Here is a 57,671-nt window from a genome sequence, read left to right on the forward strand (position 1 = left end):
CGCAAACAACAGGACATCAGACACCCAAGCACCAACGGCACCACCGGCATTATGGATACTGCCCTCATAGCCTGTTTGCGACCAACTGGGATCAGCCGGGTTAAAGCTAACTAAGGACAAGAAAATAAAAATAGCTAAAGCCCCGCTAATAAGCAGTCCGGCTTCTAAAACTCTCTGTACACCTGTCATTATTCTGTTGTAGCGCCTTCGTTAGTTATTGTTTTAATAATCGCATGATTGTAGCGAATGTCAGCCCTAATGTTACCCCTTTACTAATACTTTATTTTCTTGTTTGACCTCTTCCATCACGACATAAGTACGGGATTCATCAACCCCTGGCATCATTAGCAAAGTCTCACCGAGTAGTTTTCGATAAGCACGCATATCAGGCACGCGAGCTTTTATAAGGAAGTCGAAATCTCCGGCCACCAAATGGCATTCCAGTATCTCATCGGTTTTCCGTGCGGCTTCACTAAACTCGGCAAAGGCATCGGCCGACGTGCGAGTCAACGTAATTTCCACGAACACCATTAGATTAGCCCCTAATTTAGCAGGGTTTATTTTGGCATGATAGCTTTCAATAACCTGCTCGCGCTCCAGCTTGCGAACTCGCTCCAAACAAGCGGTTTGACTAAGCCCGACCCGCTTCGCCAACTCCACATTAGACATGCGCCCATCTTCCTGCAGCAAGCGCAGGATCTTCCTGTCTATTTTATCAACAGTGATTTCTGTGGGAATTTCGGCATTAAACATAATAAATCTCGAAAAATTAGCTTGCTTATAGAATATCACACTAAAAAATAACTTAAAAAAAGTAACTCATGCACTTAGTTTTACGTCTATAATTTGCGCCAAATTATTTCACCGAAAACCGTTAACTAAGTAAGAGGCAGACAATGCTAATTGGTGTACCAAAAGAGATTAAAAACCACGAATATCGCATCGGCTTAACCCCGGCTGCGGTTCGCGAATACGTTGAGAACGGTCACGACGTTATTATTGAAAATAATGGTGGCGCTGCAATCGGTTTTACTAACGAACAATATACCGAGGCGGGCGCAAGCATTGTCGATACGCCTGAAGAAATTTTTGAACGCGCTGACATGATTGTTAAGGTAAAAGAGCCTCAGCCAAACGAGTGCAAAATGCTGCGCGAAGGCCAAATTCTTTATACCTTCTTGCACTTAGCCCCAGACCCAACTCAAACAGAGTTATTAGGTAAGGCTGGCTGTACGGCTATTGCTTATGAAACAGTTACTGACAACCGCAATGGTTTACCGCTGTTAGCACCAATGAGCGAAGTTGCTGGCCGTATGTCTATTCAGGCTGGCGCACACTACTTAGAAAAAGCTCACGGCGGCAGCGGTACTTTATTGGGCGGCGTACCAGGCGTTGCTCCGGGTAAAGTATTAATTATTGGCGGCGGTGTTGTCGGTACTAACGCAGCAAAAATGGCGATTGGCCTTGGCGCAGAAGTCACTATTTTGGACCGTTCACTACCTCGTCTGCGTGAGCTGGACGATATTTTCGCCGGTCGCGTACAAACCGTTTATTCAACCGTTGATGCTATCGACAAATATTCACGCGAAGCAGATTTAGTCGTTGGTGCGGTACTGATTCCAGGCGCTGCGGCTCCGAAACTACTCACTCGTGAAAACATCAAAAATATGAAGCCAGGTTCTGTATTGGTTGATGTGGCTATCGACCAGGGCGGCTGTTTTGAAACGTCAAAAGCGACGACTCACCAAGACCCAGTTTATGTCATTGATGACGTGGTTCATTACTGTGTTGCCAACATGCCGGGCGGCGTGGCTCGCACCTCAACTATCGCGCTGAATAATGCGACCTTGCCTTATGGCATTGCGCTAGCAAACAAAGGCGTGAAAGCAATGCTGGAGAACGACCACTTGCTGAAAGGTCTGAACATGCACAAAGGTAAAATCACCTACAAAGCGATTCACGATGACTTAGGTGAACAGCTGGGTCTTGACTATCAAGATCCGCGTGAAGCGTTGCAAGGGTAATAAGCCCGCAAACAAAACGCACTCCCAAGCCCTGGTGAATTTATTCGCCGGGGCTTTTTTATGACTTACTCATCATCGGTCTGCGCCTGAACTTCAAACTCACCATTGCCTGTTTCCTGAACCCATAATTCAATCGGCTGACAACAGACTTGGCAATCAACAATTTGATGCTGCCCAAGATCATTAATCGGATCAACCTCCAAAGAGTTCGGCGCCATACAATAAGGACAACTGAAACTGGTTTCGTGCGCTAACGACATAAACACCTCACTCTGTGTTATTTTAAACAACCTAGTGCTTTTTTATTTTTGACTTGTTCCACAGGCTTGCAAACCCTACAATCAGTCCCCATAAATTACTTATCTTACATTAAAAGAATACAAGCAGTCAGGAGTTATCAATGGCAGACGCCAAGCATTGCAAGTTATTAATTTTAGGTTCGGGTCCTGCGGGCTATACCGCAGCAGTCTACGCAGCTCGCGCTAATTTAGACCCTGTCATGGTGACCGGTATGCAACAAGGTGGTCAGTTAACCACCACCACCGACGTTGAAAACTGGCCTGGCGACGCCGAAGGTTTAACCGGTCCTGACCTGATGGTTCGCATGCAGCAGCACGCAGAGCGCTTCAACACTGAAATTGTGTTTGACCATATCAACAGCGTCGATTTCTCCAAGCGCCCTTTCCAACTAAAAGGCGATGTCGGCGAGTACACAGCGGACTCAGTTATTATCAGTACTGGCGCATCAGCGAAATATCTAGGTTTAGACTCTGAAGAAGCTTTTATGGGCAAAGGCGTGTCAGCCTGTGCAACGTGTGACGGCTTCTTTTATAAAAAGCAGAAAGTCTGTGTTGTTGGTGGTGGTAATACGGCAGTAGAGGAAGCCCTTTACTTGTCTAACATTGCCAGCGAAGTTCACGTTATTCACCGTCGCGATACGTTCCGCGCTGAGAAAATTTTGGTTGATCGCCTGCACGAAAAAGAGAAAAACGGCAATATCATCTTCCACTTGAACAAAACCTTAGACGAAGTTTTAGGTGACGATGCAGGTGTTACTGGTGTCCGCATTAAGGACACACAAACCGGCGGCACTGAAAAGCTGGATGTTGCAGGCTGCTTTATCGCCATTGGCCACCAGCCAAACACCGGTATTTTTGACGGTCAACTGGATATGCAAAACGGTTACATCAGTGTTCAAAGTGGTTTAGAAGGTAACGCAACGGCTACCAGCGTACCGGGCATATTTGCCGCAGGCGACGTTATGGATCACGTTTATCGTCAGGCCATTACATCTGCCGGCACGGGCTGTATGGCAGCGCTTGACGCTGAACGCTATCTGGACGCATTAACCAAGTCCTGATACAACAGTGATCGTTCAGCTTGATCCACTATCGATAAGCTTTCCTCCCGCAGCGACAGCACTACACGAGCCTAACGGGCTCCTCGCTGTTGGGGGTGACTTATCGGCTGAACGGTTACTGTATGCTTATCAAAACGGTATTTTTCCGTGGTTTTCAAACAACGACCCGATTTTATGGTGGTCACCCAACCCCCGCGCTGTATTTTATCCTGACCAAATTCACGTTAGTCGCTCATTAGCTAAGGCCGCTCGCCAAAAACCCTGGCGGGTGACTATAAACAACAGCTTCGCTGACGTTATAGACGCTTGTGCCCGCGTACGCGCAGACAAAGAAGGCACCTGGATAACCGACGAAATGATGAACGCCTATTTAAACTTACACAAACTGGGTCATGCTCATTCTGTCGAGGTGTGGTTAGACGAACACTTGGTTGGCGGTTTATACGGCGTTTCAATTGGCCGAACATTCTGTGGTGAAAGTATGTTTCATACCGCCACCAACGCGTCAAAAATTGCGTTAATGCGGTTTGCAGACGCTTTTCATAATGACGGCGGACAGCTCATTGACTGCCAGGTCGGGAATCCTCATTTGTTCTCACTGGGTGCGCATGAACTTTCTCGTGAGCGCTTCTTGGTAAAATTACACTCCTCGCAGACATCGACGATGCCCAGTCAGTTCTGGACACCAAGGCAGCTAGAATCCTCCGGGAGCCCCACATGCGGTTCGGATTAACCCATGAGTCAAACTGCAACTATCTTAAGGACAAGCAAGAGCGCCTGATTGTTGCGGTTCCTGAAGAACAACAACGGCTAAACCCTGAAGCTTACGAGTACTTTATGGCAAACGGCTTCAGACGCAGCCATAACGATGTCTACCGTCCTCATTGTCGATTATGCAGTGCGTGTGAGTCACTGCGAGTCATCGTGAACGAGTTTACGGCCAGTAAAAACCAGAAACGCATTGCTAACAAAAATAAAGACTTGTCCTTAACGATAGTGACAGAGCCAACAGACGAACACAGTCGTTTATTTTGCGAGTTTATCGAGCAGCGTCATGCTGACGGAGAGATGTACCCACCTGATTCTGACAACTTCTGGCGGTGGGTATCCTGTGACTGGATGACACCACTTATTTTTGAGTGGCGAGACCACGAACGAAACTTGTTGGCAGTCTCAGTAGCCGATCAAACTCCGGATGCGCTGTCAGCTGTTTACACGTTTTTTGATCCAGCCGCTCACAAGCGTTCATTAGGCACCTATGCCATTTTACAGTTAATTGAATACAGTCGTCAGCAACACCTTCAATATTTGTACCTGGGCTATCAAATCGATGCCTGCAATAAGATGAATTACAAAACTCGTTTTGCCCCATATGAACGACTGGTTGGCAATCATTGGAAAAAAGCGCTAAAATCGCACACACTTTAGGCTACTAACAGAAATCAGAGGATTTTAATGGCGAAAGAAGACAATATTGAGATGCAGGGAACGGTTCTGGAAACGCTTCCCAACACTATGTTCCGCGTAGAATTGGAAAATGGTCACGTGGTTACTGCACACATCTCTGGTAAAATGCGTAAACACTATATCCGCATCTTAACCGGCGACACAGTAACGGTTCAGTTGACTCCATACGACCTAACTAAAGGCCGCATCGTCTTCCGCGCACGTTAATCCGTTCGGGGTTAAGGCCGGCTCAACCGAACCGGCCTTAAGCACTGCTTTTAACTTTCCACCGTTTCGCTGTTGCTGTCGTAGTCAAACTTCAGCTCGCCTTTATCAGACACACTCACTTTGACACTGCCACCTTTAGACAGCTGACCAAACAGAATTTCGTTCGCTAACGGCTTCTTCAAGTGTTCTTGAATTACGCGGCTCATTGGACGTGCGCCCATTTCCTTGTCGTAACCTTTCTCAGCTATCCAGGCATGCGCACTCGGGTCGACTTCCAACGACACGCCTTTTTTATCTAACTGAGCCTGTAATTCGCAAATAAACTTGTCGACGACTTGCTCCAGCACTTCTGGCGTTAGATGGTTAAACCAAACAACACCATCTAAGCGGTTACGAAACTCTGGCGTGAACGTATTATTAATTTCCGCCATGGCATCGTGGCTGTGATCCTGTTGTTTAAAGCCAATCGATTTTCTAACGGTTTCGCGCACGCCAGCGTTGGTCGTCATGACAATAATGACATTTCGGAAGTCCGCTTTACGGCCATTATTATCAGTCAAAGTACCATTATCCATAACCTGAAGCAGGATATTAAAGACATCCGGATGTGCTTTTTCCAACTCGTCCAGCAACAGAACACAGTGTGGATTCTTAATGATCGCATCGGTCAATAAACCACCCTGCTCATAGCCTACATAGCCCGGAGGGGCACCTATTAAACGACTGACCGCATGGCGCTCCATGTACTCCGACATGTCAAAACGCACTAACTCAATGCCCATGGCTTTAGCCAGTTGCTGAGTCACCTCCGTTTTGCCAACGCCGGTAGGCCCTGCAAACAAGAACGAACCAATAGGCTGATTTTCATTCGCTAAGCCAGAGCGCGACAGACGTATAGAAGCAGTTAACTTATCAATGGCTTCATCCTGACCGAACACGACCATCTTCAAGTTACGGTCCAACTGTTTCAGTGTTTCCTGATCAGACTGAGAGACCGATTGCTCAGGTACACGAGCAATTTTCGCTATAATCGTCTCAATGTCAGAAACGCCCACCGTTTTACGACGTTTTGATGGCGGCAACAAACGTTGGGAAGCACCCGCTTCGTCCATGACATCGATTGCCTTGTCCGGTAAGTGACGCTCGTTAATATACTTAGCAGACAACTCTGCTGCCGCTTTTATAGCGGGCTGCGTGTAACGAATGCCATGATGGCTTTCGTAACGATCTTTCAAGCCCATGAGAATTTTAGTCGTGTCTTCAACCGACGGCTCTACGACATCCACTTTCTGGAATCGGCGCACCAAAGCACGATCTTTCTCGAAGACATTCTTAAATTCGTTATAAGTTGTCGAACCAATACATTTCAGCTGACCACTCGATAATAACGGCTTAATGAGGTTTGACGCATCCAGCACACCGCCGCTGGCAGCACCTGCGCCAATAATGGTATGAATTTCGTCAATAAACAGAATAGCGTGCTCTTGCTTTTGCAGCTCTTTTAATAACAGCTTAAAGCGTTTTTCAAAATCGCCCCGGTATTTAGTCCCGGCCAGCAAGTCGCCCATATCCAATGAGTAAATTTTTGCGTCCAGCAAAATCTCCGGCACATCGTCTTTGACAATACGATACGCCAAACCTTCAGCAATAGCTGTTTTACCCACACCCGCTTCGCCAACCAATAAAGGGTTGTTCTTGCGACGACGGCAAAGAATTTGCGCACAGCGCTCTACTTCGAAGTCACGACCAATCAATGGGTCAATCTTGCCTTCTTTGGCTTGCTCATTCAGGTTAGTACAGAACTTTTGTAAATAACTCTGCTGTTCTTCCTGCTGAGTTTCAATGGTTTCGTCTTCCAGAGACTCTTCTGCAGGCTCTTCGTCGATTCGCGAAATACCGTGTGAGATATAATTCACAATATCCAGGCGAGTAATGTCGTGTTTGTTCAGTAAATAAACGGCCTGAGACTCTTGCTCACTGAAAATGGCGACCAATACGTTAGCCCCGGTCACTTCCGCGTTACCCGATGACTGCACATGAAAAACCGCACGCTGAAGAACACGCTGGAAGCCTAACGTCGGCTGTGTGTCCGGCTCTTCTTCGTCAGGTCCAAATAGCGGAGTACTGCGGTCAATATAGCTCAACAGCTCTTCTTTAAGCTGCTGGAAATTAGCCCCACAAGCACGCAACGCTTTCGACGCATCGGGGTTATCCAGAAGCGCCACCAATAAATGTTCAACAGTCATAAGCTCATGACTGCGCTCTCGTGCTAGCCGAAACGCATCATTCAACGTCAGTTCAAGGGCCTTGTTCAACATACACCACTCCTTACCGTCTCACTCACTTACTCTTGCTCCATTGTGCATAACAATGGGTGTTGATTTTCGCGAGCGTACTGGTTGACTTGTACTACTTTTGTTTCGGCGATTTCCGCAGAATAAACACCGCAAACGGCCTTTCCTTTATAATGTACCTGCAACATCGTATCTGTTGCTCTTTCCTGATCCATCTTAAAAAATTTCATCAACACTTCAATCACAAAATCCATGGGTGTGTAGTCATCATTATTTAAAATGACTTTATACATGGACGGTGGCTTGAGCTCTTGCTTTTCCTCTGTGTCGCTAAGATGTTGTTGGTCAAATTGACTCATTTGTTAACAACCTATCATAAATTGTAGTCTAAAAATTCGTAATTACTTGCAAAAACCCACTCAAATTTTTAACAACAGAGCGCATTTTTTAACCAAAAAAGCTTGACTAATAACTCATCTCACCTAGAGTTAAAGATGGTGTTTGAACAGCTTAATTTCAAGTTAACACCTTTAATAATAATAAACATAGTCTGTTGCAAAAGAAGGAAGTAGATGTATGGCTACCGGAAAAGTCAAATGGTTCAATAATTCGAAAGGCTTCGGCTTTATCGAGAGCGAAGATCGCGAAGGCGATATCTTTGCACATTACTCAACCATTGAAATGGAAGGTTATCGCACGCTCAAAGCCGGGCAACCTGTCGAATTTGAACTCGAAGAAGGCCCTAAAGGTTTACACGCCTCCAACATTGTCCCCGGTTCCTCAGAAAAATAACCGAGGTAGAACCAAATAGAATAAAGGCGCTGACTAACCATCAGCGCCTTTATTTTATCGGCAATCAAAAACATCCAACAAGCCATTAACTGTCTATACCAAAGTAACGTCGCAGCTGATCACGTAAATTCGGCGGTGTACCATTAATAGTCAGCGTATCGGTCGTTGGATCATAATGAACTCGCTCACCCAGTACCGTATGGTCGAAGCCGACACTGACACCACCACCTTGCCCCTGAAACTTAACCAGCTTCCTTAGCGTCGATTTATCAGCTGGAAAGTCATCGGCAATTTCCTTTTCCCGTTGCTCAGCAAACTCTTTAGAAAACATTTCAAAAGAATTGTCTGACGGGTACTGCTCGGCAAATTGCTCTGACAAGTCTTTAATTTTGACCGAGTCGCCCTGCTTCCATTGTTCATCACAATATTCATACGCCGTTTTACTCAAAGCCTGACGCTGCTCAGCTTCCAGACCCGATTGTTTCGCATATTCCTGAACGGTATCCACCAGCTGCTGAGTCTGCTCTTTGGTATTCACACGCTCAGTACAACCTAAAAAGTCCAGGAAAAAGTCAGATACTTTGCGCCCCGCGCGCCCTTTTATAAAAGAAATATAGCGCTCGGCGTCGGGCGCGGTTCGCCATTCAGTCAAATCAATGCGAGCCGCCAACTGCACTTTGCTTATGTCTAACTGCGAGGACCGATCGACCCCTAAGTCCGGGCTGATAGTCACGCCTTCTTTTACCGGAAGAAAGCAAACCAGTAAGTACTCTGAACTCAAATGCTGATAACGGGTAATCAATAAAAACCCGGCTTCCAGCAGGTTATAACTTTGCAGCTGCTCTAATAGTAGCTTAGCCGACTGCTGACTGAACTCAACAAAGTCGAGCGCTTTGTCATACCAGGACTTCAGCTGCTCAGGAAACGGGCTGGCGTCGCCCTCATCGTTTTCGGTCAGAAAACTGGCATAACCTTTAGCCGGTTTACTGGTATAAACGTCGGTTAACTCGACCAGTAAATCATGCAATTGCTCGTCTTCGTTCAGCGCTGAAGGTGCCAGCCGCAACCCAACCTGACCATCATTTTGATAAAACTGGTGAATAATACTTTCTTCAATTCGCAATTGCATATCAGGGACTATCCTTGCTGTTTTGCTGTGTTACTATAAGCGGATTGTAACACGAGACTGGTAAACAATGGGAAAGGACCAACGCGGAAAATACCAACGCCGGGACAAAATAGCGCGGCTGATTAGCTGGGGGCATTGGTTCACATTTGCCAACATTATTCTGTGCTTATTTGTTGGTTTACTCTATGTTGAAGCGTCACCAGAGTCACCTACCGCTATTGGTACCTTATACATGCTGGTCAGCTGGCTGGGGCATTTCGCTTTCCTGCCATTCGTCTTCTTTATTATTCTCATATTCCCATTCTGCCTTATTATTCCTTACTCAAAGGTATTGCGGGGTTTAGCTGCGTTGGTCGCCTCGTTTGGGCTTATCGCGCTTATTGCCGACGCTCTGTTTTTTAGACAATACGGTTATCATTTAAATACCTATTCACTGGCGCAAATGACCAAAGACGCTGAAGCGGTATTTACCGGTGCCAGCTTTGTCATTATTTCCGCCGTGTTGTTGGGCTTTTTGTTGATTGTCGGTATCGAGTTGCTGCTCGCTAACCTTGCCTGGAAACGATTGAATGAATTGCAACGCAAAAAGATAGGCGCGCCGGCAACCGCTGTTTTTGTTTTGTGTTTCTTTGTCAGCCATAGTGTGCATGTCTGGGCAGATGCGTCCTTATACACTCCCATTACTCAACAGGACGATATGTTTCCTTTGTCTTACCCCACAACTGCCAAAACATTAATGGCCAAACATGGGGTTATTGACGTAGAAAGCTACCAGGCACGCCAACAAATGCTTATGGCCACGGATAAAATTAAGCTGAAATACCCAAAACAGCCACTGTTGTGCTCCAAAAAAGACTTTGAACAAACAGCGACTATTATTCTGTTTGAAGAGTACACACAAGACATTAGCGCAGTATTGGCTACCACCTCTTTACAAGAAACTGAAGTCAGCATGCTGGCTCACCCGAAACAAGAAGGTGGCTTATTCCAGTTCTTATACGGACTCCCTGACTTTTATCAAGATACAATAGAGCGTCAGAAAGTCGCCCCTGCGTATTTAAAACCGTTGAATGACTTTAATATCGAAATGAATTGGTACACCAGTGACAGTTGGCAAGAAAGTCTTTCATTGTCACAGTTTGCCAATGAATTTGAACCACAAAGCCTCAACAGTTTTAATGGGCGCAATAATCAGCGTATCAATGTCATATTACTGACCGCTGATGATACCAAGCAGTTAACCCACATTCTGGAAAAAGCAAAACAGCATCAGGTGCTCGTAAGTTACCTATCACCTGAAAATAAAACCGAGTTACTGGGTAAAGAGCAGTTTGCACTAGAAAATATGACGGTGCCTCTATGGCAATTGAATATGCCGTTACCGAAGCAACCCATTGCCGGTCTTATGGATATTATTCCAACCGTTTTAGATGACAGAATCTCTTGCGCCGGCTCGTTTAATAACTACACAAACGGCGAAAGTTTACGCGAACAGAAAGACAGATGGCCACTGATAGAAACCTACAGCCCTTATATTGTCATATACGACAAAACTGAAATAACCATTTTGGATAACAGCGGACAGTTTAACGTATACAGCAGCCCTGAATTCGTCCTGAAGAAAGGCGACGAGCCACCGGTTCCGGTATTAATTGATGCGTTAAAAGATCTCAAACGCTTTACTGAAACACCAGATAAGGCAAATTGATGAAAATAGAAGCAGTTGAGCACCAAACACACCGCTGAGGCTTGCGTAATACGTCAAATACAGTAAGATAGCTTCCCTCGGTCGGCGTGTAGCGCAGCCTGGTAGCGCACTGTCATGGGGTGTCAGGGGTCGGAGGTTCAAATCCTCTCACGCCGACCAATTCTTCCTATATTAATCTCTTTTATATCAGCACCTTACAAACCCTCTTCTAAAATTCCATGTTTCACTAATATTGTCTCTTAGAGTGAAATGTTGCTCTCATGTCGCGTTTTAAAAGTTACTTCAGATTAGAATTTATCGTGTATAGAGTTACTTGGATGTGCTTCCCCTGTATTGCCACTATCGTCATCAAGACTGTCTACTAGCTCTTAAATTGAAAGGGTTATAGACTGATTCGTTGCTAGTTATGAAGGTATTATTGGGTATTAATCCCCTCCCCCCCACTATAAGGCAACTGGATTTGGCTTTTTCTCAGAACTACATATTTTAGAATTTTTAAGGTAACTTTAGTCTAAGAGACTGAGAGGATTTTATGGAACTTGACTTTACCTTGTTTGAAATTGGTTACGGTGCCTTCTTTATTGCTGTTGGTATTCTGTGTATCGGGTTAACCTCATTATGGTTTCTCGCTGCAAAGCTTGACAGAAAAGAAGCGGATAAAAGTTAACCCTGTTGGCTGGCCAAGCATTAGTTCGACGCCTCATCGTTTTCTAAAACACAGCTAGTTAAGTTTTAGCATTAGATATTTTTCTATCCCTATGGCAGCCAGATTTCATAACATTGAGTTCAATACCACAAACCTTATGAGCCTTTGTTGAGGGGTTACAAATCAAATACCAAACCCAGATGTTAGACTTTTTTAGACCCAGATTTCTTAATGTTTGGTTCGCCAATCCAGAAGCCTCAGAAACATTTTTTAATCGTACCTTATGAACAGGAATACCTTGCTTTTGAATGCTAGATATAGCTTCAACAACCTTATGCATTGATTCTTCTCTGATTTTCTTTGATACATACCGAGCATGTTCCGCTCTATTCCTTTTACTTGGTTTTCTCTTTTTTACTAAGTGCCCAGTAGATACACCTGTACCTTTAGTGAAGTTCTTAATGAACTCCCCTGAGCTTGCCTGATAACGCTTCATCATAACCGTAGACATGTAGTTTAAAAGCGTTCCCGTTGGGAGCTTAATTGAACTTCTATTGATCTGAATAATAACCTCCTTAATTAAGTTACGTGGGCATGTCAGCTGTCTTAAGCAAACAACAACCGAGTAAGCAATTAGATCTCGAAAACCAACTTTTACTCTTTTTCCTTTCAGAAGAATAGGAATTACAAAGTTCGCATATTTCAAGCACCATTTCTGGTGGTTACTTAAGCTCTTAGGAACATGAAAATAGTTTCGGCAGAAGTCCTCAGACGAAATTAGCGAAGGTTTGAAGTTCTTGTTGTAAACTCTAGGTACCGTCTTTTGCGTATCTTTTATACCTAACTGCGCTATCAAGCTCCCAAGCGTTCTTCTCTCTCTTCTTTTATTATTACGATATGCCTTGCATGCTGTGTGATATTTAATGTTTATCGTCCCAGGAAGACGCATCACTCCTCTAGGGCTTTTATTAGCTTTATCATCGACAAACAGCTCCCTATCAATACATAGAGCAGTAAATAGGCTATTAAGTCGCTCTTTTAACATAAACCAAAGTTTTACATTTTTGGAAGTTGCCTCTTCTGTTTTGAAAAGCCAGTAAAAATGTAATCCTCCGGAGCCAGACTCCACAACCAAATCTGGCTCAGGTAAGCTTTCATCTTTACCTAAAGCAGTATAGAGAGAGTTGTGTATGCGAGCGGTCTCAATTAACGAGAGTCTCTTTTCCAACTCTTTGTCTCGAACATCTAGGTCAACCCAAACGCAACATACCTCAGATAACCTCGCAATCCTTGAAATAGGAGCTTTGCAAAAACCATTAGGTGTAAAGAAAACTTCTTCGCCTAAAAAATCATCATCTTCTTCAGCTAGATTTCCATAAACTGCTTCACGGAATGATTTTTTAGTCAAAGACCTAATATTTTTCGAGTTCACCGAACCGAACAACGTGGTATTTTTAACTCTAAAGCTTAACTCTTCCTCTACATGCTTCTCTAATTTATCAGCATATAGACTTCTCACATCCCTGTGAGCAGAGGTTTCAAAGCCAACCACCGAGCCGAAAAAATCCGGCAGTGTGACTTCTGAAAAAACACTGTTAGTTCTCATGTCAGCTTGTTCTTAGCTACAAAATCTCTAAGGTCATCAAGCAGGAAGTAAACCTTAGAACTTCCAGGTATTTTCTTAACCGGGGGCAATACCTTATCAGCTTCTTCAATACGACCTGCCTCTAAGTGCATTTCCCGAGTTTTCTGCCAACGCCGTAAAGTTTTACGGCTTATATTAAAGTACTTCTCGCACACGTCTTTTGCGCTTATTAACTGCATTGAACCGTTTGCCTTGCTCATCACTACCTCCTATAAAACTTCAATATCATCTAGCTGTTTAAAAAAATTACTAATATCTCGAACACTGAACCTGACAGTCCCTCCGTTAGAAAAGTAAACAGGAGTGGGACAACAGCGCTTAGCCTCGGACGCATGCCCCTCTCTACACAATCTTTTGTAATCCCTCATCATTCGCTCTACTGATGAAACCGATGTACTAAACATTTCGGCTAACTGAGCTTTTTTAAGTAATGTAACCTCTTCCATTTTTCCCTCCGTTATTGGACGGATATATCTTATCCAGAAGAACCATGCCCTCCAAAAATCGGAGAAATTTTTGGTGCGGGTTTTTTTGATGAGTCTTTTAGAGGAACAAAAAGGGCTGTTTTAGTTAGCATCGTCCCTACTTTTTGGGTAGGGACGATGCGCAGCATATTCGTGAAAGCCGCTTCAACAGCGGGTTTCACGAAAAATAATAAAGGGGACGGCTAAGGGATGAAAAAATTTTACGGGGGATCATGTGGTCTCATAAAAGTAAGAACTAATGCTGCGAATCAGCAAAACACATCACAATTAGTCTATAAATTGAGCAAGCCTGCCAAAACTTTTCAAAAAAATGCGGACATGTCCGCATTGAGCAGAAGTATATTCGATATTTTCAACCTTCGATGTACCAGAAAAGCTACCTGCTGGTATTCAATATCTATAAGGGAATTGTTAGATGAGCGAGAAAACGTCCAGAATATGAGCTGCAACATTTTCACTCAATAAATGATCTAACTCGAATGGCAGCAAAAGTTTTAAAAAGTACAGTATAATCATTTAGTTATGTTAAAATTTGCAGTGGGTTTTGACATGTCCACCTTAAAATCCTGTGACACCCAAAATAGACTCAATACGAAGCGTTTATGCATCTATAAATTTTTACATTTCTTAGTTTAATGGAGTGAGTGAAAATGTTCAGAAAGACACAGAAGATAATCGAAGAAACCGAAGTTGAAATTCTAGGAGGCGACTTAGAAGCCTCAGTACCGAGGATCATAAGGAAGTATGTATTCCTTCCCACGAAGTGCTTAAAACTGGGGATCGGAGAATTCTTTCGTCCTGCATCTGTGTGCTTTTTTATATCAGTTTTTCTTTCAGTTATTGCTTTAATATCGATGAATCAGTTTCAAGCTCTCTCTGAGCTTTCAGTATTTATCTATTCACTAGTCATAATTATACCGGCTCTTCTCTCTATTTTTTCAGTGCCAAGCACTTATGTAAACTATGGAGTTACTGACCAGCATATAGACGCTACTATAAACGTAATTGAGAGGAATGGCGTTAAAAGCGAGGCTGAAATCGAGATGCTCACAGATAATATCGAGAAAGTTAATAATAGAATCGATTCCCGAATTAAGTTTTATAAATTGACTGTGGGTGCCGTGTGGGCAGTGTACCTATTTTTCTTTAACATACAATTTCGAGTTTTACTCGGGTTAGGCGATAGCAAGCTGCAAGTAAACCTAACCCAAGAAATTTTAGATTTTGGTGCATTCGTCCTTATGACTATCATAGCTTTGAGCTCCATTGTTTCATACAAAAAAGCGTGTGATGTTTTGATCAAAAGTATCGAGTTCAGCTGCTCAGAGCTAAAGCTTCGTTATTCAAACGATGCAAAGTAAGTCTAAATTTATCCCAAAAGGAGCCTGGAGATATCCACGCTTCCTTTGACCACCATTTGATAGTTGTCTGTATGCCAATCATTTGGAGTCACTTCTCTCCTATTTCTTCAAGACTAGCTTTCACTCGAGTAAATTTTCATCGGATTTCACAGATGCGGACATGTCCGCACCTACGGAGTATTAATTCTTTTCTTTCCAAAAATTAGTTTAATGGGCCGGGCACTAAGGCGCCTTAGCTAACGCTATCACCATGAACAAACTTGGATACACATCCATTCAATGAAAAAAACAGCGAGAAGGATTTTCTATTAGCTAAGCGACTACAACGAGATTTTCTACTCAGTAGCTCAGGAAAACTTCCTTTATTAGGGGGGGAGATGTATACCAAGTTAATAAAAGCTAGTGAGGAGAAAACTAGGAAAATTGAGATTACTTAGCTTCTAACTCTTTAATTAGTTTTGGGGCTTGCCCCAGTATAATATCTTTAGCCCAGTCATCCTTCATATGAACATTTTTAGCAGCTAAAAAATATTTATCGGGTTTTTCAACTATATCGTGCAGGGATTTAAGCAAATCTGGGATTATAACTTTAGCGCCATAGTGCCCCTCTGCCAAATCTATCGATTTGTTTGGAATCTTTCCCCAAACTCTATACATAGCCAGTAAATCAAAAATGTCTTTAAATGGTTGCTGAAGCTTTCGGTCACTATTAGCCAGTAACTTTGTGTAATAGCAAGACTGTTGGTCTAGAAATGGCACAGGGAATTTATCTTCATCAAACTCAAAACTAAGATCATAGTCAGCGAAACTTATAAACTCGAGCTTGATCAGCTGTCCCTTATATTTTATGACAGTTCGAACTGCATCCCTGTCAGCCCTTATTTCTCGAGGATAATCAAACTCTTGATTTACAAGAATATTTAGGTTTAAGTTCGTTACAGACTGCCTGACAGCTCTATATGAATTCTTGTTAGGACATAGAAAGTCAATATCAACTGATTCACGATATTCATCAAGCTCAAGGGCAATCCTTGTTCCCCCACCAAATATTATTCTATGCTCACAAAAAAAATCAGCGTTAAATTTAGTTAACGCTGATTCAATCAATTTGTGATGTTCTAAAGTATACTTTGTCATCTTTCTATGCGGCAGGCATGAACACACCACCACCGAAATTATTCACTAGCTTGTTAATAAGTGTTTTTTCTTTCAGTGTAATTTTCGTTTGGTCTATGTAACCCCAACGTTTTTCATAAAGCTCTAAAGCTACCTCGGGCTTAACAAACTTATTATGCATATCCCAAAGTATCAGATCTAGCTCATGGTAATGAGTTCTATTTATGTTTCCCATAACTACCTCCTACATACTCCTTTGGAGTGTCGTAACTAACATTAAAGCCTACTTAAAAGGAGTATTACCCTCATCAGCCTTCTTGCTAGGTTTTGCTAGGGCAAAACCTAGCAAGAAGGCTGATGATTGTCAATAGTTTTATTACTCTACTAAACCTAGCACAAAACTCAGGAAAACACTACCCCTTCACAAGTTGTGACAACTTTGTTTTCTACTAATTCAAAATTGTCTTATAAACAAGCCTTCTGTGTACTAGCGTTCCCCCTGCTAATAGTCTCGTACTAGGCTCAAAAACTTGATTCATCTAGTTCTACATTTTTGGGGGGATTTTCATAAGTAGTCTGTATGGCACCATACCTGTTTTTCTTCGATATGTTTCTTAAAACAATGCAGACATGTCCGCACGAACCTAGTTAGAGGTTGTGCCTATTTAATCAATAGAGTACATTAACCATATAACTACTAAGGCGCCTGGGCTGCCGCTATCACCAAAAGGAGAAAAAATAGTATAAAACGCCCGAACCTTCCAAATAATATCATTACGATATTTCGGCTAGTTAGCCGCTTGAGTAAATACCCCTATTTATCTTAGATAGCTTTAAAGGTGCGCCTTTATAGCGGGGTTTAAAACTCACCTACTACAGATATTACTCAATATTCGGGCTTTTCTTTCTTTATTTAGGAGCCCATATGAGCAAACTTGGATATACACTGAATCAACTAATAAAAAAACAGCGAGGCGGATCGTTCGCTACTCGTTCAGCGTCAAAGCGAATTCTCAATTTAATAGCTAAAGAGCTTATTGAAAAAGGATACAAAATCAAAACTCCTGATCAGCTAAAACCAAAACACATAGAGTACCTAGTGACTAAATGGCGTCACAATGAACTCTCTTCTTCTACCATAAAAAACCGAATGGCCGAGCTTCGCTGGCTCAGTGCACAAATAGGTAAACCAAATATTGTCCATCGAACAAATGATGCTTACTCAATAAGTCGTAGGGTTTTCGTCGGGGAGAATAAAGCACACAACCTGGACATGTCCAAACTTCAAAATATTCAGGATATACCAACAAGATACTCCTTACTGCTCCAATCACACTTTGGACTTAGAAAAGCTGAATGCATTCACTTTAATGCAGCATACGCTGATAAAGAGGAGCACATTTATCTAAAAAGCACATGGACTAAAGGAGGCAAAGCCCGTTCTGTTCCTATTAAAACTCAAGGGCAGCGAGATTTGCTCAACGAAATTAAGGCAAAGTTCGGCTCAAAGTCGCTAATAGCTGACAACCGTAACTTTAAAGAGCAAATGAAAGTTTATGAGTACGAAACATGTCGTGTAGGTTTAAATAAAAACCATGGATTACGACACCATTACGCCCAAAATCGATTTAAAGACATTAGCGGCTACAGTTGCACCCACCAAGGTGGAAAATCCAGAAAGGAGATGTCAAAAGAGGAGAAAGAAGTCGATAACAACTTTCGCAAGCAGTTAAGTCAAGAGCTTGGACATGAGCGAATACAGATTACAGCTATGTATATTGGATCTTAAAGCTAAATGGACTTCCCAGCTTTCACTAGACAGTCTGTCGCTTTGCTACAAAAAACTCATACTCCTTACTTGTATTAGCCACACCTCCTCCTTTCGCTACTCATTAAAGATAACGCCAGCCCTAAGCAGCGTCTCGCCAGGGCCGGCCGGTGGAAGACCATCAGCCCGGAACGACCTTAATGACCTTGTTAGATTTCATTGATGTTGAAATATTGAGTACTCGCAAGTCGATTTTCTTTCATCAAAGTCGTTATAGGGTGATACTTCCCAAACGAAAACGTAAGGATCGTCCGTATCGTGACCTCCCGCTGGATTTAGCCATATAGTTTTTCCGTTATATGTTTCTATTGAAAACGGATAAACATCCTCACCCAATTTACCAAGATTCAAAATAGAACGCTTTCTTCGTTTCAAATCCTTTTCTAGCCCTACTAAAACGAATAAGCCACTCGCCTCATGGAAGGAAACGCAATCGGAAAGCTTCTCTAAATCATCATCAATTTTCTTAGCAGAAAGTTCTTCTTCGTGAAATACTGATTTTATTTCGATATAATGTGTGCATTCAAGATCTGGAGATTTCCTATCCTTTTCAACTTGGCATATTTTTCTAATTGAAAGGTCAGTCTCTTTTCTTGGCTTAATTTTAGGGTACTGGTTTTTTATCGTAACAATATTTGGATCTGGTAAATTGGCAGATAAAACCTCTTTCAATGGCTCATACAAACTGTCCTCGTGTGTATGGTAGCCATCGAGCTTTCCTTTAGCTAAGTTCTTAACCACATAATTTAGCTGTAGAAGAAGTTTAGATATATGTACCTTGGCCTGAATTCCGTTTGGATAGCATTTTTTTATAGTGAAATCGGACAACCTTAAGAGGCTGTTGGTTCTTGCCATTTCTGCAACACCTCATAGTCAATACTTAAAGCATCTTTACAACCTATATGATTTACTATTTTTTCTTTCTTAGTATAACTCCACGCGGGCTCTCCAGAGCTTCCGAAGTTCACCTTAGCGTATGATCCATCTTCGGCTAATCCAACACCTGGTGGGTAATGCTCAATTAATATTGATTTGCTGAGCACATAGTTAAATACTGATGCATATCGATTTTTTTCTAATTTTTCTTTTTTGGTAAAAATCTTATCTAAAAAACCTAGCTCTTCATTGACCGTAACTATATTTTTTTCAAGCAAGTAATCCACTGCAGCTTCAAATACATTCTCAATGGCATTGGTAACTGAGGTGCCTGTATAATTAGGAAGCTGCACGCAAAAGAACAATATTTTCTCCTCTTTAATTCTGATTCGCAAAAAACATGCTCCTTCGCTCCAGAATCCACGGAATCGAAAAGGGAGTATGTCTTCTTGGTAGTCCTTCAGGTTAATTGAGAAATTCAAAATTAAATCCTTAACTATCTCATATTTAAAATAATATAGCGCTGCGCTCACCGTCTTGTCCGGTGGCAAAAGGCGGAATGTCGTTTACCACCTACTTTCTCGGTACTCTTCATCGGAATCAAACTCTTCGGCTGGAAAACAGGAGTCCACTTGGCAGAAATAAACTTCACCCGTAAACTTATTCACCATATGGGCATTTCCGTTACTAGAACCAGATATTTCATAGAAACCACCGCTCAGTACTATCGATAGAGATATCAAAAAACCAATAGTTAAGGCTGTTATTATCCAACGGTTCAATTTCAAATTTTATCTCCTAGCCAATGTCTTAAGCAATCTATCCTATGTTATCGAAAGTTTACCTGAGCTACTATGAATCGTCACTGGTTTGTAAGCACCTCATAGCCAAAATGGTGTCCGCCATTCGGCTTATGGCACACTGGCTAATTGGTGCCAAGATAGGGCTTTGATAACGCGTCAATCAGCCGAAGAGCGTGAGGCCAAATGCATCGATTTGTTATATTTTTTATATCTGCGCCAAATTTCACGACGCATTCCAGTTTTCATTTTAACTTTTAGCTTCCTGCCGACGCTAGTGCACAAGTAGATCTCTGATGTAAATATTCTAAAAAACGCTTTTTTTTTGCTGGCTGGAAATAGAAACCTATCTGGTGAGTCAAGCTTTTCTATGAAGTCGGCGGCGAAGAATAACCTAGCTACTTCTCCGTCAGTTAATCTCATTGGGAACTTTGAACAAAGTCTCGAAACTCTTTTATCTAGATACGGCTGTATTACAGATCGTTGCTTTTTTAAAAAAGGTGCATGCTTCCAGTGCCACTCAAAATTTGTCACTTGAACTTCACGAGCACCTACATTTACGAAATCTAAAACATATGCATAAGTGTCTAATATCGTCGGGTCATAGCTTGGAATCAAACTTCCGCTGTAACTTGCCTTAAGTCGAATAAATTTATCACGAACGGATAACCATAGCGCTACACCTGAAATTAGGATTGTTCCAAAGGCTGAGACCCAGGGTGCAAAGCTGTTTATGCACTGCCATGTATTACAAGCTTCCAATTGTACTCCTAACTATAAAAATAACGCTCATCATATAAATCTTGTAGTTTAGCTTATCTTGTAAAGTTAGAAACTTCCAATCTGCGTTTGTCGCTCGTTGTGGTACTTTCACTCAACATTCCGGGCTACTTGTGGCTCAATCTAGTCGAACTTTGAAGTAACCTTTGTGAAATTTATTTCCATTTTTTAATAAGGGCATAGAAAGTTTTGTCTTGAGCATATATTGATGTAGCTGATTTGAAAAGTTGTGGCACATTTTCAGCATTTCACCAGCTAAGGAGTCTGTATCTTTGTCTGATGCATAATGCATTAATATATTGCCTGGCAGGTAGTATTTATCAAAATAGGCTTTTCTTCGAATGTTATATTCGTGCAAGGAGTCTTTCTCACTATCTACAATCACGGCAATTTTCGAGGTACTTTTCGCTGGGCGTAGATGGTTTTCAATCACGAGAGACCAACCTATTTGCTCAGGGTTGACGTCATCTACGGGTGATAAAATTACATAACTTACCAAATGAGTGTAAGGGATACCTTTTCTGTGAGTACTCAACTTTTTGGGAACATGGTAGCAAGTACAAATGCTAATTTTATGCCCCTGATATTTCTTAGTATTCGTATCAATGCTTATCACATGCTCATAGTTTTTTTTCAAAAACGCATCCGGATCAAACGTTCCTTCTATACTGTCTGCAGACAAGGACGTAAGTACTTTAGGTTTCCCTGAGTCCCGTTGATAACTTCTCTCCAAACGTAGAGAGCTAGGTTCAGCTTCTGGAAAGCTAAAAGTGTTGTTTAATGAATCATAAACAACGCTTAATTGAGACGTTACGCCCTGCGTTTCGAAAAGCATTATTTCGTTTCTTGGTTTTTTATCTCTCAAATTTTGAGCCTTCATGAGTTGCTATTGGTTCAATATACACTCTGAGCTTTATCCGAGACCAGACATCAGATTCAAGTTTCAGCCAGAAAAACTTAATATGCTTTCGAAAATATCTGGCCTTCACTCGTTGCTGAACTTAGGTTTTGTGCTAGGAGAGAACGTTAACAACCAGTTAACGGGAAATACGTTAGTAAGGTTTGAATGGTTAGATGGGAGCATCAGTGGTGTTGCTAGACCAGTTGCCGTTCCTATCATATTTATGTAATAACTACCCTGATGACTTATTCAGTGCCTAATGTAGAGAATCCCATTTTCTTTTTAACTCTACAAACCTTGGATCTCTACTAATTTCAGGATGCTTTTCAGTGATCAAAGTAATGTAATCACCAAATCCATAAGGCCAATTTTGAGCATCATTTGGCAAAACAATTTCGAAAAATTCCAATGCTTCAATAGGATACAACTCGAAAGAAGGATTGCCTCTTACCATGAAGTTATCACAGTTATTCAAACGTTTCAGTCGCCTGAAAGCAATACTCAAAGCAGTTTTAAATTCATTTCCTGAATTCGCAACAATCTGAGCCATCATAGATTTAACTCCCATAGAATTGGCCACTAACTGATAAGGCCACACCTCGCCCAACAACACTTCAAAATCATTTATCCATCCCTCTTCAGGGTTGACGAAATTACGCAACATCTCGCACCTGAAACTATCACTGCACTTTATCAATACCATTCTTAGTTCATTATTTGAAACCCACCTTTTACCGCTTTCAACGTCCAAAACTTTCCATGCTGACCATAAAAATCGTGCCAAAGAGTTTCGGTGACGAAGTCTTAAAGAAGCATCATTCAACAATAAATCAAGCGCTGAGTCTTTTAATGAGAGGAACAGCTCCTCTCCACGCAACGCATGCCCATTTAGTGTCCCAAACCAAAAGGCATCTTTATCTCGCTCATCTTCTGATTTAGAGTACTTCAAAACTTCTTTATCAGTCCAAGCAGGTTCGTTCTCGTAAAACCAACTGACGTATCGGCTGGGAGCGATCAAGCTGTAGCGACCTAAATCTCCAGGCAAAGAAAGTAGACGCTCTAGCAAACTCAGAGAACTTTGCTCCATAAATCTAAGATTACTGCACTCATGAACATGCACTTCAATGATTGTAAATGCCAGCCTTCCAACATGGGAGTTTATAGAGCATAGAATCCAATCAGGATGTTTAGAATTGTCAACAACTGCTGAAGTGAATAGTTCGGGATCCTCGGTTATCAAATTAATAAACGTATTCGCTAACTTTAAAAATAACTGTTTATATTTGGTATGAAGCTTAGGACCAAAATTACGAAACCATCGCGTAGCGCTATGTCCGATGGACTGTAAAGTAGATTTAGGAAGACCACATAGTCTTTCAGCAATAATCATCACCAACTTATCTTTGTCTGTTTTTCGGGCTTCATTATCTAGGAATGCAGACCAACCGATGTCAGCAACTAACTTCTCAGGTGCTACTGACATTCTTATCGCATTCAAAGCTTTTAGCGGTCGACTTTCCAAAAGCCCTATAAATGGAGCTGTCTCGGTAAGGTAACGATTATTTTCGTGGGATAATTGCGCCGCTACTGATATCACCTCTGAAATAGGAACATCGTTTAAAGGGGACGGATCGCTATCTGTTGATACGATTCCTCCTCTTGGCTCTCTAGACTCAGCAGCCAAACTAGCTGCGTCTGGGGTCCAATCGTGGGCTATCTCCTTTAACCGAGTAACCGCGGAATCAGAAATCTGTAGAACGCATCCCTCCTTTCTTAGCCACTCTAGCCTGTTTAATACCGAAAAGGCCCGTCTATTCGCAAACGCTTCGTCAGTTTCATTTCCCCATTTACTAGGACCTTTTATAATTCGCTGTTCTATGTTTTCCCGGCTATTTTGGGGCAGTGTCATCCATCTGCTAGATAATGAAATGAGTAGATCACGACTATGATACACGCACCAGAAAACGTTATCTGACAACTTGTTAATCGCCTGATTAAAGCATTCGTCTGGAATCACCTCAACAAACCTGAGCACCCACGCATGTAGTTTTGAAAATACCGCCTCGTCGTCAATCGACCACTGTTCTGCCTCTCGTCTTGCAGATACCAAGTCTTTTTCAATAAAATTTTCATAGTATTGAGCGTAGTGCAACATACGACCAGATAGCCCTTCAGTACGCCCTAAATTGCTACCTGGTTGATCATCGCGCGTTATGGACTCTCGCACTGGCAGACTAAATCCTCCAATTTCCTCCTCTAATGCCACGGAATTTTCTATATCTCGCCTTAGAACCTTCATAAAATATGCGAACCATTGGTTAGGCACTTCAAGCCCCCTTGGCAAGGAAGGATACTCAACATCTCGCGATATATAGTCCCTCACTGTTTTAGCGTTTCGCTGAGAACCCCACATCTCTGAAGATAAATATTGTTCTCTCACTGAAATCCTAGAAGCTATTATACTTTGGAGTTTTCTTAAGACTTCCATGCTCCAACCATTCCGCTCGACCCGTCTCTCGAAAGACGTAGTACCGAAAATGTCTGTACGAGAATTTTCAAATTGCTCAAGAATATAAGACCAAGCCTGATAAATTGGATTAGGGAACGTGTCTGGATAAAATTCTATCTGATTGCGAATCGACTTTATTACCCACGGATGCAAAGAATTTTGCTTCACAGCCCATTTAACAGTTTCTGGTTCCTTTGCAATACTTCCTAACCAAGTGGCTACCCGATTGAGCCTATAAGGTAACGTCGATACGTCCGGCTCTAAGTACTGTCCGTTTCTAAAAGGTAAAGAGTAAGAGTCTTGAATGTTTTGCTTATCAAGGTCGTTAACTTTAAATAAATCAAATACTCCTGCGGGTGGAAAGTCAGGCTCGGACGGTCTATCAAGGTTAACTATTTCAGGCTCTGGATCAGAATCAAGCCTGAATAAGTTAATTGGCGCCACCCTGGCTTCATCGTTATCGAAAAGTACACCAGTTTCTAATTCTAAATCAGCGAACCTTAGTGTTGGATCGAAAACATTAAGCCATTCACCTGACAATATATCAGGTGACTTCCCATTAGCTTTGCTACCTTCAATAGTAGACATTAAATGAGCAACTTGACCTCTTTCGAAAGGCTCGAGAGCTTTAGGTCCACGCTTAGCATTTTTGAGTACTTTGTCGTACCAGGCTCTAGGGTCATAGGCGCGTTCAGCCCATGCATCCAGTGTCTCCCATAAGTTCTTGAAGTCGCTGAAAGGAACGGCCCTAACGCCTTTATGCTGCCATCTTGCCACAGCTTCTTCGGTGGTTCCTCTTTCAAAGGCAAAAATATCATTTAGATCATTAGAGTCTCTATTTAATGCTTCTAGTAAATATTTAATTGGAGGGTCATCCGCTGCATAGCCAACAAAAACAACTATATAGCGCTCCAGAACAGACTTCACAAACGAAGTGGCCCAAGCTTTTGCTAAATAAGCTTCACCAAATTCCGATGATGAAAGAACAAGGTAATCATTCTCTGCGCCGTTCTCTAATGAGTTAACTTTACCGTGTAGATAGACCACTCCATTAAAATCAACTGGTTCATCCAGATTTGGTAAGTTGGGGGCAATATAAGAGTTCAATTCAGGATTGCTCAATTCAAATAAGCGGTCAAAGTTTGTGGTAACTAAGCGGGTGACTCCCTCTTGATTCGTAGCAAGTTTCAGTAACGTATCATGCGCACTCAAATCAACTTCTGTACTCGTCGAAAGCGCATTCGCTACAGCCCAATAAATATCGTTTGTAGCAAAATCACGCTCAAGTAAGCCAAAGGCACGATCGATAGATACGCCACCATCACTATCAGTATTATCGACAAGCTCACTAGCCAAATTTAACAGTTTTGCAGGAGGAGACTCGGGCAACACCCCAAGCTTTGCATTGACCTCTTGGGCTAAGTCAAAAAAACCAGAGAATTTAGCCTTAGCACGTGAAACACCGGCTCCACAGAAAAACACAACTCGCCCCTGATCTCGAGCTACTAGTAGATCATCAGGTATATTTGGTCCGTTTGAAAAGAAACGCATTAAAACCTCAAAATATATCCAGTTTGACTATAGTAACTCCAATTCCTCTATCCGTCTCGGCCTGATTCAATTCGTAAATATTTACTCACTGAGCTGCTCAAGGCGATTAACTATTTCATTTACAATGTGTTCTGCTTTTCCGTTATCTATGTTATGTCTAGTATGTGCTTTTGGTATAACTACTCTTGAAATTTGATTGACTTCAACTAAGAAAGACAGTCGCCCTTCAGATTTATTAGATAGCAATCTTGCTTCTTTAGCCAATCCTTCGGCTACCAACCCACAATCATTGCATAAGGTATGATAGCTTTTGTTTCCAACTTCACTTCGGCTCCAATACCAGCGAGGACTCAAAGAAAAAAACCACTTATTTTCTTTGGATTTTCTAACTATATGGATTTTACCACGACCGCACCCCTCACATACCCAGTCCTCGTCTACTAAATTCCAGTGCTTTTCTGATTTAACTTTCGCACAATGTTCAATTTCTTTTAAAGTTGGCTTTTTCTTCGCAGGCATATGTTGTTTTTTTCGCCAATTAGAAGGGTCTTCTACTCTCTGTTGTCTCTTTGAGCCGGTAAGTAAATCAATTAACCCGTAAGCCCCTCCAAAAGTCCTGATAACATCACTTGCTCTTCTCATTATAATGCTCGGATCATAATTTATATTCCCAGTTTGGAACCAGTGAGTATCAGTTGCTGCTATCTCAGCAATTCTTTTAGCTATTTTTAACCGTAATTCAAATGTCGATTTGCTATTTCTCCAAATAGATTTGGCCTGATCTTCATCAATTGAATGAGGCTCGTTATTCTCAGGCAAAACTATCTTTTTTAACTCTTCCGGAGAAAAAGAAAACCAATAATCAGCCCCGGAAACTTTTTTTGCTTTAACATCAGCCACATTACAATCGTCACAAATAACCGTATTGTCAAAAGCTGAAATCATTTTTGATGAGCGCTTTGCAAATTCCTCTGCTCTCTGATTAGCAACTATCACTTCTAAAGCAATAGAGGCCGTTTCGAATTGTTGTTTAAGCAGTTCTTGGGCATGATCATGATGCTCAACTAGCCTACACATCAAATCATTATTTCGATTTGGACGAGCGATATGAATTTTGTGCCTTTCACAAACAGGACAACTCCAGTCCTGTGGAGTCAAAGCCCAGAACGAGGTCATATCAACCCCAAACGTCTGAAAGACCTCAATAAGTTCCATCGTTTGAGTAGACATAACACCATCAAGTCTAGTAAGAGATCCATCACGGATTTCGTCAATTATCTTTTTTGAATTATCGTTAGTCATTTTTACTCACTGCCCGAGACTAAATGGCTGAAAAGTAGAAGAACACTTAGAACCATTAGCCATATTAATTAAATCAAATCACTAAATAGAGATCCCCAATACGACAAAGCCTCTTTCATCTCATCGAAGTAATCATGCTGATCATACACCCGCTCCATACCACTTAAAGAATGCCCCAGTATTTTCTCCGCGCAAGCTGGGCTAAAAGCATTATAACGACCTGAGGAGCTGTCGCTTTTTACTGAAATCAAATGACTACGAATCGAACGTCTTATGTCGTGAGGTTGAAAGTCTGGTATCTGTACTTCTCCTTTCTTACGGATTCGGTTTAAACTTCTATTCAGCGTCTTAGTATCCATATGGCTAATGCTTTTACCCGCTGACACCGAATTTCTTTTTGCAGGGAATACGAACTCGCTTTTGAGTAAAGCACTATGGCTCTCTTGGTCTCGGAAAGCTTTCAATAGCTCGTCTGACATCGGAACTTTCTGATAAACCACTTCACCTCTAGTGCTGTGTTTTTCATTAACTGCATACCAAACACGCTTTTCAAAATCCACATCACTCCATTTCGCTGTTATAGCCGCCCCGCTTCTTACTCCGCTTAATAGAATAACCTTAAAACAATTGAAGTTCTGAATTGACATTCCTGCGCTCAAAAAGACCTTTAAGGCTGTTCTAAGCTCATCTACACTCGGTGTTCTGCGCCTAGGGGTATATTTAGCGTAGGTTGACTTAGAAGCTCCCTCCAGAGGGTTAAAGTCCATACAACCTATTGCAACGCCGTAACTAAACATCTGCTTCAACAACGCAAGTGTTTTGCCAGCCTGACTCTTGGCTCCCCTATCTAATATAGGGCTAAAGACATCTTCATGAAGCTGGTGTCGGGTAATATTAGTAAGTAGTACATGCCCTACTCGTGGCAATATGTCCTTATTGAAGCTAGCTTCAACAATCTCTGGACGCTTTCTCCCCAAAATCTTATTTCTGAAAAATTCGGAGTAAAGCTTTCCAACTGTCCAGGCATTACCTCCTGACGATAGCTTTTCTCGTTCAACCTGAATATCAATGCCATTCCTTACTTTCTCCAGGTTTTCTCTAGCCATGCTTTTAGCGGTTTCAATATCAATTTCAGGCATTCCACCTATTCGATAATTAACCGACTTTACTGGTTTCGTTTTCGTTCTGTAGTAGAGGTAGAACGCTTTGGATCTAACACCGTGCTTATTTACTCTGCCGAGTCGAACATGAAATCCGGGGATTTCAGGGTCATTTATTCTGGTTACCTCTTCAGAAACTTTGTTCAAAAGGTGCTTAGTCAGTTTCTTAGTTATTGTAGTGGTTTGCGCGGTTGCCGCTAATGACGAAGTAATTTGATTCTCGGAGCTTCTATGTTGCACACCCATTTTAAAATCCTCAAGTTATGTTTCACCTGTGTTGCAACAGTTAATGCGGAGCCTTTCTAAGGGACATTTACCTTAGAATAGAGACAACGTAAAAACCACTGCAAAGCGAGTAAAAACACTAACTTAATCAGGAGGTTACTTGTAGAGGACAAACTTCTTTAAACTGGGACAATTGAAAAAAATTAATGGATTTTCACTTGAGAATTGTCATGGGGTGTCAGGGGTCGGAGGTTCAAATCCTCTCACGCCGACCAATTCTTCCTTTAACTTTCTCCCTGAAGTAAACCCAACTGTTCATTCAATGGCGCAACCACTCGCCAGTATCCACCTCGTGCTGAGCCAACTCGCTTTAATTGTCCACGAGACTTTAATTTGGCTAGGTGCTTTTCAACGGCACGATCAGAAATTCCGAGTACTTCTGATAATCGTGCGGCACTCCACTCCGGGTGCTCCTGTAGTAGCGCTAAAATATTTTCGCGTGTGGTGAAATAAGGCTTTATTCCATTGAAATGCGAATTATCCGAACAAATAACCGAACTTAAATCCGAACTTTTTGGTGAACCTGTCCGAGTATTTTGGTCTTTCGCTGCTTTTTTAACCCCATCAAGAAGCTCATCAAAAGCCTCATCTAAGCGCTGTAATACGAACTCAACCATGATACAGAGGTCGTTATTACCAATTGACGCTCTTAAACAATCGTAATATTCACCACGCCGTTCTTTCAGTTTACTTTCAAAGTTAAGCCAGCGCAGCAGACCGTGCCACTGCCCCAGTATTAAACTGACCCAGAGATGAGCAATACTGCTATTACCTACTGAAAAAGGTTGAATGAATTCATATTGGCGTAAGAATACTGCCGCTTTGACCAACGGGTGATCATTGGCTTGCTCCAGCCACTCCAATAGCGCGCGAAGCTGTCTAGCAACCTGCCCAGCTGGAGCTGTGGTATGAACCAACTTGTTGTACTGGTAAATACCCATACCTGCAGAGCGATAATGCCCAGCTTCAGGAGAGAACGCGGCATAAATACTCCGATGAGCGTCTTGAATACTTTCCTCCGAGCCCAAGCGCCAGCGCGAACAAGACTCGTAAGCTTCATCTAAAGAAACCCCTGTTAATTGTGAAGCGTTCAAGTCCATACCAATAGACGCATTCAACTTCTTCTGACGCGAGGCTTTACTTAATCTTGTCTGCTCAGCAGCTGTATGCTCAAGCAAGCACTCCAGATATCCTAATTTATGACTGATTTGCGCAACTAAATTCACGCTTTTTATCGACAAGACACCTTCAGTATTTACCATTATTCTACCACCACTACCCTATTTCGCCCATTTTCTTTAGCGTCATACAGGGCATCATCAACACGTTTAACCAGGGACGTCCTTGACTCACCGTCTTTGTAAAAAGTAACGCCAAAGCTTGCAGTCACTACACCAACATCATCAAAGGTTGCAGCTTCAAGACGCTGTCGCAGTCGCTCAGCGAGCGCAACAGTGGCCTCTAAATTAGAATGCTTTGCGACAATAAAGAACTCTTCACCGCCCCAACGACCAAAATCGTCGGTATCCCTCAGCTCTTTTGCAAACAGCTTAGCTAAGCCAATTAACACAGTATCGCCGGCGTCGTGACCGTAATTGTCGTTAACGTCTTTAAAGTTGTCGATATCAAAAAGAATAACACCCAATTCATGGTTGTAACGCTTCGCCGCACTGATTTGCTCATCAAGTACATATTCCATGTGGTAGCGATTCCAAATTTGGGTCAGTGCGTCGGTATGAACCAAGTGTTCCAGTTTGTCATTGGCCGCGCTGAGCTGCTCATTCAATATTTCTACCTCGAATGCTGATAACGCAATAGCCAAGTCTTCGGCTAAACTGATGGCTGCCTTTCGTTCACTATCGAGCCACAGAGATGACTGCCCTTTTATGGTTTCTTTCCAGCTTTCAAAAGACGTACGCGGCGACATCACCGTCTTACCTTTATAATGCTCAATCGTATCTTTATTTGGTCTTCCCGCCCATTCAAGCTCTTCTAGTTGCTCTGGACGAAAGAACATTAACCACCCTTGCTGACTGCTGGACCCAGCTGGCAAAGCAATAGCCATAACCCCTGTCACAGCGGTTTCTTCAAAGTATTCGGCAACCTCTGAGTCCATTACGTTTCGGGAAACAAAAGTGCCTACTAGCCGGCACTTCTTATTCAACCACTTTTTAAATGCCAGGATCCTTTCATCGGCCAATTCAGCTCCGCACTTCAGTACGTTATTTCCATACGCGAGTGCAACGAGGTTCCCCCTAAACAATTCCAGCCATTTGTTGCCTTCTCTTTCAAATAACGCCTTAGGTTCATTAATTTCCTGATTGCCACTAATTAAAGCACCGCGCGTATTTTCAATGGCTTCGAAAAACGCAGCCGTCTCATACTGCTGCTGTAAAATCAGCCTCTGGCTCGCTAGCGTCACTAACGCCTGTGCTGCGTGACGCTGCTGAATGTTCAACGGGTGTGCTTCCAGTCCGTGGCAGGACAACAGACCCCATAGTTTATTTTCCTGGAATATCGCAATCGACAACGAACTGTGAAGTCCCATATTTTGCATATAAGTCAGGTGGATAGGTGAAACTGCTCGCAAGACTCCTTTGGTTAGATCCAACGAGCGTTTATCTTCATAGGCTATAATACCAGCTGGCTGTTGGGTTGAATTAACAATGCTTCTCAAAGGGTTTTTGCTGTACAGCTCTCGTACCTGCTTGGGTATATCTGACGCAGGAAAGCGTTGATGCAAATAACGACGAATGGTGGACTGCTTGCAAAGTTCAGCAATTACCTGACCATTCCACTCCTCATCGAACTTATACACCATCACACGCTCAAAACCGATGATCTCGCCGATACTTTTCGTCAACCCATTTAAAGTCTCATCGAGAGACTTTGAGGACCGAATTTGCTCCTGATGCGCTTGTAACTCTGACAAAAAAGTTGAGCTAAGGCGCCCAACTAAAGGCTCAATTTCAACGCATATAGAGTCACCTGAGACATACATGGTGCAATAAACTTCGTTGTTATTGATTTCATCGCCAAAACCCACCGAGTCAGAAGCCAACTGACGCAACCTTAATAGGTGTTCTTTCCAACTGGATTTCAGGTAATCGGGCGCACTATGTCCAAGCAAATGCTCTGCGGAAACACCCAGAAGCGCTTCGATATTTTCACTGCAATGGGTCAATACCTCAAAGTTATTATTGAACGCTAGAAAATAACCGTGCGGTTGAATGGCACCAGGCGTGTGCACTGGCTCAGTAGCACAGTTTTCCATTGCTTGTTGCAGCTGTTCTTTAGTCAGTTCGGTCAATGCCGTACTCCCGGTTAGCGCTGTATAGGTCTGTGCCCTTAGAGCTGCATTCGAGCAGTAACTCGAACGCATGAGTTGCTCCCAGGCAAATACTGTCAATTGCCTCAGATTTAAATGACTGTTTTTCTAACCACCCAATATAGTCTGACCACGTGTTATTTCTATAAAAACTAAAGTAGCTCAGGGCGCTAGCTTTAGCAATGAAATCCTGCTTTTGCAGCCGCTTGTACAGGAGCTTTCCTCCAAGAGTCGATCCCTCGATAACATAAGCAGCGCCAATAGCCTCGTGATAAGTCAAATCAGTTGGTTCTATTGTCGGATAAGTCAAACCATTTAATGACGCTAAATCACGCTCCACACACCATAGGCGGCGCTGATACAGGTACTCGTCGTCCGATAGATGGGATGCTATTGAGGGTTCCAGCACTGACAGAAAATAGTGCAAATTTTTCAATGCGCTGACGTACTGATCGTAACTTACCGTTACTTTCATTAGGTTACTAAAACCGGATTCTCGTTCAAGCTGACTGTGCAGTTTTTGAGTCTTTGTTCTAAGCTCAGTTAGTACAGGGAATGACACCAGCAACTTCTCCTAATTATTTGGCGTTTTTGACCGATATCAATAATAGATACGTCACCGGCAAGCAAATAGTTCGTATTAACTGAGGTAAGCATGAATTTGCAAAATAAATTAACCCTGAGCATGGCCATTGCCTTAACAACGCTACTCGTTATCGCCCTCGGCATTTCTACTTACATGATGCGCTCACTGATTGAAGAGCGAGTCATTGAGCAGGAATTGCCCGCTACCTTAGGTGAAATAAGAGGTGAAATCAGCGAGCTGATTAATACCCCTATCTTAGTTTCACAAGAAATTGCCAACAATCAATACCTTATTAATGCGTTAAAAAACGACAACAGTAAACAGGTTCAGGACGACATCACGCAGTACCTGAGTCGCATCTATACAAATAGAAACGCTGTTGCCGCCTTTGCAGTCAGCACCCGAAGCCGTAATTACTACACCGCGGATGGTATCTTAAAGCAAGTCTCCCCATCGGTAGAACGCGATGACTGGTTTTACAACTTTGTCGAAAGTGACGACAAGCAAGCATTGAATTTTGACGTTGATGAAAACTCTGGCACACCGACAGTATTTGTTAACGTCCGCATTAGCGATAATGGTGAAACCTTAGGTGTGGGTGGTATTGGGCAAAGCCTGAAAGCATTACAGGACGCCATTGCAAACTTCCAGGTGGGTCAGACGGGTATCGCTTACCTCGTTAACGAAAGCGGCAAAATTCAAGTACACCCGTCTATTAATGACTTTAGAAATCTTTCTTCAGAGGTAGACACTGACGTCGCCAATCAAATGCTGAGCGACTCCGAATTCGAAGCCGGCTACAGCTCTCATGGAGGCCAAGACTGGATAGTTGCCAGCACGAACCTCCCTAACACCAACTGGCGCATTATTATTGAAATGCCCGAATCTGAGCTTTACTCAGGCCTCAATCAGACCATTACCGCCATCGTTATTCTCAGTATTGTTATTGGCACAGCCTTTGTTGTGGGTAGCTGGTTCTACGCTAAGAAAATTGTCCGCCCTATCAAATACGTGGCCAAAAACCTTAACCGTATGTCCAACGAAGGCGGCGATTTGACGCAACGCCTGGATATCGACAGCAATGACGAAATTGGCGACTTAGCAAAAGGGTTCAATGCGTTTGTGGCAAATTTAGGCAGTATCATTACCCACGTTCGCAATACCGCGTATGAAGTCAATGAAAAAGTCACATCGATTGATAAATCGATGACGCAAATTGACGGACTATCGAACGAGCAGGAAAACAAAACGGATCAGGTTGCGGTTGCCATGAATGAAATGGAAACCACAGTTCGGGAGATTGCTGAAAATGCGAACCAGACCGCCAGCCATGCGTCAGAATCTCGTTCGACAACTGAGCAGAACCAAGAACAGTTGCGCCAAGCAGTCAATACCATGCACGAGCTGTCTGACTCGATGCAAAAAGCAGCTAGCTCGGTAGAAAGTCTGGCCAATGATGTCGAAAGCATTGTGACCGTCATTGATACAATTGAGGGTATTTCGGAGCAAACCAACCTGCTTGCGCTTAACGCGGCAATTGAATCAGCCCGGGCAGGTGAAGCGGGTCGTGGTTTTGCTGTTGTTGCTGACGAGGTTAGAACCTTGTCACAGCGAACCAGTCAATCAACAGAAGAAATTCGCCAGAAAATAACGCGTTTACAAGATGGCTCCCGCAATGCGGTTTCAGCAATGGAGCATAATCGTAAGCAAGCTCAAAGCACCAGTGAAAAACTCAGCGATGCTGATAATAAACTGAATGAACTTGTGAACTTAATTCAGGAAACAGCGGATATGAGCACGCAAATAGCGACCGCAACAGAAGAGCAAGCGTCAGTGAGTCAGGACGTCGCGGCCAATATCCAGTCCATTGCTGATTTTGCGACACAAGTATCGACAGCAGTTCGTGAAAGCCATAGCGAGTGCGAACAAATGTCTTCACTGGCTGATAGCCTTCGCAAACAACTGGAACAGTTTAAAACGTAATGTCGGCAAACAACTCTTGCAGCCGCGCCACTTCTTTATCAGAGAGCGGCTGCATTGGATGTTTGCCCCATACCGGGTCAGGCCAGGAAACGTCACTAATAAACCGCGCAATATGATGAATATGCAGTTGTGGTACTCTATTCCCCAGTGCTGCCACATTGAGTTTATCGGGCTTGTATTCAGCCTTTAGCCAATGACTTAAAAACGAACTTTCGTGCAAAAATTGCAGTTGCTGCTCTTCGTTCAGGTCACAGATTTCGCGGGCATCCTCCACTCGTGGAATGAGCAGAAACCAAGGATACTGAGCGTCATCCATTACCCTCACCTGACACAACGGCCAGTCCGTTAAAAAATAACTGTCTTCGAGCAGTGCTTTTGCAATCGGAAATTCGCTCATCAATCACTCCTTTTGGATCTTTTACGCCTCAATGTCATCTAAAAACTGAGAAAACAACTCAGTAATTTTAGGTAGCGTCGTAATTAAACGATGGCCATCATTCAGTATATGCAATTCTGTTGAATGTTGCTTTGCAAAGCGCCAGCTATTTTCGACGGGCACTATATCGTCCAGCCAGCCATGCACAACTGTCGTGCGTTTAGGTACTGTCACCGCATCAAAGTCCACTTTCCCCCCCAAGTAAAAAGCCGGCGCCAGAACAAACAACCCCTTGCAGGCCAAAGATTCGGAACAGGCTGTGGCCACGTACCCTCCCATGCTGGAGCCAACTAAAACGACAGAACCATCAACTAATGTTAAGTTTTCTCGAAGTTTATTAACACGATTATCAACATCATTAATTCCCTGATAATCGATACTGTCCACCTTAAACCCTTTACTTTCAGCAATCTTGGCCATTTCTTTGATTTTAGTTCCCCATGGGCCACTTTCCTTACCATGACTAAAAACAACATTCATATATCAAAGCCCTATATTTTTTGTTTAACTTACGCTAAAACTAAGAGTATGGATTCAGCTAAAAAGCACAGTGCGCATAGGAGATGATTATGCCTATAAAAAACGGTTTCTCGCTACTTGCGTTAGTACCCGCTTTATCGGGTGCCATCCTGTCGGCAAGCGCTGTGGCGAACAACGATATTACCTGGGGCGTTAACTCGGCACCACCTTTTCATATTTACGATGGTGAATACAAAGACGCTGGCGTTTGCGATGCTTTGGTCAGTGCGTTTCAACAAGAATTACCCCAACATGTCCATAATATAAGAAAGCTTCCGTCACGACGCATCACCATGATAATGAAACGCAACAAGAACCTGTGCTTTCCCTGCGTCATTAAAAACAGCGCTTATAACACCACTTTTCTCTACAGTGATACGACACACAAATATGCCCCACATGGGGTGATCACCGATCGCGACACAGGTCAGTACATCACCGCCAAATATGGTTACCCGATTCAGTTTGAACAGCTTGCGAAAGACACCGATTTACGCTTTGGGCAACCGGATGAACGGCGCTATGGAAAATTACAGCCATTTATCGACGACTACCTGCTTAACGCCAGTAACTTCAGTTTCATTAGCGGACAACAATCGCATGTTAATGTTCTGGCCATGATACTCAACGACCGAATTGATTACACCGTCGACTACAAAATGGTTAAAACTTATTATCAACGCACCCACGACGACGGTGATAAACTCAGCTTTATTCCGATAGCAGAATACGCCGACGAGGTCATAGAGGGCGCTGTTGGCTGTACACGAAACGAATGGGGTAAACGCACCATAGAAACTCTGAACAGCGCTATTAGCTCGGTGCAAAGCAATTCAGAGTTTCAACGGGCTTTAGAGCGTTGGTTAGGCCCAAACCGACCACGTTAATGCGGTTACTTTAGCCGAAGCGCTTTTCCAAATACTGGTTGATATCATCAGACTCATACATCCAGGTGGTTGAGCCGTCGTCTTCACTAATACGTAAACAAGGCACTTTCACCTTACCGCCCTCCTGCTCCAGATCCGCTCTGTGAGTCTTATCGTGTTGGGCATCACGGGTTTCAATAGGCAATGACAAGCGCGCAATGGTTTTGCGAACCTTTATACAGAATGGACAGGTTTTGAATTGGTATAACGCCAAATTTTTACATTGTTCATCAACTTTACTCTGCTCTTCTGCGCTGCGTTCAACACCCTTTGGCGTTGTTAGCTTTTCGCCAATAATCATGAACGGCATCAAAATAAGACGAACCAAGCGGAAGAAATAACGAATAACGATACGCATAAATCGAAAACTCAACTAAAGGCAAATTAAGGACGACAGCTTAGCACATATCAGGCTCTTGCTTAACGCTCGTTTAATGCCTCACTGGCAATTTCCAAGCTTCTCAAGCGAGCCTGATGGTCGTACGCGTGACAGGTTAAAATGAGCTCATCAATGCCAGTTTCCTCGATAAACTGATTCATATGACGGCTGATCGTGTCTTTGGTACCTACGGCAGTATAAGTGAGCGCATGGTTTGCGCCGGCAATTTCCTGAGGTGAGCCAACACGACTGATGTCATTAACCGGCGCTTTCAACTTACCCGGCATGCCCCGTCTAAGAGCAATAAACTGTTGCTGCATAGAGCTCATCATCTGCCTTGCGTCGTTTTCTGTATCGGCAGCAAATACGTTCATCGCGGCGGCAGCGTAAGGCTTCTCTAAATATTGTGACGGTTTAAAGTTGTCCCGATAGGCTTTTAGTGCATGATGCAAATAATCCGGCGCGAAGTGAGAAGCAAAGGCGTAAGGCAACCCTAAATGGGCAGCCAATTGTGCGCCAAAGGTGCTCGAGCCTAGTAACCAAACTGGTATCTTCTGCCCATAACCCGGCACCGCTTTTATCACATCGGCGGGCTGAGCCTCAGCAAGGTAACTCAGCAGTTCTTGTACATCACGCGGAAAGTTTTCCGCATCATTTGGACTACGGCGTAAGGCTCGTAGTGTTGCGCCATCCGTCCCCGGTGCTCTGCCTAATCCTAAGTCCACTCGGTCCGGATATAGCGCATTTAACGTGCCAAACTGCTCTGCCACCACAAAAGGAGCATGGTTCGGCAACATGATTCCGGCCGATCCTACTCTGATATGCTCCGTTTTACTGGCAACATACCCTAAAGCAACCGCCGTTGCGGCTGACGCTATACCCTCCATATTGTGATGCTCTGCCATCCAGAAGCGGGAGTAACCCCATTTTTCTGCGTGCTGGGCTAAATCCGCCGAGTTTTGTAACGCCTGTGCAACCGATCCTTCTTCGGTTACTGGTGCTAAATCCAATAACGAATATTTCATATCAACTCAAAAACAGTGATTCATACTGTTTATATTGGCATGGTCTCTTTATTTTCAAGGTCGGCACGCAATGACTGAGTAACGGCGTCCGGCCAAACACTTGCCTGCACTCTGGCTATATGGCTTTCTTGCATCAAAAACATTGCGACGCGTGACTGACCAATGCCACCGCCAATCGTTAACGGCATCATCCCGTTCAAAAGCGACTGATGCCAGGGTAGTAAAAGCTTAAATTGTTGCTCACTCAATTCGAGTTGACGTTTTAGTGCCGCTTCATCAACCCGAATCCCCATCGATGAAAGCTCCAACGCATCATCAATCGCGTCATGCCATACCAATAAGTCACCGTTTAATCCGGTTTCTCCACTTTCTGATACGCTGCTCCAGTCGTCGTAGTCCGGCGCTCGCGCATCGTGTGCCTGACCATCATTTAATGGCGCACCTATACCAATAATAAATACGGCCCCATGCGCTTTGGTGATTGCGCGCTCGCGCTGCTTAGAGCTGAGTTCCGGATATTGCTGAGCCAAGGTTTCACTGTGAATAAAATAAACCTTTTTCGGTAACGCTGTCCCGACAGCGCGAATGTCAGGAATACGCTCGATAGTGTTCAGCAACGCTGAATAGATAAGCCCAACCGTGTGTTTCAAGTAGCCCACACTTCGTTGTTTATCAGTGATGACTTTTTCCCAGTCCCATTGATCGACATAAACGGAGTGCTTTTGCCCCAGCATTTCCTCATCCGGCCGTAACGCCGTCATGTGCGTTAAAATGCCTTCACCTTCGCTAAAGCCATATTCGCCTAACACCTGTCGCTTCCACTTCGCTAACGAATGCACCACTTCGTAGGTTTTATTCGGAATCGCCTTTATGGCCACTTTGACGGACTGTTCTTGTCCTGAGAGATCATCCTGCACGCCGGTTCCGCACTCGCTTAGTAACGGCGCCTGAACCTCTGCAAGGTTGAGCGCCTGAGCCAGTTGCTGAGTAAATTGCGCTTTAATGTCTTTAATGAGTTGTTGTCGCTTTATAAATGAATGCTTCATAAGTATCTCCCGCCGTTTGTTAACTTATTAACACTAAAAACCGGCAGGCATTCAACAGCTAAAAATAAAATTAGCGTTCCACTGTGAATAATTTAAAATTAAACACACTATATTCATTAAAACGTTAACGCATCATGAAAAAAGCAACGCAAAATTATCAAATCGATAGTTTGGACAAAAATATACTATCAGAATTATTAGCCGACGCTCGCAAAGCCTACAGCGACATCGCTAAGCGCTACAAAGTGAGCCCCGCAACCATTCATGTTCGTGTCGAAAAGATGCGCACCGCAGGCATTATAGACGGTACGCATTTGCTGGTTAACTCAAAGGCATTGGGTTATGAAGTTTGCTGCTTTATTGGTATTACTTTGCGTCAGGCCGGTGATTATCCGGCAGCTATCGCTAAGCTTGAAAAGTTAGAGGAAGTCATCGAGGCACACTACACCACCGGTCAGTACAACGTGTTTATCAAAATACTGACCCGCTCAATTGACGACTTACAGCATATTCTGATTAACCGAATTCAAGCCATACCGGAAATACAGTCAACAGAGACATTAATTTCGTTACAACAGCCAATAAAGCGAGACTTACAGCCTTAACCTGTGTGGTCATTTACCTCAGGAATGAAACGAAACACCGAAAAAGAAGCGCTTATATATCAGTATCTGTTAGGGTAAAGTCACTCATAATAGTCACTAGAATAAGAAGGAAGCCCGTATGTTACGAAAGTGCATTCGTTACGTCAGTGCGCTCACAGTCGCTATCGTTGCGGTACCATCGATAGCCTCTGCCGAGAACTTGTCGTACTACTTACCCTCGGATGTCAGCTATGACGAAAGCATAACCAAGCCTAAAGAAGCGCTGGGTTATAACGTTGGCGACTGGCACGCCCGCCCAGAGCAGATTGTTAACTACATGAAGCTACTGGCAAAAGAGTCTGATCGCATCACTATTGAAGAAACCGGGCGCACTCACGAGCAGCGCCCATTGGTCTTACTAACGGTGACTTCACCGGATAACCACAAAAACATTGAAGACGTCCGCGAGCGCCACTTAGCGGCTGCCGATACTTCACGTGATGCCGATCCCGACAACACGCCCTTAGTCTTGTACATGGGCTACAGTATTCACGGTGACGAGTCCAGTGGCAGTAATGCAGCCATTTTATTGGCTTATTACCTAGCGGCAGCACAAGGCGAAGCTATTGACGCAGTATTAAACGATTCAGTGGTGCTTTTAGACCCGTCATTCAACCCGGACGGCTTGGCGCGTTTTGCACAATGGGCAAATCAGCATAAAAGCCAAAACCTGGTCGCAGACCCACAAAGTCGTGAACACGTACAGCCGTTTGTTCGTGGCCGCGTGAATCACTACTGGTTTGATCTGAACCGTGACTGGCTGCTGTTGCAACACCCTGAGTCACGAGCTCGAATCGCTAACTTCCAGAAATGGAAGCCAAACGTGCTCACCGATTACCACGAAATGGGCACTAACAGCACTTACTTCTTTCAGCCAGGCATCCCGTCACGAAAAAACCCGCTGACACCGGATGAGAATGTACGTTTGACCGAGATATTAGCAGCAGAGCATGCGGACTCGCTGGATGATATTGGTAGCCTTTATTATACCGAAGAGTCATTCGATGATTTCTATTACGGTAAAGGTTCAACCTACCCTGATATTCAGGGTGCCGTTGGTATTTTATTTGAGCAGGCATCAAGTCGTGGGCACCTGCAGGATTCCGTAAACGGTGAAGTGGCCTTTCCATTCACGATTCGCAATCAGTTTGTTGCCTCACTTAGCACCATTTACGGCGCTCATAAAAGCAAAGCTCGCTTTATTCGTTTTCAAGAACAAGCGTACGACAATGCACTGGAAGCAGCGGCTAGTCAGAACTTCGATGGCTATCTGGTTGGCGATGCAACAGACGCATCACGCCTGCAGGGCTTCATTGATATTTTGAAACAGCACGGCATCGAAGGCTATCGAATTGAAAAAGACATCGAAAAAGACGGTGAAGTCTACAAAGCCGGTCAAAGCTACTTCATTCCTGCGAAGCAAGACCAGTTTGGCTTAATTCAGGGTATCTTCAGCACTCGCAAAGACTTCCCGGACAACACTTTCTACGATGTGTCAGGCTGGACCTTAGCACACGCGTTCAACTTACCGTTTACGACCCACCGGGGTCGCATCCAAATTGCAGACAACGCATGGGATGCGCCGGTTCAACAGCAAACGACATTGGAAGACGCGTACGCTTATGCTTTCAACTGGGACAACTACAATGCACCGGCGCTGTTACAAAGCTTGCTTGAAAACGACATTCACGCTCGTCAATCAACCAAGTCATTTGCCGTAAAAGCTCAGGGTCAACGTAAAACTTTTGAGCCGGGTGCGGTTATTGTGCCTAAGGCGTACCAGAATAAAGAGTGGCGCCAGGTGCAACGCCTTCTGGCAACCCTGGCAAAAGAGCACAAAGTGGCGGTTACCTCAATTGGCACAGGCCTGACACCAGAAGGCGTCGATTTAGGCAGCCGTAACATTCAGCCGGTCGAAAAGCCGAGCGTGATGATGATGACTGGTGACGGCGTTAACCTATACGAAGCTGGCGAAGCTTGGTACTACCTGGATCGCCATGTGGGTATTCCGCTTTCGATGGTCGATACCGATCGCCTCTCACGTGTTGATTTAAGCCGCTATTCTCACATTATTATGGTCGATGGCTGGTACAACACTTACCTGTCAGACGACATCAAAGAGAAGCTAAAACAGTGGGTTCAGCAAGGTGGTGTCGTTATTGGTCAACGTGGCGGCGCTGAGTGGTTGTCAAACAATGGCTTGCTGCACGCTCGCTATGTAGACAGCGACGTGTTTAAAAATGCGTTTAAACAGGACGGCCTGACCTACCAGGAGCGAGATGACTTCTACGCAGAGCAACGTATTGCCGGCGCTATTTTCTCGATGGACGTGGACACTTCGCATCCGCTGTTCTATGGCTTTCCGCGTTCAACCATGCCGGTATTCAAAAGCTCATTAGAAGCATTTGAAACACCAGAGTCGCCGTTTGTCTCCGTTGCTAAATACAGCGACGCCCCACTATTAAGTGGTTATGCCGACAAACGTAACCGCGACATTTTGAAAGGCAAAACCAACATCGCCGCCCACCGCTTTGGTGATGGTCATGTTATAGCCTTTACCGATAACGTAAATTTCCGTGCTTATTTCTGGGGCACGGCAAAACTATTGAGTAACGCTATTTACTTGGGCGACCGCATCAACGTTTACGCACAACCGCTAAAAGATAAAGCGGCAGCAGATGAAGAAGCTGCGGAGCAGTCACACTAAAACTTTATAGAACCGTAAAGTCAGACGCTGCCTGGTATACCAGGCAGCGTCTTTTATCTCCTTCCTATCATCCCTATTTCCTCGCTATCTTTACATTTCCTTTGCTGGCAAAGCGGAAACTCCTGGTCTACCTTAACTAGTGACACTTAAAATCTCATAAAAAAGAGGTGCTTATGTTACGTTGGGTATTAATCTTTTTAGTGGTCGCTGTCATCGCTGCGGTATTTGGTTTTGGCGGAATTGCAGGTGCTGCTGCTGAAATCGCCAAAATCATTTTCTATATCTTTATCATTCTGTTTGCGATATCTCTGGTTGTTCGCCTCATGAGAGGATCTGGAAGGTAATTAAGGGGTTAGACAAACAATTAGACATTGGTCGAATGCACACTATTATTGAATATGCGCTACACTAGCGCGCTGTATTTGATCAATGTCCTTCTAACCCAATAACAACGAGGCTAACGCCATGAACGCTATCGTCATGATGCTTTTAGGTTTAGGCGCAATGTTTCTCGGTTATGTGTTTTACTCAAAATTCATTGCCGAAAAAATCTTTAAGCTTGATCCTAATTTTAAAACCCCCGCCCATGAACTCGAAGACGGCGTCGACTTTGTTCCGACCAATAAATACGTACTTTGGGGTCACCATTTTACTTCTGTTGCAGGCGCTGCTCCTATCATCGGACCGGCAATTGCGGTTATCTGGGGCTGGGTCCCCGCATTTCTGTGGGTCGTTTTTGGTACGATTTTCTTCGCGGGGGTTCATGACGCTGGCGCTATTTGGGCAAGTAACCGAAACAAAGCTAAGTCTATCGGTAATTTAACCGGTGATGTTGTTGGAAAACGCTCGCAAACATTATTCATGATTGTCATTTTCCTGGTATTGCTGATGGTTAACGCAGTATTTGCCACCGCAATTTCAGGTTTGCTGATTAAATTCTCAAGCTCCGTTGTGCCGGTATGGGGTGCCATCTTTGTTGCGCTTATTATCGGTCAAATCATTTTCCGTAAGTGGATGGGGCTGGGCATGGTTTCCGTGCTTGGTGTCATCGCTTTGTACGTGCTGATTTGGGTTGGACCGTCAGTGCCTCTGGAGTTACCTGAGACCGTTATGGGTGTCAGCGACAATGCTCAGTGGGTGCTTATTCTGTTTGGTTACGCGGCTATTGCTTCGTTACTGCCAGTTTGGATGTTGCTGCAACCACGTGACTACATCAACGGCTTGCAGCTGTTTATCGGTCTTATTCTCCTTTACGGCGCCACCCTGCTATTAGGACCTGAAATTTCAGCGCCGGCGTTCAATAGCAATACACCGGAAGGCACGCCATCAATGCTGCCGCTGCTTTTTGTAACCATTGCCTGTGGTGCAATTTCCGGTTTCCACGGTCTGGTGGCTTCAGGAACCACATCTAAACAGCTAGACAAAGAAACTGACGCTCGTTTTGTTGGCTACTTTGGTGCTATTGGCGAAGGTTCGCTGTCACTGGCGACCATTATTGCGGCTACCGCAGGTTTTGCGACACTGGCTGACTGGGAAGCCGTATATTCGTCATTTGGTCAAGGCGGTGTTTCGGCATTCGTTGAAGGTGGTGCCAACATTATTAGTCAGGGTATTGGTCTGGAAGCCGATATTGCAGAAACATTATTGACCGTCATGGCGGTGTTATTTGCCGGTACAACAATGGATACCGGTCTTCGTCTTCAGCGCTATATATTCCAGGAGTGGGGTGGCCTATACAACATCCGTTGGATGCAAAAAGCCTTACCTGCAACCTTGCTGGCAGTCGGTTCATGTTTATTGCTTGCCTTCGGTGCCGGCGGAGCTGATGGTACAGGCGGCCTGGTCATTTGGCCTCTGTTTGGTACGACTAACCAGCTACTTGCCGGGCTGACACTGTTGGTAATTACCGTTATGTTGGTACGCTTAGGGCGTCCAATGTATTACACCTTATTGCCGCTTATTTTCTTATTAATAATGACGGTATTCGCGCTTATTGTTCAGCTGAAAGGCTTTTATGATAAAGGCGACTGGTTCCTGTTATCTCTTGACTTGGTAGTACTTGTTGCTGCTATTTGGATTGCTCTGGAAGCAAGTGCCAGCTTGTCTAAAATTAAAAAAGAACAAAAGGCGGAGAAGACGAAAGGGTAATGAACATGAGCATGAACATTCATTCGGTAAAACGTTGGCTCAGTCGTGCAGGCGAGTTGGTAAACGAGTTTTATAACGCGCCCTACCGCTCTGCCATTGCCCGCGCTAAACGCGACGAAGATGACTTGTTCATGCTCTTAGTTTACTCCGAGATAATGGGCGTGCCGAACCCGGCCGCCTATTACACCTTAGAGTTGCAACCATTAATGTTAGAACGCTTTCACGAATGGCACAAAAGAATGGGTATGGAGCACTCACCGCTCGACCATTTTCGTTGTTGCTGATTCGCTTATTTTTCACCTTCCCGAAAAGAGTCCGTTGTATGCAGTTATCCAGTAAAAAGGTGTTACTTGTTGGAGGCAAAGGTGGTGTTGGTAAAACCACAGTATCGTCTTCATTAGCCATGTTAGCAGCTAAAAGTGGAAAAAAAGTCTTACTGGTATCTACGGACCCTGCTCACAGCCTGTCCGACGTCTTCAATATGGACATTGGTGATCGTTTGCACCACGTTTCTGACAACCTCACAGTTATGGAGATTGATCCGGACAAAGAGGTGAAAGAACATATCGAACGTGTTAGTGCACAAATGAAGCGCTTTACCAACCCTGATTTATTCCCTGAAATTGAACGGCAAATGCGATTGACACAGCAGTCACCGGGTGCGCAGGAAGCCGCCATGCTCGAGCGCATTTGCAAGATTATTGATCAAGCCGAGCAAGACTTTGATTTGCTCGTTTTCGATACGGCACCAACAGGTCATACATTGCGGCTACTGTCTTTACCTGAAGCTATGGCGGCCTGGACACAAGGCATGCTACGTTCGCAAAAACGCTCAGAAGAACTCGACAGTGTCTTGGAGCACTTGTCACCTAAAGCAGGTAAAGATATTAATAACCCCATGGCAGACCCCTCTGAAAATGCCAGCGACGGTATGACAGAAAAGACCAAGGCCATTACTGAACAGTTATTGAATCGTCAACGCCTCTTTCAGCGTACCCGTCGATTGTTGCAAGACCCAACTTACACCGGCATTTTCTTCGTACTGACGCCTGAGCGCTTACCAATTAACGAAACTCAGCGTGCATTGCAGTCCTTAACCGAGGAGAAGCTAACGGTTTCTGGTGTGATCATTAATCGTATACTGCCTGAATCAATAGACGGTGGCTTCCTGGCGAAACGAAAAGAACAGGAACAAACCTACCTCAAGCTCATTGAAAGTACTTTCTCTCAATGGCCAAATTTCAAACTGTATTTACAAGAAGAAGACATTCATGGCGTCGATGCCCTGTCAGCATTTGCAAAAGAGCTAGAGCAAAGCGGCTTTTCTGTCTAAACCTTTCTAATTTCTTTCATCGCAAAGTCATCGTTTTGACCTAAACTGCGTATATATAACTATTTAACCTCAAGAATAAGGAGTAGACGATGCGTGCTGTCGGATACCACCGCTCTCTTCCTATTGATGACCCTAAGTCGCTAGAAGACATTGAAATTGACAAACCAACGGCCGGTGACCATGACTTATTGGTCAAAGTGAAAGCCGTTGCCGTTAACCCGGTTGATACTAAAATCAGGATGCGCGCGGAGCCAGAGTCCGACTATAAAGTCATCGGTTGGGACGCAGTCGGCGAAGTCGTCGAAACAGGAAGCAAGGTGAAAGGCTTCAGCGCCGGCGATCGAGTCTGGTATGCGGGCGATCTGACACGCCCGGGCTGCAATGCCGAGTACCAGGCGGTTGATTACCGTATAGCCTCACACGCTCCGGACACTTTAGACGACACTCAGGCAGCCGCCATGCCCCTAACGACAATTACCGCATGGGAACTGTTGTTTGATCGGTTACAAATTGATGCGCCCTCACCTCACGAAAAGCGTACGTTACTGATTGTTGGCGGTGCCGGCGGTGTTGGTTCAATACTTACGCAATTGGCGGTACAGCTGACCGATGCTACCGTTATCGCAACCGCTTCCCGCCCTGAGTCGCAACAGTGGGTGAAGGCATTAGGCGCACACCATGTTATCGATCACAGTAAGCCATTGGGTGATCAAATTAAACACCTCGATATTGGCCAGGTAACCGATGTGGCTTGTTTAACGCACAGCGAGCAGTATTTCGAACAAAGCATGGACTTTATGGCACCGCAAGGTCGCTTTAGCTTAATTGATGACCCCGCAGAGCCTTTGGATATTCGCTTAATGAAACAGAAGAGCATCAGTTTGCATTGGGAATTTATGTATACCCGATCGATGTTCACAACCACCGACATGATAAAGCAACAGGAATTGTTACAGTCGGTAGCAAATCTAGTCGACAACCATCAGATACGCTCGACGCTAGGCCAGAATCTTGGGTCAATGAATGCAGAGAACTTGAAACAGGCGCATGCGGCATTAGAAACGCATAAAACGATAGGCAAAATCGTCCTAACCGTCGACGAATAGTTTTACAAACATACATGAATGTATGTATAATTCTGCGGTACTTAAAAATAGACCAGCTAGAGGTATTTTGATGAAAAAGCGCTTTCAATTTGCGCCGTTATTTGCAGCGGGTATTTTTGCTTCCGCCGTCCTTAGTGGCTGTGGTGACGCGCCGCAGCAAGGCCAGCAACAGCAAGCTCCACAGGTTGAAGTGATAACGGTTCAACCTGAGTCTCTTGAACTCAGCACTCAGTTGCCTGGCCGTACCGCCGCGTTTCGCGTCGCGGAAGTTCGCCCACAGGTCAGCGGTGTATTACTAGAACGCACCTTTGAAGAAGGTACTTTTGTCGAAAAAGGCCAGCAACTGTATCAGATTGATCCAGCCACTTATGAAGCGGAGTTGGCCAGTGCCAAAGCAGAAGTACAGCGAGCAAAAGCGGTTTTACGCAGCTCAGAGCTTCGCTATAACCGTTTTCAGGAGCTTATCGAAGAAAATGCGGTCAGTCAGGACGAGTTTGACAGTGCCGAAGCCACTTATCTCCAAAATAAAGCGGCGGTGGCATTAGCCGAAGCACAACTTAAAAACGCTCGTATTAACCTTGAGTACACAAAGGTCAATGCCCCAATTAACGGTATTATTGGTCGTTCAAACTTTACCGAAGGTGCTTTAGTGACTGCTTCACAGCAAGAACCTCTGGTCACTATTAATCAGCTTGATCCTATTTACGTGGACATTAGTCAATCCAGCAAGCAATTCATGCAACTTCAGGCTGACATCCAGTCTGGTCGAATTGAAGCGAATGAATCAGGCAATGCGCCGGTTCGTTTAGAGCTGAACGGTTTAGACTTTAACCAGCAAGGCGAGCTGCTGTTTTCAGAAGTCAGCGTTGAGGAAGATACTGGCGCCATTTTATTAAGAGCTGTCTTCCCAAACCCGGACAAAACCTTATATCCCGGTATGTTTGTTAGAGCCGCAGTCAGTGAAGGTACAATCAACACGGCTCTCCTACTACCACAAAAGGCCGTCACCCGTGATCCTCGTGGTCGCCCTTATGTCATGCTGGTTAACGATAAAAACCAAGTCGAGCAGCGTATGATAACGACCGAACGAGCCATAGGCAGTGATTGGCTGGTCAGCAGCGGTGTTAAAGAAGGTGACACCATTATAGTGTCTGGCCTTCAAAAAGTTCGTCCGGGCGCGACGGTCCAAATTACAAACTCTGCCTCTAATGAACAGCAGTAAAGGATTCATCAATGGCTAAGTTTTTTATCAATCGACCCATATTTGCCTGGGTTATCGCGCTATTAGTCATGATGGCAGGTGCTATCGCGACCATTCAGTTACCGGTAGCTCAGTACCCCACCATTGCGCCGCCAGCGGTTGAAATACAAGTTAACTACCCGGGAGCCAATGCGGAAACCGTTTCCGATACGGTTACTAAAGTAATTGAGCAGAATATGACAGGTATTGATAACCTGCTTTACTTCTCATCGCAAAGTAACTTTGGTAACGCGACTATCAGCCTGACCTTTGCCTCTGGCACTGACCCTGACATTGCACAGGTACAGGTTCAGAATAAGCTCTCCCAGGCCACGCCTCAGCTTCCTCAGGAGGTTCAGGCGCAAGGTATAACCGTCAGTAAGTCCAGTAGCTCCTTCCTTATGGTTTTAGCGCTGGTTGCAACTGATGATCGTTATAATCAAACCGATTTAAGCGACTATATCGCCTCAAACATCCAGGATCCTATTGCCCGTACAACTGGCGTTGGTAATGTGCAACTGTTTGGTGCGCCTTACGCTATGCGTATTTGGGTTGACCCTTCAGCATTAGTTAACTATGGCATGACCATGGACGACTTGAAGTCGTCAATTCGCGCACAGAATGCGCAAGTGGCAGCAGGTGAACTTGGCGGGACTCCGGCTGTTGACGGTCAACAGCTGAACGCAACGATTATTGCGCAAACACGTTTATCAGAAGCGTCTGAGTTTGAGAATATTACTCTTAAAGTCATGCCAGACGGTTCTCAAGTACGCTTGAAGGACGTAGCACGCGTTGAAAAAGGCGCTGAAAACTACTCAATTGAAGCGAACTATAACGGTAAACCAGCAACCGGTTTAGCAATTAATCTGCAAACTGGCGCCAATGCACTTGAAACGGCTGAAGCGGTTAACGCTCGTATAGAAGAACTACAAGCATTTTTCCCCGATGGCATGAAAATGGTAACGGCCTATGACACCACGCCGTTTATCAAAATATCCATTTCGGAAGTGGCTCAGGTTTTAATAGAAGCGATTATTCTCGTATTCCTGTTAATGTTCGTTTTCTTACAAAACCTGCGAGCAACACTGATCCCTACTCTGGCTATACCTGTCGTTATTCTTGGTACCATGGGTGTTATGGCACTGGCTGGCTTTTCTATCAACACGCTAACCATGTTTGGCATGGTGTTATCGATAGGTCTTTTGGTGGATGATGCCATCGTTGTTGTCGAGAACGTCGAGCGACTGATGTCAGAAGAAGGCTTGTCACCTAAACAGGCAACCATTAAGTCGATGGGACAAATTACCGGCGCGTTGATTGCTATCGGCGTGGTTATGGCGGCCGTATTTGCACCAATGGCATTCTTCCCCGGCTCAACCGGTGCCGTTTACCGACAGTTCTCACTGACAATTATTACCTCTATGGGTCTGTCTGTACTTGTCGCAATTATTTTCTCACCAGCCTTGTGTGCGACACTATTAAAGCCGGTCAAGCACGACAAAAACGACGGCTGGGGTCCACTGGGTTGGTTTAACCGTACTTTGGAAAAGTGGACAGTTAAGTACACCAACTCTGTCGGTTATATATTACGCCGAACCATGCGTTTCGGGCTTATTTATTTAGGTATTATTGGCGTATTAATTTTCTTATTCACGCGCCTGCCGGCCGCATTCCTACCGGATGAAGACCGTGGTGTTTTCCTAACGCAAATGCAGCTTCCTGTTGGATCAACGCTGCAACAATCAGTAGACACCATGGACAAAATTGAGAACTACTATCTCAATCAGGAAGACGCCGTTCAGTCGGTATTCTCTGTGGTTGGTTTTAGTTTCTCTGGCCGTAGTCAGGCCAATGGTATCGCGTTTGTTCGCTTGAAAGATTGGAGCGAGCGTGACGAGAGCCAGAGCGTCGAAGCTGTGATTGGACGGGCTTTTGGGTTCTTCGCTGGTATTAAAGAAGCCATGATCTTCGCTTTTAACCTTCCACCAATTCCGGAACTTGGTGTAGCCAGTGGTTTCAACTTGTTCTTACAAGATCGCGGCAACATTGGTCACGCAGGTCTTATTGAAGCGCGTAATCAATTACTAGGCATGGCCTCTCAAAGCGATAAATTAGTACAGGTTCGTCCTAACGGTCTGCCTGACGCGCCACAGTTGCGCATTGATATCGACTTTGAAAAAGCACAAGCGCTGGGCTTAACGATTGCCAGTATTAACGACACTTTAAGTACGGCCTGGGGCTCTGCCTATGTCAACGACTTTATCGACCGAGGTCGAGTGAAAAAAGTTTACATACAAGGCGAAGCGGATGATCGCATGCTACCTGAGGATATCAACGAATGGTACGTGCGCAACAACCAGGGCGATATGGTGCCGTTTAGCTCTTTCGCAAGTTGGGAATGGACGTATGGTCCACAACGTGTCGAAAGTTATAACGGTGTCGCAGCACTTGAAATACAAGGTCAGGCGGCGCCTGGTATCAGTACCGGTGAAGCCATGACCGAAATTGAGAACCTTATTGCTCAATTGCCACCAGGTATTGGCTTTGAATGGACGGGTATCTCATTGCAGGAGCGTCAATCTGGTAACTTTGCGCCGATACTCTACACCGTCTCTATTGTCGTGGTATTCCTGTTCCTGGCTGCACTGTACGAGAGTTGGTCAATTCCGTTCTCCGTCATGCTGGTTGTGCCCTTGGGGATCTTAGGGGCGGTAATCGCCGTGATGCTGCGTGGCATTTCCAACGACGTATACTTCCAGGTGGGTCTATTGACAACTGTCGGGGTATCGGCACGTAATGCCATACTCATTGTCGAGTTCGCCAAAGACCTACAAGCTCAGGGCAAAGAGCTGCTCGACGCTACAATGGAAGCGGTCAGATTGCGTCTACGCCCTATTTTAATGACCTCACTGGCGTTTATCTTCGGTGTTATGCCATTAGCGTTAAGTGATGGTGCCGGCGCTGCCAGTCGTAATGCCATTGGTACTGGGGTTATCGGCGGTATGATAGGCGGAACGGTACTGGCAATATTTTTTGTACCGTTATTCTTCTATGTGGTGAGAAAAATCTTCCCACCGAAAGAAGTGGAAGAATAGCCTAAGTCAGGCGACCAGCAATAAACTGCCATAAAAAAACCGGAGCACTAGCAGCTCCGGTTTTCTTTTATGCGAGACAAATTGAACTAACGCTTTGTTTCGTCTTCATCTTTTACTTCATATTCACCGTCAATAACCGAACCGTCTGAATAATCACTTTGATGATTCCTCTGCTGACGATAACTTTCCTGCTGTTCATATTGACGTTGTTGGTTTTGATAGTGTTGTTTGGCTTGTTTACGCATACGCCACACTTGCTTGATGGTATGACGCTGACGCCAAAGCACAGGAATCATTAACAACACTAAAATTCCGGCAATCACTAAACCGAAAGCTAACCCTAAGCCAACAATAACAATCAGCAGTAATAACCCAAGAATTCGGGTAAGCCAGTTTCCTGAGGTCGGTGAACCTCCGGTTCGGCTGTTTTGTCCGCCTTGGCTGAAACGTATATAAAGCTTATCTCGTTTATCTGTCATAACGACTCCTACAACTCTCCATCAGTTAAGACAACAAGACAGAATATCTGTTCCAGCCAAGTCATCTACGGTTTTACTTGCGCATATCTTCAGTCGCTTTACGAGCAGCTTCAAATTCATTACCCGGTGCCCACTTCGGCCACTCACGTGAATTCGCTAACTCTTTACCAACCGAATAAAATAACGACATATCCTGCTGTACGCCGCGTAAATCCCAGTTTTCATCAAACTCGTCGGCAGGCTTATGGTAAGCATCGCGATTAAAAATAGCACGCTGCTCTTCGCCCCATTCACGTCCTTTCGTGAAGTGATCATTCCCGCCTTTTGCATACAGCATTGGCACACCTTTCTTCGCGAGATTGAAATGATCAGAGCGATAGAAAAAGCCTTTTTCCGGTGTCGGCTCTGGTGATATATATCTATCTTGGGCCTCTACGTAAGGTTTCAAGTAGTCATCCATATTTGAGTTACCGTAACCCACAACCACCATGTCTTTCATTGGACCGTAAACATTCATCACATCCATGTTAATACCGCCGACAGCTTTGCCCAATGGTAGCAACGGGTTGTTGGCATACCAGGCCGAGCCTAACAGACCACTCTCTTCGGCACCCACTGCGGCAAAAACAATTGAGCGCTCAGGACGGGGTTCTTTCGAGAACTCTTCTGCCATAGCCATCAATGCAGCCGTACCTGATGCATTGTCTTGCGCACCATTATAAATAGGGTCATCTTCGCGCACCGGATCCATACCTAAATGATCATGATGAGCCATATAAATAACGTGCTCTTCGGGGTACTTAGTGCCTTCAATGTAACCAATAACGTTGTTGGTATTTAAGTATTCATACTTGTTATTGATGGTCATGGACGCCTGGATACCCAGCGACTGAGGCTTAAACTTACCGCTAATCGCCTGCTCTTTCATTTGCTCAACATTTTTGCCAACCGATGCAAACAAGGCATTGGCGCTTTCTTCAGTAATCCAGCCTTCAACAGCGGCGCGATTCATGTTTTTATTGTCGCGCTTTAAGTCAAATTTTACGGGTGAACCACCCGCTACAACGCCCCAACCGTAACCAGCAGGACCTGTTTCGTGAATAACAAAAGCAGCTTTTGCCCCCTGGCGCGCCGCTTCTTCATACTTGTATGTCCAGCGGCCATAGTAAGTCATCGCGTTGCCGTTAAAAAGTTCCGGGTCGCCTGTTGCATAGCCCGGGTCATTGACAAACATCACCACGGTTTTGCCTTCTACGTCCAGCCCCTCGTAGTCATTCCAGTCATATTCCGGTGCGACAATGCCGTAACCCACAAAAACAACATCGCTGTTATCTAAGCTCACGTCTTCAACAACACGCGGCGTCCACGCCATCATCTCTGTGCGATATTGCATAGGCTCCGGAGCTGCCTCACCCGAGAAACTCAGCGAGCTGACTTTATAAGGCATTAATTTAACCAGCGGCAGTGGCTGGCGATACGAGTTATTCTCTTCGTCGTATGGCTTTAAACCCCACTCGCGGAAATGGTTTTCAATAAAGCTTACCGCTTTCTCGCCGCCTTCTGATGCCGGCGCACGACCTTCGAACTCATCTGACGCCAAGGTTTTTAAATAATTTTTATAATTAGGGTTAAATGCGGAATCTTTAATATCAGCAGTCGCCTTTTCTGTCGGCTTAGCTTCTTCATTTGCCGGCCCACAGCCGGTTAATACGGTAAGGCCAATCAGACCTGCTAGTGCGTATTTCATTGTATCTCCTTTTATCTGTTTATTATTTCTTGTTCTTACATGAACCGTTTTCATCAGCTAAGTAAATACGGTCGCCCAAGCGCACATTGTGTTCCTCGAAAAAACCAGCATTCACTTCTAATACACTCCAATACGGTTTACCCGGCGAGTAACTTCTGCATTGATTTGGATCGTTGCTACCACAAGGTCTCATCGTAAAAGTTTTGACGATTTTTCCTTGTTTGTCTAAATACGCAATGTCGAGAGGAATTAAGGTTTGGTACATCCAAAAACCGCCGTAGCCTGGTCTTTTATGATCGTATCGAAAAAGCATCCCCTCATATTTTCCTAAATATTCTCGTTGCATTAGCCCACGAGCCTGCTGAGCCTGAGTATCGGCCAGTTCAACCAACAGGGGCGATTGAACGCCTTCCAGACAAGCCACGGCTCTGTCAAACTGCTGAGGTGCTGGTACTGACCACTGCTGAGACCATGCCGATACCGACACCAAGACCAGTATAGCCATTAAACACGTGCTGATACGTCCCATACTGTATTCCCTTTTAAAATGAGCTAGAGGTTATTTATTGATTTTGTCCTATCCCAGCGCTAACCGCAATGTTCATTAACTTGAACACGACAGCTCAGCAGGAGGTTGCCCCGACTCAGGAGGGAGAACCCAGCGAGTACTTTTATGTTTCTCCTCAAATGGGGTCATCAGTGCGCTGATGTACTCGTTAAGAGCCTCATCACTTCCTTGTTCAGCCTGCTCAATAACGTATTGAGCATGATGAGTACGTAAAATCACCAGTGGATTTACTCGCTTCATTGTTTCCGTATCGGGCTTATTCGCAACGGCTTCTGTGTAATCATTCAGCCAGCTCTGCCCGTTTTCATTTATTCGCTGGGCGATTTCTCCTAAATTGCCGCTCAGTGATTGCCAATTACCTTCCAATATAGCGCTCAATGCCCGGTAGCTCAGGTTATAGTCGAGCTGATAAGTTTCCAAAAGCATTAGCCAGCCGCTAATTAACGACCAACAGGTGTCATTATTAGAAACATCAGTGAGTCCGAGCCGTTGCTTCATAACGTTTAAAAAGGTTTCTCTTAGCACGGGCTCATAACCTTCCAGTACATCATTAACAGACTGGTCGTCAGTAAACCCTCCTAACGCATGAGCTAGTCGTTTCAAGTTCCATAACCCCACACCGGGTTGTTGCATAAAACCATACCGTCCAGCGTGATCAGTATGATTAAAAATATGGTTAGGTTTATATTCATCAAAAAAGGCATAGGGGCCATAATCAAACGTTTCTCCGGCCAGGCTCATGTTGTCCGTATTCATCACCCCATGCACAAAACCGTAAGCCTGCCATTTTGCTATCATCTCAGCGGTAGCTTCGACCACATGGCGGAATTGTTCAGATACGGATTTGTTTGCTGCGCCAGGCCATATAGACTCAATACTGTATTGCCACAAGCGCTTGGCACTGTCTTCTAAGTTTCGGTAAAGGCAATGTTCAAAATGACCAAAGCGAATGTGCGTTCGGGCAACCCGAACCAGCATAGCACCGGGCTCGACGGTCTCTCGTTGAATTTGACCTTCAGTGGAGACTAACGCCAACGCGCGAGTCGTTGGAATACCAAGCGCATAAAAGGCTTCACTGGCAAGCAGTTCGCGAATGGATGAGCGCAAAACCGCGCGGCCATCGCCACCGCGGCTATAAGGCGTTGGCCCGGCACCTTTAACATGTAAATCATAGAGGGCATCCGGCGCCTGTACCTGCCCGACAAGCAGTCCTCGTCCATCACCTAAATAAGGGTTAAAGTGACCAAACTGATGTCCTGCGTATTTCTGCGCGATGGGTTTAGTGCCCGGCCAGTCTTTGTTACCTGAAACCCAATCCACTAACGCTCCCGGCGCACTGTCACCACCGCTCAACGCCTTCCACAAGGCGTCATTTACCCAACGTAAGCGGCCTTTGCCGTCAGGTTGTATTGACTGAGCGTGGCCCAGTTCGGGGAACTTATCAGCGAATTGATTATCGAAACGTAGTGGCATACATCCTCCTGATGTATCTATTGTTACACAGTAGACGAGGCTTGCATAACTAACAAAAAATCAGCTAAGGTGCGCTAAAAGACAATAACAGCACGGCCTTGGCAGTAAAAGGAGCCACATGCAACTTCAATCTTTAAGATGTATCACCGCGATTGGCGGCGGGCACGGTCTGGGTCGTGTACTTTCAACGTTATCTTTTATGAAGCATAAGCTGGTTGGTATTGTGGCAACAACAGACAATGGCGGTGCCACCGGGCTTCTTAGAGCCTCTCAGCATTGCATTGCCTGGGGCGATATTCGCAACTGCCTGTCGCAACTGGTTGAGCAACCGTTGGCTGCCGAAGTTCTTAACTACCGTTTTGACTCGGATTCGGCGCTAAAAGGCCATAATTTAGGTAACTTACTCCTTTATACACTGGATCAGTTAAGCGCACGTCCGCTCGACGGCATTCAGCTTTTAAGTCGACTGCTTAATGTCGACAACCGCATTCTTCCTATGTCGGAATGCCCGACCGATCTTATCGCAACCACCAGTGACGGCATTCAATGTCACGGCGAAATTCATATCGACAAACTGCCCAGCATGCCTCACAAGCTTGAGCTTTCGGGTCAGGTTAAAGCCACTCCTGAGGCAGTTCGTCATATTAAAAACAGTCAGCTCATTCTTATAGGACCGGGCAGTTTTATGACCTCCGTCATGCCGCCGCTATTAGTGCCGGAAATTTGTGAGGCGCTGAAAAACACTCGGGCCAAGGTCATATTTATAGATAATTTGGTCGACGAGCATGGTCCTGCTGGTGAATTATCACTAACAGAAAAGCTGGAGTTTATGAAATTTGAATTAGGCCAGCAGGTAGTTGACCTAATTTTGAGTAACAAGCAAGAAAAGGGGTTACCGGTGCCGGTTATTGGCGGCCTGACAAGCGACACCGACGTTCATTATCGCCATAATACCAACAGCTTGCTGAATACCTTAGAACAGGCGGCACACCAACTGCTGGTGGAAAGCGCTTAACCGCCGTCGGCAGAAATACGTGAGGCAACTGCGCCGTGCTGATCTTTGTATTTGGCGTCATCCCTTTTGTTGTATGGACGCGCACATTCCTGCCCTAACGGCTCAAAGCTGATGGCACCAATTTTCATTCCAGGGCGCAACGCCAACGGCAACTTCCCACTGTTGTAAAATTCAAGAACAATCTGCCCGGACCAACCCGGATCGATGCGGTGAGCCGTAACGTGTACCATTAATCCTAAGCGCGCCAATGACGAACGACCATCAAGCCAACCGACCATGTCAGCAGGAAGCTGAATAGACTCATGCGTGACCGCTAACGCAAACTCGCCCGGATGGATGAAAAACGCCTGACCATCTTTGAGTTTAATTTCATCACTCATGACCTCATGGATAGCCGCCTCAATCGCTTCCCGGGAGCCGCTTATGTCAATAAATGGCGCGGCGTGATCCTGCAAAACCCGAAATTCATTACCGAGATGGATATCCAGGGTAACACCTGAAATATCCGTCACCTTAGGTGCCGGTGTTACCCCTATTTTTCCTTCCGCCAAATGTTGTTCGATTTCGGTATCGGTTAAGCGCATTCTTATTCACCTGTGACTGTTGTCTTTATCTTTTGTCTAGCGCGTACTATAGCGAATTTTTCCGCTGATAATAGAGGCTGGCAGCAACATGTTGTGCTGACGCCATAATTATTTGACTTAACTTATGTTCCGGCTGTTTTAACAGCAACGGTTCATTGCCATCAAGGCTATCGCGCAATTCTGTCGACAGTGGCCATTGCCCCAATACCGGCAGCTTATTTTCTTCGGCAATAGCAACACCACCACCCTCGCCAAACACCGGGTCTTCATGCCCACAACTCGGGCACTGATAATAACTCATGTTTTCCAGCACGCCTATCATCGGAATGTTCAGTTTATTAAACATGGCAATGCCTTTTTCAGCGTCTCGCAATGCCACCGACTGAGGCGTTGTCACCACAACCGCACCGGTTACCGGCAGTTTTTGAGCCATAGTCAGCTGAATATCGCCAGTGCCCGGAGGCATATCGACAATCAAATAATCGAGATTTGGCCATGCGGTGTCTTTGTAGAGCTGCTGCAAGGCGCCACTGGCCATTGGTCCACGCCAAATTGTAGCGTCCTTTTCGTCCACCAAATAACCCAGTGAATGCACGTAAATACCATGACGCTCCATGGGAACCATCTTGTTATTTGCGGTTAGCTCAGGTTCTTTATGAGCTTTACCCAGCATGGTTGGTATAGACGGTCCGTAAATATCGGCATCTAACAAGCCCACTTTGGCTCCCAGCTGACTGAGTGCTAATGCCAAATTCACGCTAACAGACGACTTACCAACACCGCCTTTGCCCGACGACACCACAATGACATTACCGGTAGTTAACGGCAAATCGGGCTGCGAATTTTTAAGCTTTTCAACTTGGCTGTTTATTTCCCAGTCAAACCCAGCCAGCTCGTCTTGCTCTTTTAACGACCTTAACAGCGGCTCACCAGCAGCAAAAGGCACATTCAGTACTCGAGTATTACCAGAGCCAGTTACCCACTCATTCGGTATGCCGTTCGGGAATATTTTGTCGAAAAAATTTGCCATTGGACGTCCTGTTGTAGCTGTGTATCGAGCATAGCCTATGGTAACATG

Annotated in this window: 52 protein-coding genes, 1 tRNA gene and 1 pseudogene (1 of these 54 cut by a window edge); 23 read left to right on the forward strand and 31 right to left on the reverse strand. The window is 44.6% G+C overall.

Features of this window, described 5'->3' with window-relative positions:
* A pseudogene (locus CWC33_RS12820) lies at positions 1-189 on the reverse strand (DNA translocase FtsK 4TM domain-containing protein) (its annotated part extends 279 nt beyond the left edge of the window); the annotation flags it as partial.
* Between the two features lie 72 nt (positions 190-261).
* Positions 262-753 (reverse strand): leucine-responsive transcriptional regulator Lrp, encoded by a 492-nt coding sequence (lrp, locus tag CWC33_RS12205; protein WP_088768236.1) that lies wholly within the window; start codon positions 751-753, stop codon positions 262-264.
* Between the two features lie 143 nt (positions 754-896).
* On the opposite strand from lrp, the gene ald reads away from it, so the two are divergent.
* On the forward strand, positions 897-2,024 hold the full coding sequence (gene ald, locus CWC33_RS12210; protein ID WP_088768237.1) for an alanine dehydrogenase: 1,128 nt from the start codon (positions 897-899) through the stop codon (positions 2,022-2,024).
* Positions 2,025-2,089: 65 nt separating this feature from the next.
* Here ald and CWC33_RS12215 read toward each other — a convergent pair whose 3' ends face one another.
* A complete protein-coding gene (locus tag CWC33_RS12215) occupies positions 2,090-2,284 on the reverse strand; it encodes a CPXCG motif-containing cysteine-rich protein (protein ID WP_100692162.1) in 195 nt (64 codons plus the stop codon).
* Between the two features lie 140 nt (positions 2,285-2,424).
* On the opposite strand from CWC33_RS12215, the gene trxB reads away from it, so the two are divergent.
* Genes trxB through infA form a run of 4 tightly spaced genes read left to right on the forward strand, consistent with a single transcriptional unit; the run spans position 2,425 to position 5,058 of the window.
* Positions 2,425-3,384, forward strand: a complete 960-nt coding sequence (trxB, locus tag CWC33_RS12220) for a thioredoxin-disulfide reductase (RefSeq protein WP_100692163.1) — start codon at positions 2,425-2,427, stop codon at positions 3,382-3,384.
* A gap of 7 nt (positions 3,385-3,391) precedes the next feature.
* The gene (aat, locus tag CWC33_RS12225) at positions 3,392-4,117 is read left to right on the forward strand and encodes a leucyl/phenylalanyl-tRNA--protein transferase (protein ID WP_100692164.1); all 726 of its coding nucleotides are present in this window, start codon (positions 3,392-3,394) and stop codon (positions 4,115-4,117) included.
* The gene (locus CWC33_RS12230; RefSeq protein WP_100692165.1) at positions 4,102-4,812 is read left to right on the forward strand and encodes an arginyltransferase; all 711 of its coding nucleotides are present in this window, start codon (positions 4,102-4,104) and stop codon (positions 4,810-4,812) included. The genes aat and CWC33_RS12230 overlap by 16 nt, the downstream gene beginning before the upstream one ends.
* A 27-nt stretch (positions 4,813-4,839) precedes the next feature.
* Positions 4,840-5,058 (forward strand): translation initiation factor IF-1, encoded by a 219-nt coding sequence (gene infA / locus CWC33_RS12235; protein ID WP_053953583.1) that lies wholly within the window; start codon positions 4,840-4,842, stop codon positions 5,056-5,058.
* A 50-nt stretch (positions 5,059-5,108) separates the two neighbouring features.
* Here the strand turns inward: infA and clpA are convergent, their stop codons facing one another.
* Together clpA and clpS are read right to left on the reverse strand one after the other, a co-directional pair.
* Positions 5,109-7,376: an ATP-dependent Clp protease ATP-binding subunit ClpA gene (gene clpA / locus CWC33_RS12240; protein WP_100692166.1), complete on the reverse strand. Its 2,268-nt coding sequence runs from the start codon at positions 7,374-7,376 to the stop codon at positions 5,109-5,111.
* A 26-nt stretch (positions 7,377-7,402) separates the two neighbouring features.
* Entirely contained in the window at positions 7,403-7,711 is a 309-nt protein-coding gene (gene clpS / locus CWC33_RS12245; protein ID WP_088768244.1) for an ATP-dependent Clp protease adapter ClpS, read from the reverse strand.
* Between the two features lie 217 nt (positions 7,712-7,928).
* On the opposite strand from clpS, the gene cspD reads away from it, so the two are divergent.
* On the forward strand, positions 7,929-8,144 hold the full coding sequence (cspD, locus tag CWC33_RS12250; protein ID WP_100692167.1) for a cold shock domain-containing protein CspD: 216 nt from the start codon (positions 7,929-7,931) through the stop codon (positions 8,142-8,144).
* Between the two features lie 85 nt (positions 8,145-8,229).
* Here cspD and yejK read toward each other — a convergent pair whose 3' ends face one another.
* Positions 8,230-9,273 carry a nucleoid-associated protein YejK gene (yejK, locus tag CWC33_RS12255; RefSeq protein ID WP_100692168.1) on the reverse strand — a complete coding sequence of 348 codons (1,044 nt, stop codon included), beginning with the start codon at positions 9,271-9,273 and terminating at the stop codon, positions 8,230-8,232.
* Positions 9,274-9,340: 67 nt separating this feature from the next.
* Here yejK and CWC33_RS12260 point away from each other — a divergent pair, with 67 nt between their 5' ends.
* From CWC33_RS12260 to CWC33_RS12785, 3 genes are all read left to right on the forward strand, one after another.
* Positions 9,341-10,981: a DUF3413 domain-containing protein gene (locus CWC33_RS12260; RefSeq protein ID WP_100692169.1), complete on the forward strand. Its 1,641-nt coding sequence runs from the start codon at positions 9,341-9,343 to the stop codon at positions 10,979-10,981.
* Positions 10,982-11,063: 82 nt separating this feature from the next.
* Positions 11,064-11,140 (forward strand) — tRNA-Pro (locus CWC33_RS12265).
* Between the two features lie 373 nt (positions 11,141-11,513).
* Complete coding sequence (locus CWC33_RS12785; protein ID WP_269766164.1) at positions 11,514-11,648, forward strand: hypothetical protein; 135 nt, start codon at positions 11,514-11,516, stop codon at positions 11,646-11,648.
* A 58-nt stretch (positions 11,649-11,706) separates the two neighbouring features.
* On the opposite strand, the gene CWC33_RS12270 is transcribed toward CWC33_RS12785, so the two are convergent.
* Together CWC33_RS12270 and CWC33_RS12275 are read right to left on the reverse strand one after the other, a co-directional pair.
* On the reverse strand, positions 11,707-13,233 hold the full coding sequence (locus tag CWC33_RS12270; protein ID WP_100692170.1) for a hypothetical protein: 1,527 nt from the start codon (positions 13,231-13,233) through the stop codon (positions 11,707-11,709).
* Positions 13,230-13,472 carry a helix-turn-helix domain-containing protein gene (locus CWC33_RS12275; RefSeq protein WP_100692171.1) on the reverse strand — a complete coding sequence of 81 codons (243 nt, stop codon included), beginning with the start codon at positions 13,470-13,472 and terminating at the stop codon, positions 13,230-13,232. Before CWC33_RS12275 ends, CWC33_RS12270 begins: the two co-directional genes overlap by 4 nt.
* 935 nt (positions 13,473-14,407) lie before the next feature.
* Between CWC33_RS12275 and CWC33_RS12290 the strand changes: the two genes are divergently transcribed.
* Positions 14,408-15,118, forward strand: a complete 711-nt coding sequence (locus CWC33_RS12290) for a hypothetical protein (protein ID WP_100692174.1) — start codon at positions 14,408-14,410, stop codon at positions 15,116-15,118.
* A gap of 429 nt (positions 15,119-15,547) precedes the next feature.
* On the opposite strand, the gene CWC33_RS12295 is transcribed toward CWC33_RS12290, so the two are convergent.
* Both CWC33_RS12295 and CWC33_RS12300 read right to left on the reverse strand, forming a co-directional pair.
* Positions 15,548-16,255 carry a nucleotidyl transferase AbiEii/AbiGii toxin family protein gene (locus tag CWC33_RS12295; RefSeq protein WP_100692175.1) on the reverse strand — a complete coding sequence of 236 codons (708 nt, stop codon included), beginning with the start codon at positions 16,253-16,255 and terminating at the stop codon, positions 15,548-15,550.
* A 4-nt stretch (positions 16,256-16,259) separates the two neighbouring features.
* Complete coding sequence (locus CWC33_RS12300) at positions 16,260-16,469, reverse strand: hypothetical protein (RefSeq protein ID WP_100692176.1); 210 nt, start codon at positions 16,467-16,469, stop codon at positions 16,260-16,262.
* 690 nt (positions 16,470-17,159) lie between these two features.
* Between CWC33_RS12300 and CWC33_RS12305 the strand changes: the two genes are divergently transcribed.
* The gene (locus CWC33_RS12305) at positions 17,160-18,023 is read left to right on the forward strand and encodes a phage integrase N-terminal domain-containing protein (RefSeq protein ID WP_100692177.1); all 864 of its coding nucleotides are present in this window, start codon (positions 17,160-17,162) and stop codon (positions 18,021-18,023) included.
* Positions 18,024-18,218: 195 nt separating this feature from the next.
* On the opposite strand, the gene CWC33_RS12310 is transcribed toward CWC33_RS12305, so the two are convergent.
* From CWC33_RS12310 to CWC33_RS12355, 10 genes are all read right to left on the reverse strand, one after another.
* Complete coding sequence (locus CWC33_RS12310) at positions 18,219-18,917, reverse strand: hypothetical protein (RefSeq protein ID WP_100692178.1); 699 nt, start codon at positions 18,915-18,917, stop codon at positions 18,219-18,221.
* Entirely contained in the window at positions 18,893-19,471 is a 579-nt protein-coding gene (locus tag CWC33_RS12315; RefSeq protein WP_157803495.1) for a hypothetical protein, read from the reverse strand. Before CWC33_RS12315 ends, CWC33_RS12310 begins: the two co-directional genes overlap by 25 nt.
* A 426-nt stretch (positions 19,472-19,897) precedes the next feature.
* Complete coding sequence (locus CWC33_RS12320) at positions 19,898-20,500, reverse strand: hypothetical protein (protein ID WP_100692180.1); 603 nt, start codon at positions 20,498-20,500, stop codon at positions 19,898-19,900.
* A 136-nt stretch (positions 20,501-20,636) separates the two neighbouring features.
* Positions 20,637-21,398, reverse strand: coding sequence for a hypothetical protein (locus CWC33_RS12325; RefSeq protein WP_100692181.1), 762 nt, complete (start codon positions 21,396-21,398; stop codon positions 20,637-20,639).
* Between the two features lie 277 nt (positions 21,399-21,675).
* On the reverse strand, positions 21,676-25,479 hold the full coding sequence (locus tag CWC33_RS12330; RefSeq protein ID WP_100692182.1) for an SIR2 family protein: 3,804 nt from the start codon (positions 25,477-25,479) through the stop codon (positions 21,676-21,678).
* Positions 25,480-25,560: 81 nt separating this feature from the next.
* Positions 25,561-26,781, reverse strand: a complete 1,221-nt coding sequence (locus CWC33_RS12335) for a hypothetical protein (RefSeq protein WP_100692183.1) — start codon at positions 26,779-26,781, stop codon at positions 25,561-25,563.
* Positions 26,782-26,849: 68 nt separating this feature from the next.
* Positions 26,850-28,187, reverse strand: coding sequence for a tyrosine-type recombinase/integrase (locus tag CWC33_RS12340; RefSeq protein WP_100692184.1), 1,338 nt, complete (start codon positions 28,185-28,187; stop codon positions 26,850-26,852).
* A gap of 263 nt (positions 28,188-28,450) precedes the next feature.
* The gene (locus CWC33_RS12345) at positions 28,451-29,488 is read right to left on the reverse strand and encodes a Fic family protein (protein WP_100692185.1); all 1,038 of its coding nucleotides are present in this window, start codon (positions 29,486-29,488) and stop codon (positions 28,451-28,453) included.
* Positions 29,488-31,536: a sensor domain-containing diguanylate cyclase gene (locus CWC33_RS12350; protein WP_198511823.1), complete on the reverse strand. Its 2,049-nt coding sequence runs from the start codon at positions 31,534-31,536 to the stop codon at positions 29,488-29,490. The genes CWC33_RS12345 and CWC33_RS12350 overlap by 1 nt, the downstream gene beginning before the upstream one ends.
* Complete coding sequence (locus tag CWC33_RS12355; RefSeq protein WP_157803496.1) at positions 31,520-32,116, reverse strand: biliverdin-producing heme oxygenase; 597 nt, start codon at positions 32,114-32,116, stop codon at positions 31,520-31,522. Before CWC33_RS12355 ends, CWC33_RS12350 begins: the two co-directional genes overlap by 17 nt.
* A gap of 93 nt (positions 32,117-32,209) precedes the next feature.
* Between CWC33_RS12355 and CWC33_RS12360 the strand changes: the two genes are divergently transcribed.
* Positions 32,210-34,123 (forward strand): methyl-accepting chemotaxis protein, encoded by a 1,914-nt coding sequence (locus CWC33_RS12360; protein WP_100692188.1) that lies wholly within the window; start codon positions 32,210-32,212, stop codon positions 34,121-34,123.
* On the opposite strand, the gene CWC33_RS12365 is transcribed toward CWC33_RS12360, so the two are convergent.
* Together CWC33_RS12365 and CWC33_RS12370 are read right to left on the reverse strand one after the other, a co-directional pair.
* Positions 34,113-34,520, reverse strand: coding sequence for an HIT domain-containing protein (locus CWC33_RS12365; protein WP_100692189.1), 408 nt, complete (start codon positions 34,518-34,520; stop codon positions 34,113-34,115). The two genes, CWC33_RS12360 and CWC33_RS12365, sit on opposite strands and share 11 nt — an antisense overlap.
* A 21-nt stretch (positions 34,521-34,541) precedes the next feature.
* Positions 34,542-35,039, reverse strand: coding sequence for an alpha/beta hydrolase (locus CWC33_RS12370; RefSeq protein ID WP_100692190.1), 498 nt, complete (start codon positions 35,037-35,039; stop codon positions 34,542-34,544).
* A gap of 89 nt (positions 35,040-35,128) precedes the next feature.
* Here CWC33_RS12370 and CWC33_RS12375 point away from each other — a divergent pair, with 89 nt between their 5' ends.
* A complete protein-coding gene (locus CWC33_RS12375) occupies positions 35,129-35,965 on the forward strand; it encodes a hypothetical protein (RefSeq protein ID WP_100692191.1) in 837 nt (278 codons plus the stop codon).
* Between the two features lie 10 nt (positions 35,966-35,975).
* Here the strand turns inward: CWC33_RS12375 and CWC33_RS12380 are convergent, their stop codons facing one another.
* From CWC33_RS12380 to asnA, 3 genes are all read right to left on the reverse strand, one after another.
* Entirely contained in the window at positions 35,976-36,362 is a 387-nt protein-coding gene (locus tag CWC33_RS12380) for a glutaredoxin family protein (protein ID WP_100692192.1), read from the reverse strand.
* A 62-nt stretch (positions 36,363-36,424) separates the two neighbouring features.
* Positions 36,425-37,408, reverse strand: a complete 984-nt coding sequence (locus CWC33_RS12385) for an LLM class flavin-dependent oxidoreductase (RefSeq protein WP_100692193.1) — start codon at positions 37,406-37,408, stop codon at positions 36,425-36,427.
* Positions 37,409-37,437: 29 nt separating this feature from the next.
* On the reverse strand, positions 37,438-38,454 hold the full coding sequence (gene asnA, locus CWC33_RS12390; protein WP_100692194.1) for an aspartate--ammonia ligase: 1,017 nt from the start codon (positions 38,452-38,454) through the stop codon (positions 37,438-37,440).
* 134 nt (positions 38,455-38,588) lie between these two features.
* On the opposite strand from asnA, the gene asnC reads away from it, so the two are divergent.
* From asnC to CWC33_RS12435, 9 genes are all read left to right on the forward strand, one after another.
* Entirely contained in the window at positions 38,589-39,059 is a 471-nt protein-coding gene (gene asnC, locus CWC33_RS12395) for a transcriptional regulator AsnC (RefSeq protein ID WP_100692195.1), read from the forward strand.
* Between the two features lie 118 nt (positions 39,060-39,177).
* Positions 39,178-41,805: a M14 metallopeptidase family protein gene (locus CWC33_RS12400; RefSeq protein ID WP_100692196.1), complete on the forward strand. Its 2,628-nt coding sequence runs from the start codon at positions 39,178-39,180 to the stop codon at positions 41,803-41,805.
* A 173-nt stretch (positions 41,806-41,978) separates the two neighbouring features.
* Positions 41,979-42,149 (forward strand): DUF1328 family protein, encoded by a 171-nt coding sequence (locus CWC33_RS12405; protein WP_100692197.1) that lies wholly within the window; start codon positions 41,979-41,981, stop codon positions 42,147-42,149.
* Between the two features lie 121 nt (positions 42,150-42,270).
* Complete coding sequence (locus CWC33_RS12410) at positions 42,271-43,953, forward strand: carbon starvation CstA family protein (RefSeq protein ID WP_100692198.1); 1,683 nt, start codon at positions 42,271-42,273, stop codon at positions 43,951-43,953.
* A gap of 11 nt (positions 43,954-43,964) precedes the next feature.
* A complete protein-coding gene (locus CWC33_RS12415; RefSeq protein ID WP_100692341.1) occupies positions 43,965-44,237 on the forward strand; it encodes a cory-CC-star protein in 273 nt (90 codons plus the stop codon).
* Positions 44,238-44,275: 38 nt separating this feature from the next.
* Entirely contained in the window at positions 44,276-45,286 is a 1,011-nt protein-coding gene (locus tag CWC33_RS12420; RefSeq protein ID WP_100692199.1) for an ArsA family ATPase, read from the forward strand.
* A gap of 89 nt (positions 45,287-45,375) precedes the next feature.
* Complete coding sequence (locus CWC33_RS12425; protein WP_100692200.1) at positions 45,376-46,392, forward strand: zinc-binding alcohol dehydrogenase family protein; 1,017 nt, start codon at positions 45,376-45,378, stop codon at positions 46,390-46,392.
* A 70-nt stretch (positions 46,393-46,462) separates the two neighbouring features.
* On the forward strand, positions 46,463-47,614 hold the full coding sequence (locus CWC33_RS12430; protein ID WP_100692201.1) for an efflux RND transporter periplasmic adaptor subunit: 1,152 nt from the start codon (positions 46,463-46,465) through the stop codon (positions 47,612-47,614).
* 11 nt (positions 47,615-47,625) lie between these two features.
* Complete coding sequence (locus tag CWC33_RS12435) at positions 47,626-50,727, forward strand: efflux RND transporter permease subunit (protein WP_100692202.1); 3,102 nt, start codon at positions 47,626-47,628, stop codon at positions 50,725-50,727.
* An 86-nt stretch (positions 50,728-50,813) separates the two neighbouring features.
* Here CWC33_RS12435 and CWC33_RS12440 read toward each other — a convergent pair whose 3' ends face one another.
* The 4 genes from CWC33_RS12440 to CWC33_RS12455 form a co-directional block, all read right to left on the reverse strand.
* Positions 50,814-51,206 carry a hypothetical protein gene (locus tag CWC33_RS12440; RefSeq protein WP_058579237.1) on the reverse strand — a complete coding sequence of 131 codons (393 nt, stop codon included), beginning with the start codon at positions 51,204-51,206 and terminating at the stop codon, positions 50,814-50,816.
* Positions 51,207-51,279: 73 nt separating this feature from the next.
* On the reverse strand, positions 51,280-52,953 hold the full coding sequence (locus CWC33_RS12445) for a M28 family metallopeptidase (RefSeq protein ID WP_100692203.1): 1,674 nt from the start codon (positions 52,951-52,953) through the stop codon (positions 51,280-51,282).
* Positions 52,954-52,975: 22 nt separating this feature from the next.
* Entirely contained in the window at positions 52,976-53,482 is a 507-nt protein-coding gene (locus CWC33_RS12450) for a DUF192 domain-containing protein (RefSeq protein ID WP_232709807.1), read from the reverse strand.
* Between the two features lie 75 nt (positions 53,483-53,557).
* Complete coding sequence (locus CWC33_RS12455) at positions 53,558-54,994, reverse strand: protein adenylyltransferase SelO (RefSeq protein ID WP_100692204.1); 1,437 nt, start codon at positions 54,992-54,994, stop codon at positions 53,558-53,560.
* Positions 54,995-55,112: 118 nt separating this feature from the next.
* Here CWC33_RS12455 and CWC33_RS12460 point away from each other — a divergent pair, with 118 nt between their 5' ends.
* Positions 55,113-56,009, forward strand: coding sequence for a gluconeogenesis factor YvcK family protein (locus CWC33_RS12460; protein WP_100692205.1), 897 nt, complete (start codon positions 55,113-55,115; stop codon positions 56,007-56,009).
* Here CWC33_RS12460 and dcd read toward each other — a convergent pair.
* Positions 56,006-56,593, reverse strand: a complete 588-nt coding sequence (dcd, locus tag CWC33_RS12465) for a dCTP deaminase (RefSeq protein ID WP_088768298.1) — start codon at positions 56,591-56,593, stop codon at positions 56,006-56,008. The two genes, CWC33_RS12460 and dcd, sit on opposite strands and share 4 nt — an antisense overlap.
* Before the next feature lie 46 nt (positions 56,594-56,639).
* A complete protein-coding gene (gene apbC / locus CWC33_RS12470; protein ID WP_100692206.1) occupies positions 56,640-57,623 on the reverse strand; it encodes an iron-sulfur cluster carrier protein ApbC in 984 nt (327 codons plus the stop codon).
* Positions 57,624-57,671 lie beyond the last annotated feature (48 nt).

The sequence above is a fragment of the Idiomarina sp. X4 genome (assembly GCF_002808045.1).
Lineage (GTDB): Bacteria > Pseudomonadota > Gammaproteobacteria > Enterobacterales > Alteromonadaceae > Idiomarina.

Coding starts and splice junctions, on each gene's coding strand:
- dcd (WP_088768298.1), bottom strand. CDS start 56,593: ATGCGCTTAACCGATACCGAAATCGAACAACATTTGGCGGAAGGAAAA.
- CWC33_RS12450 (WP_232709807.1), bottom strand. CDS start 53,482: ATGGGACGTATCAGCACGTGTTTAATGGCTATACTGGTCTTGGTGTCG.
- CWC33_RS12410 (WP_100692198.1), top strand. CDS start 42,271: ATGAACGCTATCGTCATGATGCTTTTAGGTTTAGGCGCAATGTTTCTC.
- yejK (WP_100692168.1), bottom strand. CDS start 9,273: ATGCAATTGCGAATTGAAGAAAGTATTATTCACCAGTTTTATCAAAAT.
- CWC33_RS12420 (WP_100692199.1), top strand. CDS start 44,276: ATGCAGTTATCCAGTAAAAAGGTGTTACTTGTTGGAGGCAAAGGTGGT.
- CWC33_RS12425 (WP_100692200.1), top strand. CDS start 45,376: ATGCGTGCTGTCGGATACCACCGCTCTCTTCCTATTGATGACCCTAAG.
- CWC33_RS12295 (WP_100692175.1), bottom strand. CDS start 16,255: ATGACAAAGTATACTTTAGAACATCACAAATTGATTGAATCAGCGTTA.
- CWC33_RS12230 (WP_100692165.1), top strand. CDS start 4,102: ATGCGGTTCGGATTAACCCATGAGTCAAACTGCAACTATCTTAAGGAC.
- CWC33_RS12440 (WP_058579237.1), bottom strand. CDS start 51,206: ATGACAGATAAACGAGATAAGCTTTATATACGTTTCAGCCAAGGCGGA.
- CWC33_RS12335 (WP_100692183.1), bottom strand. CDS start 26,781: ATGACTAACGATAATTCAAAAAAGATAATTGACGAAATCCGTGATGGA.
- CWC33_RS12260 (WP_100692169.1), top strand. CDS start 9,341: ATGGGAAAGGACCAACGCGGAAAATACCAACGCCGGGACAAAATAGCG.
- CWC33_RS12375 (WP_100692191.1), top strand. CDS start 35,129: ATGCCTATAAAAAACGGTTTCTCGCTACTTGCGTTAGTACCCGCTTTA.
- CWC33_RS12370 (WP_100692190.1), bottom strand. CDS start 35,039: ATGAATGTTGTTTTTAGTCATGGTAAGGAAAGTGGCCCATGGGGAACT.
- ald (WP_088768237.1), top strand. CDS start 897: ATGCTAATTGGTGTACCAAAAGAGATTAAAAACCACGAATATCGCATC.
- trxB (WP_100692163.1), top strand. CDS start 2,425: ATGGCAGACGCCAAGCATTGCAAGTTATTAATTTTAGGTTCGGGTCCT.
- CWC33_RS12215 (WP_100692162.1), bottom strand. CDS start 2,284: ATGTCGTTAGCGCACGAAACCAGTTTCAGTTGTCCTTATTGTATGGCG.
- CWC33_RS12435 (WP_100692202.1), top strand. CDS start 47,626: ATGGCTAAGTTTTTTATCAATCGACCCATATTTGCCTGGGTTATCGCG.
- CWC33_RS12345 (WP_100692185.1), bottom strand. CDS start 29,488: ATGGTAAATACTGAAGGTGTCTTGTCGATAAAAAGCGTGAATTTAGTT.
- CWC33_RS12340 (WP_100692184.1), bottom strand. CDS start 28,187: ATGGGTGTGCAACATAGAAGCTCCGAGAATCAAATTACTTCGTCATTA.
- asnC (WP_100692195.1), top strand. CDS start 38,589: ATGAAAAAAGCAACGCAAAATTATCAAATCGATAGTTTGGACAAAAAT.
- apbC (WP_100692206.1), bottom strand. CDS start 57,623: ATGGCAAATTTTTTCGACAAAATATTCCCGAACGGCATACCGAATGAG.
- CWC33_RS12400 (WP_100692196.1), top strand. CDS start 39,178: ATGTTACGAAAGTGCATTCGTTACGTCAGTGCGCTCACAGTCGCTATC.
- CWC33_RS12290 (WP_100692174.1), top strand. CDS start 14,408: ATGTTCAGAAAGACACAGAAGATAATCGAAGAAACCGAAGTTGAAATT.
- asnA (WP_100692194.1), bottom strand. CDS start 38,454: ATGAAGCATTCATTTATAAAGCGACAACAACTCATTAAAGACATTAAA.
- CWC33_RS12360 (WP_100692188.1), top strand. CDS start 32,210: ATGAATTTGCAAAATAAATTAACCCTGAGCATGGCCATTGCCTTAACA.
- CWC33_RS12300 (WP_100692176.1), bottom strand. CDS start 16,469: ATGGGAAACATAAATAGAACTCATTACCATGAGCTAGATCTGATACTT.
- CWC33_RS12430 (WP_100692201.1), top strand. CDS start 46,463: ATGAAAAAGCGCTTTCAATTTGCGCCGTTATTTGCAGCGGGTATTTTT.
- CWC33_RS12785 (WP_269766164.1), top strand. CDS start 11,514: ATGGAACTTGACTTTACCTTGTTTGAAATTGGTTACGGTGCCTTCTTT.
- cspD (WP_100692167.1), top strand. CDS start 7,929: ATGGCTACCGGAAAAGTCAAATGGTTCAATAATTCGAAAGGCTTCGGC.
- clpA (WP_100692166.1), bottom strand. CDS start 7,376: ATGTTGAACAAGGCCCTTGAACTGACGTTGAATGATGCGTTTCGGCTA.
- CWC33_RS12380 (WP_100692192.1), bottom strand. CDS start 36,362: ATGCGTATCGTTATTCGTTATTTCTTCCGCTTGGTTCGTCTTATTTTG.
- CWC33_RS12325 (WP_100692181.1), bottom strand. CDS start 21,398: ATGAAGGCTCAAAATTTGAGAGATAAAAAACCAAGAAACGAAATAATG.
- CWC33_RS12275 (WP_100692171.1), bottom strand. CDS start 13,472: ATGAGCAAGGCAAACGGTTCAATGCAGTTAATAAGCGCAAAAGACGTG.
- CWC33_RS12365 (WP_100692189.1), bottom strand. CDS start 34,520: ATGAGCGAATTTCCGATTGCAAAAGCACTGCTCGAAGACAGTTATTTT.
- CWC33_RS12305 (WP_100692177.1), top strand. CDS start 17,160: ATGAGCAAACTTGGATATACACTGAATCAACTAATAAAAAAACAGCGA.
- CWC33_RS12405 (WP_100692197.1), top strand. CDS start 41,979: ATGTTACGTTGGGTATTAATCTTTTTAGTGGTCGCTGTCATCGCTGCG.
- CWC33_RS12310 (WP_100692178.1), bottom strand. CDS start 18,917: ATGGCAAGAACCAACAGCCTCTTAAGGTTGTCCGATTTCACTATAAAA.
- lrp (WP_088768236.1), bottom strand. CDS start 753: ATGTTTAATGCCGAAATTCCCACAGAAATCACTGTTGATAAAATAGAC.
- infA (WP_053953583.1), top strand. CDS start 4,840: ATGGCGAAAGAAGACAATATTGAGATGCAGGGAACGGTTCTGGAAACG.
- CWC33_RS12330 (WP_100692182.1), bottom strand. CDS start 25,479: ATGCGTTTCTTTTCAAACGGACCAAATATACCTGATGATCTACTAGTA.
- CWC33_RS12445 (WP_100692203.1), bottom strand. CDS start 52,953: ATGAAATACGCACTAGCAGGTCTGATTGGCCTTACCGTATTAACCGGC.
- CWC33_RS12270 (WP_100692170.1), bottom strand. CDS start 13,233: ATGAGAACTAACAGTGTTTTTTCAGAAGTCACACTGCCGGATTTTTTC.
- CWC33_RS12385 (WP_100692193.1), bottom strand. CDS start 37,408: ATGAAATATTCGTTATTGGATTTAGCACCAGTAACCGAAGAAGGATCG.
- CWC33_RS12460 (WP_100692205.1), top strand. CDS start 55,113: ATGCAACTTCAATCTTTAAGATGTATCACCGCGATTGGCGGCGGGCAC.
- CWC33_RS12415 (WP_100692341.1), top strand. CDS start 43,965: ATGAACATTCATTCGGTAAAACGTTGGCTCAGTCGTGCAGGCGAGTTG.
- clpS (WP_088768244.1), bottom strand. CDS start 7,711: ATGAGTCAATTTGACCAACAACATCTTAGCGACACAGAGGAAAAGCAA.
- CWC33_RS12455 (WP_100692204.1), bottom strand. CDS start 54,994: ATGCCACTACGTTTCGATAATCAATTCGCTGATAAGTTCCCCGAACTG.